The sequence below is a fragment of the Paenibacillus sp. FSL H8-0122 genome (assembly GCF_038005345.1).
Taxonomy (GTDB): Bacteria; Bacillota; Bacilli; order Paenibacillales; family Paenibacillaceae; genus Paenibacillus_AQ.
The window spans coordinates 2,997,804-3,055,474 of the sequence record NZ_JBBOTB010000001.1 but is presented as its reverse complement, the minus strand read 5'-3'; the positions used below and the strand labels follow the sequence as shown (position 1 = coordinate 3,055,474).

The window sequence follows — 57,671 nt, the reverse complement described above, 5'->3', positions numbered from 1 at the left end:
CCCTGCACTACCAGCCCCCGCTGATAGCCGAGCTTCACAATGAGCCGGGAGATCCGGTCGAATACCGTATTATGGAATATCCCGAATACAATAAACGGTGAGCAGGAATAGTCAATCAGCTTCTCCGCCGTATTGAGAATCGTCCGCATGCCAATGTCCTCACGGAGTCCGCGAAGCTCCCCCAGCGGCGGGCACCACTGCTCCGACTTCACGAACAGAACCCCGCTGGCTTCGGCGGCATGAACCGCGTCGCTGCGGCTCAGTCCGGCTACATCCACTCCGCTGGCCTGGATCATATCCTGTAGCGTAATGCCCCATTTGGGCGGTAAGCCCGCTGAACCATGCAGGGTAACCGGCAGACCTGCGGCCGACAGTAGAAAGGCCGTGGGGAAGGTAGCGATGAATGAATGCACTCTCCCGTCATACGGACCGGCGCAGTCGATTCCCTGGTGAACAGGCTCACGGAAAGCGTATTTACGGCAGACTGCCACAAAAGCCTCCAGCTCCTCCAGGCTCTCCAGCTTCATGCGCTCTGCAATCAGGAACGCGCCGATCTGGACCGGCGAAGCAGCCTGGGTGAGTATGGCTTCAGCCGCATATTCGGCTTCCCCGTAGCTTAAATCCTTCGCACCGCGTTTGCCGCGGGCAACTTCCTTGAGAATATTAATCATATGGTGTTCTCCTTAAGTTTGATCCTGCAGCATCTGGTAGACCTTGACGATGGAGGTTGCTACATCGACGATCCGTTTGCGTTCATTCATCGCCTGCTTGCGCAGCAGGTCATAGGCTTCCGATTCGCTGATATTCTTGGCCTTGGACAGAATGCCCTTGGCCATATCAATCCATTTGCGTTCTTCAATCCGGGAGAGCAGCTGCTCCCGTTCCTTCAACCATTGCTTGCGCTCGAAGCATTGCCTGGCACTGAAATGCAGCGTCCAGTGAATCTCCGGCGGCTTCATGGCAGGGGACAGAATGCCGTCCACCATAATATCGTCGCCGCAGGCAGAGACGGAGAGGTTAGCGGTATGCGGGGTACACCACCAGATTACCGGCGCGATCCTTTGCCGCACCAGCAGGGATCTCCAGTGGCTGATATCCGTCACCGGAAGATTGAGGATGAAGGCATCGGCGTCGCCGATGAACGGAGCGGCCTGCTCCGGTGATGCTGCGGTTCCTACTACATAGCCGCAAGAGCTTAGGATGTGGTCAGGGCCTCCAGAGGAGCGCGCTTCTGCGGGATTCTCTGTTCCGGCAGGTTCTATAACCAACAGGGAATGCATGGGGGACGACGCTCCTTTTGCCTAAGAATAGAGACATCTTGTATGATTGCTGGCAATCCAATTACAGGATAGAATATGTTATATTATATAACACGAATTCAGCATTCTTGTCGATAAATTAAATTAATTAAATTTTATATGTCATAATTATTGACGTATCGTAGACGGCTGTAGTATAGTCGTTTTAACAAATTCAACAATTCACGAATACAACGATGTATTCGGCTGAAGCGGCAATGGCGCCTGCTCTCACTAATATCGCTTACGGGAAATGTATCTTTTCCGGGCGGAGTGAAGCGGGCTATTTCTGTTGTGCACCTGGAGAGGAGAGAGATACAGATGACAGTGAAGCGTAAAAAACTGATAGTAGTCGGCAATGGGATGGCAGGGGTCAGAGCCATAGAGCATCTGCTCAAATTGGCGCCGGAGGCGTACGAGATTACAATTATTGGCGCAGAGCCTTATCCCAATTATAACCGCATCATGCTGTCTTCCGTGCTGGCAGGCGGGGCAAGCCTGGATGAAATCGTCATTAATGATCTCGAATGGTACCGCAGCTTCAATATTACCTTATATACGGGACACACAGTGACTTCTATTGATACTGCTGCACGTACAGTTTATACGGATAAAGGAGTTACCGCCGTGTATGACGAGCTGATTCTGGCGACCGGCTCCAATCCCTTCATGCTGCCGATCCCCGGAACAGAGAAGGAGGGCGTCATTGCCTTCCGTGACATCAAGGATACTCAAATCATGCAGGACGTCTCGCAAAAATACAGCAAGGCGCTCGTCATCGGCGGCGGTCTGCTCGGACTGGAGGCAGCCAGAGGGCTGCTGCATCTGGGGATGGATGTCTCGGTGGTTCACATTCACGAGTATATTATGGAGCGTCAGCTGGACGAGGCGGCATCCCGGATGCTGCGGGGAGAGCTGGAGGCTCAGGGCATGAAGTTCCTGCTGAAGAAGCAGTCGGAAGCTATTCTCGGCAAAAAGAGAGTCAAAGGCCTGCTGTTCGCAGACGGCGAGATGGCGGAGGCCGATCTGATCGTGATGGCGGTCGGGATCAAGCCGAATGTTATGCTTGCCCGCAGCAGCGGGATTGAGGTGAACCGGGGCATCGTGGTGAACGATTATATGGAGACCAGCCTGCCCGGTATTTACGCCGTCGGGGAATGTGCAGAGCATCGCGGCATTGCCTACGGCCTGGTAGCCCCGCTGTATGAGCAAGGCGCTGTGCTGGCGAAAAGACTGGCAGGTGCTCCCACAGAGGGCTACGCCGGTTCAGTCACCTCGACCAAGCTGAAGGTATCTGGTGTAGATGTCTTCTCAGCGGGACAATACAACGAGCAGCCCGGAACGAAGGCGCTCCGGTTCCAGGATGAGACGGAGGGGATCTACAAGAAGCTGGTCATCCAGGAGGATAAGCTGATCGGCGCTGTCCTGTTCGGAGATACGAATGACGGCGCGCAGCTCTTCTCGATGATCAAGAAGGGCGAGAATATTAAGGGGCGCGAGAAAGAGCTGCTGCTCGGCCTGGAGGCCGATGCGCTGGCTTCGCCCAAGGGCAACCGGCTGGAGGGGATGCCGGATGATGAGATCATCTGCGGCTGCAACGGAGTCACGAAGGGAACCATTGCCGAAGCGATTACCGCCGGCGGCTGCACCAGTGTCGGCCAGATCAAAGCCTGCACCAAAGCCTCCGCCTCCTGCGGCGGCTGTAAGCCATTGGTAGAGGGACTGCTCCAGCTCTATGCCGGAGAGGCGGCCGTTACGGTCAAGGAGGGAATCTGCGGCTGCACAACGCTCGGGCGGGATGAGATTGTCGCCGAAATCAAGCGGATGAAGCTGACCACGGTGAAGGAAGTCATGCATGTATTGTCCTGGAATAACGAGGAAGGCTGCCCGAAATGCCGCCCTTCGCTGAATTATTACCTGGGTATGCTCTGGCCGGAGGAATACGTGGATGAGAATGAATCCAGATATACAAATGAGCGCTACCATGCCAATATCCAGAAGGACGGGACTTATTCAGTGGTGCCGAGAATCTACGGCGGTGTCACTTCTCCTGCGGAGCTGATCAAGATAGCGGAGGTCGCGGTGAAATACGATGTGCCGCTGGTCAAGTTCACCGGCGGGCAGCGCCTCGATCTGCTGGGCGTGAAGAAGGAGGATCTGCCGAAGATGTGGGAGGAGCTGGATATGCCCTCCGGCCATGCCTACGGCAAGACGCTGCGCACTGTGAAGACCTGCGTAGGCTCCACCTTCTGCCGCTTTGGGACCCAGGATGCGCTGGGGATGGGAATTCGGCTGGAGAAGGCTTTTGAACGGCTGAATGCTCCGGGGAAGGTGAAGCTGGCTGTATCCGGGTGTCCGCGCAACTGTGCGGAAGCGACAATCAAGGACTTCGGAGTGGTGGCGATTGACGGCGGCTGGGAGCTGCATGTCGGCGGCAACGGCGGCGTTCATGTCCGGGCGACCAATCTGCTCTGCGTAGTGAAGACCGATGATGAGGTGCTGGAATGGGCAAGTGCGTTCCTGCAATACTACCGCGAGCAAGCCGGATGGAATGAGCGGACCGCACAGTGGATTGAGCGCGTGGGCCTGGACAGCATCAAGCAGGCGCTGGAATCCCCGGAGGAACGGGCGGCGCTGGTGGAGAGGATTCAGAAGACGCTTAGCCTGACTACCGATCCATGGAAGCAGATTGTGAATACCCCGGAGCTGCGCAAGAATTTTGAGGCGATCTCGTTACCCGAGACGGTCTAAGGAGGAACCGAAATGACAATGACTAAGCTGCTAATCGGCAACCTGAATGAGGTAGATATCAAAGGATCACGAAAATTACGGGTAGGCGATACCGAGATTGCCTTGTTCCGGCTAAGCAGCGGAGAGGTGCTGGCGGTGGAGAACCGTTGTCCGCACAAGGGCGGCCTGCTCTCGGAGGGCATGGTCTGCGGCTCCAAGGTGCACTGCCCGCTCCATGACTGGCGGATCGAGCTGCATACAGGCGAGGTGCAGGCCCCCGATACGGGACATGTGACCACCTATGAGGTGGAAGTCGATCACGCCACAGGCAGCTTGTACTTAACGATCTGATTCATTCATCCATGGACACGTATAAAGGGGGATTCATAATGGACTATGTCAAACCAGGCGAAGTGCTGGGCTCCATGATTGAAGCGGGAAAAACCAAAGCAGAACTGGGCATCATGCAGCTCATTGTCCGCGGCAGTCTCGGCGGTGCCATTCTGGCATGCGCTACCACACTGGCCTTCACCGCAGCGGCACAGACCAAGATCCCTATGGCGGGCGCGATTCTTTTTCCGGTAGGCTTCGTGATGATTATACTACTCGGGCTGGAGCTGGTTACCGGCAGCTTCGCCTTGATTCCGCTGGCCGTACTGGAGAAGAAGACCACGATCGGGCGCATGCTGGGGAACTATTTCTGGGTCATACTCGGACATTTGATCGGATGTGCCGTCTATGCTGCATTATACGGGCTGACGATTACGAGGATGGGTACCGATCTGTCGAACCCCATGGTGCAGACACTGATTACAGCAAGTGAAGGGAAGACGACGGCTTATCAGAGTCTGGGGGCAGAGGGTCTGGCACTGGCCTTCATCAAGGCGATGCTCTGCAACTGGATGGTTACGCTGGGTGCGGTGATGGCGATGACCTCGAAATCCACCTCTGGCAAAATCCTCGCCATGTGGCTCCCCATCCTGACCTTCTTCGGACAGGGCTTCGAGCACACGGTTGTCAATTTCTTCGTCATTCCCGCGGGGATGATGCTTGGAGCGAATGTGACTATGGCGGACTGGTGGATCTGGAACGGCATTCCGGTGCTGCTCGGCAACTTCGCGGGCGGGCTGTTGTTCACGGGCTTGCTATTCTACTTATCGCAAAAAGGCAGCAGGTCGCAAAAAGACAGCAAACCCGGAGCAACTGCGGCAGCAGAGCTTCCGGGACGCGGAGAGGCGGGGCTCCCGGGCACACCTGCCCTGGAGAAAAGCGTATGAAGCAGGGCAGCATATCTATTGTAGGCGCAGGTCCGGGTGATCCCGAGCTGATTACATTGAAGGCGCTGCGGCGCATTCAATGTGCCGATGTGATTCTGTACGACCGGCTGGTGAATGAGGAGCTGCTGGACTATGCCCGGGTCGATGCTGTACGCATCTACTGCGGCAAAGCGCCGGGTCTGCATTCGATGCCGCAGGAGACGACAGAGCGGCTGATGATCCGCCATGCCGCAGCCGGAAGCCACGTGGTCCGGCTAAAGGGCGGCGACCCGTTCGTGTTCGGCAGGGGCGGGGAGGAAGCGTTGTCCGCTGCCGCTGCCGGTATTCCTTATGAGGTGATTCCGGGAATCACCTCGGCGGTGGGCGCAGCCGCTTCTGCGGGCATTCCGCTGACCCATCGCGGTGTGGCGGCCTCCTTCGCCATCGTGACCGGCAGCCGCTGCCAGACCCAGGATTCGCCGCTGCGTTGGGATGCGCTGGCCCACGGTGTGGATACGCTTGTGATCTATATGGGCGTAAGCAAGCTGGGGGAGATCTGCAAGGAGCTGCTGGTACACGGCAAAGATCCGCAGACCCCGATTGCACTAATTGAGAACGGAACAACGGTGCGCGAACGGATCGTGACCGGCACGCTTGGCAATATCGACAAGGTCGCCGCCGCGTTGAAGATCAGCAATCCGGCCATGATCATTATCGGTGAGGTGGTCCAGGTCAGAGCGGAGCTGCTGAATCTGGAGGAAACTGTACGCTCGCAGATCGGGTGAAGCGGAATAGGGCAGGCGCCCACATCTCCGGGCCGCAGGCCGGGTTATGGCAGCGCCTGTTTCTGTGTTATATTCAGGGAGGAGAGTACATCGCTGCTGCGGCATGCTGCGCTGGAAGTCACTTTTTCACATTCTTAGTGACTGCTGTCACACGGGTCTGCGCAGATTAGGGACTATACTTGTCGCCTACAGTTACAGCATGCCGGGCAGATGGCCCTGAAAGGAGAAATTACAGATGCAGATTGAGCTTAATGCAATGACCCGCGAACGGCTGGAGCAGAGTCTGGCCGGGAAGCCCGGGCAATTCAAAATGTTCTACGATACGGAGGACTGCGGCTGTAATGGCGTGCTAGTGATCCGGGTAGTCAGCGAGCCTTCGCCGACAGATATTGTGTTTCAGACTGAGCCGTTCACCTTCCTGTGTGACCGCCAGCAGGAATTGCTGTTCGATGACGTGATGCGGCTCGAAGCAGAGGCCGGGTATCCGGCCTACAAGCTGACGAGTGATTCCACCTTGTTCGGGAGCAATATAAGGGTGCAGGATGCGCGGGGCTGAAGGAGATAAAGGTAGCATAAGCAAGGAGGCCATCTGCCCGCAGAGTGACGGGGGATGGCCTTTATATAAGGGAAAACCGAGCATATCGGGCATGGCGGAGACTCGTGAGCTGATTGTAATCGAAAAACCGATTACAATTGGACTGGGAACGCCGTGTAGGCCGAATGTAATCGAAAAACCGATTACAATTGGACTGGGAACGCCGTGTAGGCCGAATGTAATCGAAAAACCGATTACAATTTGACTAGGCGCGCTGCGTAGGCCAAATGTAATCGAAAAACCGATTACAATTGAAATGGGGACGCCGCAGCATCCAGTCCTGATGCGGCCCAAAGGTTGCAAATGAGGGTGCTATTTCGCAATAGTGCCCCTCATTTCGCTTTAGGTCCTCAGATTAATAAGCAGTCCACCCGCCGTCTGCGGTAATGACTGCCCCATTCACAAAGCCTGCTTCCTCTGAAGCCAGGAACAAGGCGAGCTGTGCGATTTCTGCGGGCTGGCCCATCCGTGGATTAAGCGCCATGCCCGGCTGTGTACGTTCCATGCCAAATGGATGGATATGGGTCATGGTTGAACCAATATTGGTCTCCACACCGCCCGGCGCAATCGCATTGCAGCGGATTCCCTTGGCAGCATACATGAATCCGGTGTTCTTGGTAAAACCGATAACCGCATGCTTCGAGGCTGTATAAGCCGCACCGGCACGGGCACCGAACAGACCGCCTACCGAGGCAACGTTAATGATAACACCCTGTTGTTTTTCCAGGAAAATAGGCAGTACCTTGCGCGTAGCACGCATTACCGAAGTTGTATTGACGGCGAGAATCCGCTCCCAGCTCTCATCCTCAATATCACCCGCCGGTTCAAAGTTATCCATGATCCCCGCATTATTCACCAGAATATCTACCGTGCCGTAGGTGCTGACTGTACTGTCGATCAGATTCTGGATATCAGACTCATCTGCAACATTTGCTTGTACCGCCAGGGCTTCCCCGCCGCGAGCTTTAATGTCACCGGACACCGTCTCCGCAGCCTCCAAATGAATATCCGCCACTACGACCTTGGCTCCTTCCTTCGCATACAGGACGGCAATCGCCTTCCCCATCCCGGATGCCGCCCCGGTCACTACAGCTACTTTGTTGTGAAGTCTCATATATGTACCTCCGTGTATAGTTGTTTTTCTCTGGTCTAGTATCTTTTGCTTCATAGTGTTTTATGCGCCCGGTTGACGCTATCCTTCGCGAAGGCTTAACATTGGGCTATACAACAGGGAAGAGGATGGAGCCTATGATTATGGCCGGACTAGATATAGGAACTACATCCATCTCCGGGCTGCTTTATGATCTGGAGAAACGTACGATTCTGTATAGTATTACGGAAGCACAAGCGGGCCTGCCTATAAGGCTGAATCAGGAATGGGAGCGGCTGCAGGACCCGGAATTGATTATGAAGCAGGTGGAACATATACTTGAACGTCTGCTGGCGCAGCAGCCGGAAGTAACGGGAATTGGCTTAACCGGGCAGATGCATGGCATTGTCTATTTGGATACAAGCGGGAGGGCAACAGGTCCGCTGTATACCTGGCAGGATGGACGGGCGGGACAGCTCACCGGAGGGATGGACAGTCCTACCTATGCGCAGCAGTTCAGTGATCTTACCGGGTACATTGTAGCTCCCGGCTATGGACTCGCCACCCATTACTATAATGTGTCCGGGCAGCTTGTCCCTGAGCGCGCAGTCAGCTTCTGCACAATTGCGGACTATATTGCGATGAGGCTGGTGAACAGTGAAGTGCCGCTGATTGATGCAACGCAGGCAGCGGGGATCGGGGGCTTCAGTCTGGGGACAGGGGATTTCGATAGAAACGCGATTGGTATGGCCGGCATCGACCCTTCGTTATTGCCGCAGGTCGTCCCCTCCGGGACGGCAATCGGCAGCGCGGCACAAGGCATTCCCGTATACACTTCGCTTGGGGATAATCAGGCCAGCTTCCTGGGCAGCGTGCCGCAGCCCGGAGAATCCCTACTGCTGAACATCGGCACAGGGAGCCAGCTCTCGGCCTGGTTGCCTGACTGCGCCAAAGCTCCTTCCGCGATGGAGGTACGCCCGTTCCCTGGCGGCGGGGTGCTGATGGTTGGAGCCGCCCTGAGCGGCGGCAAGTCGTATGCCCTGCTGGAGGGATTCTTCCGGCAGCTGATCACCGCATACACCGGAGAAGCGCCGACAGATCTCTATTCCCTGATGTCCAGGCTGCTCAGTGAAGAGGTGCCGGGAAGCGCCAGCACAAGACTTACGGTGAATACACAGTTTCTGGGGACAAGAACAGACCCGGAGAAGCGCGGCAGTGTGGAGGGAATCACGCTGGAGAATTTTACTCCCGGCAGGCTGGCCCATGCTTTTCTGCAAGGAATGGTAGATGAACTGCGCGGTTTCCTGGCAGAGCTGGAACAGCAGGGCGCGGGTACATTCAGCCGCCTTATAGGCTCAGGCAATGCGCTGCGGAGTAATCCGGTCCTGTGCGCCAAGGCCGAAGCAGCCTTCGGACTAACGCTTGAGCTTGGTGAACATGCTGAAGAAGCGGCGGTAGGGGCGGCGCTCTGTGCCGCTGTCGGCAGCGGGGAGATCGCAAGCTTCAGTGAAGCAGGTGCTTATCTTAGCAGAGCCCGGCTGAGCTAACGGGAAGGGGGCTGTCCCAAAAAGTGACCAATGGGCTTGTTAAACCAAGGATGAACAGGGAATATTGTGATATTCAACATTGACAAAATAAATTATTTATGCTATAATTTACATATTAATAGTTTGTGTATATAATAAGGTTCTCCTGGCCAGGGGAATCTTATTTTTGTATGGAGGAACCACCAATGAAGCAGAACAAGTCCAGCATGACTGCCTTAGTGGCCGCTTTTGGCCGAGCCTATCACAGTATGTATGACAATCCCAAGATATTTAATGATGATGTGGCGCACAAGCTGATATCTCCGCAGGAGTTCGCGGATATCTGCAAGAATATGGTGCAGGGGATTACTTTCTTCAATCCCGAGATCGCGGAGAGGTACCCGGATGATCCTGAAGCCATCTTGAGATGGATTGTCCAGGTCCAATTATCCCCCACACCGCTGGCACGAGCTGCCTACTGTGAGGCTATTGTGCTGCATGAGCTGAATCTCGTGCTGGAGCAGTATGTGATTCTTGGTGCGGGGCTGGACAGCTTTGCCTACCGTTATCCTAACCTCATGGAGCGGCTTGCGATTTTTGAAGTCGATGCTCCTGCTACCCAGGCATCCAAGCAGCAGAGGCTTAGGGATGCGCAGCTTGAGATTCCGGGGAATCTTCATCTCGTGCCCATGGACTTCACAGGCGAATTCTCGTATTCAGGCCTTTATAAGCAGGGGTTCGATTCTGACGCTAAGACGTTATTCAGCTTGCTGGGGGTATCCTACTACCTCACCAAGGAGGAGAATGCACGCCTGATTAAGGAGCTGCTAGCAGGGGTTCCTTCAGGAAGCTCTATCATTCTGGATTATGCGGACGAGTATCTAATGGAAGAGCAGGGCGTATCCGGCCGGGTGGCCAAAATGGTGCAAATGGCTGCCGCCAGCGGCGAGCCGATGCAATCCTGGTTCAGTTATGCGGAGATAGAGGAGCTTCTGGCTGAGGCCGGGTTGCTGGTCTACGAGCACCTGTCTCCGGCAGAGATCAACGAGAGGTTTTTCAGCGGCCGGAGTGATGCTTTAAGCGCTTTTGAGACGATTCATTATGTTCATGCGGTTAAGCGGTAGCTTCTTCTCCATAAATAAAAGCCTCCACCGCCGCTACCGCGATATTCCGGTCGGGATGGGAATTGTCGATCTGCACCACCTGTGCAGACGGGAGCGGCCAGGCTACGGTGCGGGGGCCTAGCGAAGCGCTGAAGCTCTCCCAGTGGGCGAACTTCCAGGCGTCGAGCGCGGAATGTCTGCCTTCAAGCCGTTCACGGAACATGGCTGCATCCGCAAGTCCTACCATAACTACCTTGACCTCAACTTCCTTCAGTGTGCGCCCGATGCGCGCCAGCTCGCGGCCGATCCACTCCGGATCGGCCGCTTCTTTGGTAAAGGGACCCACCACGTAGATGTCGCTGGACAGACCGATATTATCTAGCGCTGCATCCATAGTAATGCGGTAGCCGAGGTCGCGGCATAGTCTTTTATACTCATCGGAATCCCTGTCGTCAGGATCAAGCCCATGCATAGTCATAATAGCGGTTGCTGCCGGACGCAGCAGAATATCCATATCGAACACTGCCGCCGGACGCCGGGCTGCAACAGCCTTGGCTAATGTGGTTTTGCCCGCCCCTCCGGGTCCGAGGAAAAATACCAGCTTGTTCATCTGTCTCACTCCTTATCCTGCTTGCAAATTCCAGTATAGCAGGCGAATCGTTCAGCGGGAAGGAGCCAACCGGAGGGGGTGGCCTAGCCATTGCTAGTGTGTGACAGCAATTAGCAGGCAATGATATGATAGATTAACTGTACATTGAAGAAGGAAACGAAACAGATAGAGGGTAAAAGGAGGACAACGATATGATTACCATCCGTCCCATTGAGCGCAGGGATAATGCGGCCATTGAGGGGATTATCCGGGAGTGCCTGATTGAATTCGGCGGTAACCGCGAAGGTTTGGCTTGGGCAGATGACAGCCTGCAAGACTTATATACCTATTATAATAGCGCGGCGAACCGGGCTTACTGGATAGTGGAAGAGGACGGGCAGGTGCTGGGCGGCTGCGGGATTGCGGCATTTGACGAAGCGCAGCAGATCTGTGAATTGCAGAAAATGTACCTGTCCGCAGCCATCCGCGGCCAAGGCGTTGCAGCAGAACTGCTGGATACGGCGCTTGCCTTCGCAAAGCAGCATTACCGTAAGTGTTACCTGGAGACGCTGCTGTCGATGCAGGCCGCCGGCCGTTTCTATGTCAAGCACGGGTTCAGCCCGATGGATGGCCCGCTGGCCGGTTCCGAGCATTATGCCTGCGATGCATGGTATATCCGGGACTTACATAACTGATTACTGCGGAAATATGGGCACATGAAGAATTCACTTCTATAAACTTAATGGAAAATAAATCCGATAATAAAGGGATATGTATATCATTAATGGGTATATTTTGAATCCTGATATTGTACATTGGAATCCATTCTGGAGAAGGAAGCAGGGATCATAGTGTCTTCCACAAAGCTAGTATTTAACGAAGATGAAGTCCGGCGCCTGCAGTCGAAGATCGGCCAGGTGAGCCAGGACACTAATCGGCTATATCTTCAATTGAAGGGCCAGTCCAGCAGCTGGGGCGGTATTCCGATGGGCGATCATCTGGTCAAGGCCCAGGTCCTGATCAATGAATTAACCGTAGAAGCGGAGAAGTTAGAGGATATTATCCGGGTCGCCCTGAGAGGCGTCTCGGAATTGCAGGAAGAGAATAAACGACAGGCGGACAGGCTGATGGGGCAATTTAATCTTTTGTTCGCTGCCTTCGGAAGCTTGGGGCTGCAACCAAGTGCCGGACGGGTCTCCATCCCTGAATTTGTGCAGCGAAGTGCGACGAACCTCATCACTTCGATTGCTGCTCTATCGGGAAAAGATGAGCTTAGCAGGGACCCGGTGGTGCAGCAGCTCAGGAATGTCATTCAAACCTCCGGCCTGCTGACTGTAGAGAGTATCGCTGCACAAAGTAAGCTGAACGATATCTTCGCAGCGCGGAATGAGATCGCTAAGGCCCAGATGGCCTTCAAGGTGTATCAGGCGTTCGGCAATCAGGCGCAGATGGAGGCTGTTCATGCAAAGGCCGAAGAGGCCCGGCAGAAGCTGGCTTCTCTAGGCGTAGCCAAGATCTACTATGAACCGGGCAAGGATCTAAGCGCCCATTATAAGCAACCAGCGGTTACCGCCTGTGAGTATGATCCGTCAATTACGGCGGAGAAGGTTCCTTTACTACATAACGAAGAATATTTACTGCTTTTGCGGCTGGCCATGGAGAAGACCGCCGCCGGAGCCTATGCGCGGAGTCAGCTTGTGGCGAAGCGGCAGGAAATTCAGATCGCAGCGGCTCTTAAGCAGGTTCAAGAGCAGATGGAAGCGCAGCGGCGGTTGAACGGCCCACCGCTCACGCTGCCGGACGGCATGCCAATTACCGCAGATAACAAGGAAAATGAGACTACGTGGGACTTTTATCAGGCTAAAGTCTATGTGCCAAATGAATCTCTCACCCCGATGTACACCAGTTATCTGGGGTGGCTGGAGGATACCTACGGGCTGACGAAGTGGGAGAGTCGGGTTCGTCAGGCGGATACGGTGGTGCTGGCTTTTACCGAAGGCTTGGTGAAAGAGGTCGTCATGGGTGTAGCGGGCACGGCAACCTTTGCTTTCAAATTAGTTGTAGACCCGGTCAAAACCACCACAGAAATGAAGCAGCAAGCGCAATACCTCATTGACCATCCTGAAGTGCTGGTGGAAGCGGCGAAGATGGCGTATCATCAATTTGATGAGGGCACCCCGGAAGAGAAGGCGAGAATGCTGGGCTCGGTCGCTTCCATCCTCGTTCCTGGACTACAAGTCACGAAGGCTGGTAAAGTGGGAAAAGTGCTAGGCGAGGTAGAAGACGTCGTCAGCCAAGCGGCGAAGGATGCCCTGCAAGGGATCAAACAGAAGCTTCCGAATCTGGGTCCGGTGGTGCAGACGCCGGAGGGGTTTGTTTTCAAGATAGGGGAGATTCCAGATACTCCAGCCTTGCCAAAGACGCCGGTGCAGCAGCGGTATATGGATGGGTTGGAGGGTGGGGGGAGAAATGTTGAACTTAACGATCCTATAAAAATTAAAACTAATAAAGGGATGGAAGTCGAATTTATAAATTCTTCAGGAAATACCCTTAAGTATGTTGAACAGAATCCCAAAAATATTCCGAATGCCATCGAAAGTGCGAAAAATAGTTCTAATGCAGGAAAAGCAGTTGAAGGTAAGGTAGGAAACTTTGTTCAACAAAAGACTGAAGTTACCGGGTTTGGAGTAGAAGTAAAAAACTTGACTCTGGATAAGAGGGCGACTGATATAGATATCGCTACAAATACACATTTTATTGAAGTCAAAAAATCAGTGAGTGCTATTAAGACAGCTCAAATAGACAGATTAACAAATCCTAATAATATTGATTTTTTCAACCGTGAATTCAAAAATGTTATCTTGTATATTGATGAGCCCATGAAAAATTTAAATAAATTTGATATGGAAAAAATAGAATTTGCCAAGAGTCAAGGCGTAACTATTGTAAATTCATTAGAAGAACTAGGGAGAGTGCTTGAGTAATGGGGACATCAGCATATTTTTTAGACCAAGCAAATAACCATACAAAATTAACAAAGCTTATTGAAGATATTAAAAACATCTCTATAGAAAAAGAATATTATATGAGCCCTGTTTCATACGATCCTCAAAGTGAACATGAAGGAAAACATGCTTCTTTAGAAGTTGCATTAGTTAAACGATCAGATGAAGAGGAGACACCTCCAAATGATGTTTTAATAGATTTATATGAAGAGCCGCATAAATACCAATATCATTGCTTTTCTTGGTATGATGAGCAAATTACTCTTTTTAATGTTGCAGTTATTGATGAAGTATATAACAATGAACAAATAATTTTGGGCTTGTCGAGTGAAATTTTAAAGCATTATCCAGATCTCAAATTATGGATAGAAGAAGATTGGTTCTACACCTTGGGTGACATAGAAAAAATATCAAGAGGACCCTATGATAATGAATGGTGCTATAAGAATCCGATAGATTTGTAAAATAAATTACGGGAATATCTTGAATGCAGAAAAAATACTATGCTAAACAGAGGAAATGCACTACTGGGATGCTAGAGTATTACATTTAGCTTAGCAGCACAAAAGTTATCAATATGTTTCATTAAGGAGAATGGATATTTCCTCGATAGAACTACATTTGAATCTTAATTTTAATGAAAACCTTGAGTGGCTACGTGCCTTTCAAGGTTTTCTGTCGATTATTTTTGCGGTGCGGGAATAAATCGGAGCTCAACCCAGATGAAGGCTGTTCATGCACAGGCCGAAGAAGCCCGGCAGAAGCTGGCTTCTCTAGGCGTAGCCGAGATCTACTATGAAGCCGGCAAGGATCTGAGCGCCCATTATAAGCAACCAGCGGTTACCGCCTGTGAATATGATCCGTCAATTACGGCGGACAAGGTTCCATTACTACATAACCAAGAATATTTACTGCTGCTGCGGCTGGCGATGGAGAAGACCGCCGCCGGAGCGTATGCGCGGAGTCAGCTTGCGGCGAAGCGGCAGGAGATCGAGATGGCGTATCATCAGTTTGACGAGGGCACCCCGGAAGAGACTGGGCTCGGTCGCTTCCATCCTCGTTCCTGGATTCCAGGTCACCAAAGCAGGTAAAGTTGGGAAAGTGCTGGGCGAGGTAGAAGACGCCGTCAGCCAAGCGGCGAAGGATGCCCTGCAAGGGATTAAGCAAAAGCTTCCCAATCTGGGTCCGGTGGTACAGACGCCGGAAGGGTTTGTTTTCAAGATAGGGGAGATTCCTGATACTCCAGCCTTGCCGAAGACGCCGGTGCAGCAGCGGTATATGGATGGGGTGGAGGGTGGGGGTGGTAGAGTTGAGGGGACGGATAATTCTAATAGTATTGTTAAAATAGTTAAGGACGGAAATAAAACAAATTATAAGAATCCTGCTGGGAATGAGCTATCGTGGACTAATCAGCATCCTAGAAGTATTAATAATGATATTGATGCTAAGTTAAACAGTTCAGACCCGGGTAAGGCTACCGAGGCTAAAGTAGCTTCTTTTGTAAGAGAAAATAAGGAAGTCACAGGGTTTGGACAGCAAGTTAAAAAGGCAGATAATAGTTTAGCTGGTGATTTAGATGTTGTTACTAAAGATGAGATTATTGAAGTTAAAAAATCAATAAAGGCAATAACAGATGTAGAACAGTTTGATAAATATATAAACCCAAATAACGGTAGTTATTTCAATCCCGGTCAGAAGAAAGTTATTTTGTATATTGACAAACCATTGACAAACTTACATCCAAATGATTTGAAAAAATTACAGGAGATTAAATCTAAGGGCGTTACTATTGTTAATTCCCTGGATGAACTTAAGGAGGCGTTAAAATAAAATGGGTACTTCGGCAGTTATTTTGACACTAAAAGAAGAATATTCCCCTGAGAAATTGTTAGCAGATACAATAGTCTCAGTATTCCATGCTAATGCAACTCTGTATTTTCATAATAATAAAAATTATTCGGATAATGGGGAATTTTCGTATACTACACTGAACATTAATAACAATTCATTTGCAGAGAAAAGTGAACAATCATTTATTTTTTCTGTTCACGCTATTAACAGTCCAAGTGTTGATTTTTACTATCATGAAGATTTGGAACTGGATTCTAATTTATCATTATGTCAAGTTGGTCATATTGAAGATATTTATGGTGTTCAAAAATTAATTTTTAATTTTATTTATGAATACCTCAGATTGAATCCTGACAATTACTTTTGGGTTACAGATTATGATTGGGTTTATAGCTGGGGGGACATGAAAAAAATGAAATCTTTACCGTATGATCCGGATTGGTGTTATATAGATCCAAGGTTGATTGATTTACCTTGAAATATTCTGCCACCTAGTACTTTCCCAGATGGCTTGGGGTTTGGAGGGTAAATATAACAAGACGCTTTTAAGTTCCATAGTACAGGTCAATTATGGTCAGAATCTGCCATAGTTGATCTTTTTTTATTCTTGGCTAATCTCAATGATCAGTTTCATAGAATCACCTATCTTTTCCGTAGAAATAGCTCTTAAAGTGTTCGCTGCATTAAATCTATAATGAGTGTGTATTGCAGCGAGGGGAGGGCGGGATAGGGATCTCAACAGTTGTAATCGCTATCATTGTAAGGCTATGAATAAAACTGTGTGTCGTTCCACATCAGATTAAGGAGGAATAGAATGCGCAACAAGTATGTTACATGGTCGCTTGTAGTTACGCTGCTTATCTCAACGCTATTCATGGCGGCTGGACCGCTTACCCGTTCGTCGGCAGCGGGCGGACCGAATCTTGCACTTAACAAAATCATTACCGCCAGCGGGCAATCCCAGAATTATGCGCCGGATAACGTTAAGGACAGCAATCAGAATACGTATTGGGAGAGCGCAAATGATGCTTTTCCAGGGTGGATTCAGGTCGATCTGGGTGCGCTCACCAGTATTGACCAGCTTGTATTGAAGTTACCAGTCAACTGGGAGGCGCGGACGCAGACACTGGCGGTACAGGGCAGTACGAACGGCTCTACCTTCACGGATATCGTCGCTTCAGCCGCATATGTCTTCAATCCTGCGGTGGCGAACAACAGTGCCACGGTGAACTTCACCGCTGCCAGCACGCGTTATGTCCGTCTGTTGTTCAGTGCGAATACTGCTTGGCCTGCGGGCCAATTGTCCGAGCTTGAAATCTACGGTGCCAGCAGCCCAACTTCTGCACCTACAGCGGGGCCTACTGCATCGCCTGTGCCAGCGGGCACCTATGAAGCAGAGGCTGCCGCATTATCCGGCGGGGCGAAAATGAACACAGATCATGCGGGATACTCTGGCACGGGATTCGTAGACGGTTATCTAACCCAAGGTCCGGCCACCACCTTCACGGTAAATGTGCCTGCGGCGGGTACACGGAATGTTACGCTGAAGTATGCCAATGCAAGCGGAAGCGACAAGACGATCAGCATCTACGTGAACGGAGTTAAGCAGCGCCAGACCACCTTGCCGAACCTGGCGAACTGGGACACCTGGAGCACGAAGGCTGAAGCCCTCCCGTTGAATGCTGGCAGTAATAGCATTGCTTACAAATACGATGCAGGGGATACGGGCAATGTCAATTTGGATCTAATTACGGTAGCAGCTGCAATCATCTCCACGCCCGCACCTTCACCTACAGTAGCTCCAACAACTGCCCCTACACCAACGCCGGTAACTACCCCGGCCCCTACAGCTACGGTGGCACCAACTTCCGCACCAACACCAGCACCGACAGCAACACCGGTGACTACACCAACGGTGTCCCCTGGAGGGAACATCGCCATTGGTAAGGCGATCAGTGCATCCTCCAACACACAGAATTTCATTGCCGGTAATGCCAACGATAACAACACGGCTACTTACTGGGAAGGCAGCGGGAATCCCAGCACCCTTACGCTTGACCTTGGAGCCAATCATAATATCACTTCGATTGTGCTGAAGCTGAATCCGGCGGCCGAATGGGCAACCCGGACGCAGAATATTCAAGTCCTGGGACACAATCAGAATTCAACAACCTTCAGCAATCTGGTTGCCGCCCAGAACTATACCTTCAATCTGGCATCAGGCAACACGGTGACTATCCCCGTGACAGCAACCGTTAAGCGGCTTCAGCTTGCTATCGCCGCCAACTCCGGTGCGCCCGGAGGACAAATTGCCGAATTCCAGGTATACGGTACACCGGCAACGAACCCGGATCTGACGATCACCGGCATGAGCTGGACACCTGCTTCTCCGGTGGAGACCAGCGCAGTGACCCTGAATACTGTGGTGAAGAACAGCGGTACAGCCGCAGCCGCAGCGACGACTGTCAATTTCTATCTGAACAACGAGCTGGCGGGTTCGGCACCGGTAGCGGCTTTGGCAGCAGGAGCTTCGGCATCCGTCTCCTACAATGCAGGGACGCTAACAGCCGGAACTTATCCGCTTAGTGCTAAGGTAGATGAGGCGGGCCAGATTATTGAGCAGAACGAAAGCAACAACAGCTATACAAATCCTGCTTCCCTGGTCATTGTTTCTGTCTCCAGCTCCGACCTTATCGGGACCACCTCATGGTCACCGGATACACCGGCAGCAGGCAGCAGCGTAACCTTCTCTGTCAATCTTAAGAATCAGGGCAATCTTGCTTCCTCCGGGGGTGCACACGGAATCACTGTTGCACTGAAGAATCAGGCAGGCGCCACAGTGCAGACCTTCACAGGGTCATACAGCGGTGCAATTGCTGCCGGGGCTTCGGTGAATGTGTCTGTTCCAGGCACATGGAGCGCAGTGAACGGAAGTTACACCGTCACTACGACGATTGCCGCAGATGCCAATGAAGTTATAGCCAAGCAGGCCAACAATGTAAAAACCGTTAATCTCGTCGTATACGCTCTGCGCGGAGCAAGTGTACCCTACAGCCGGTATGACACGCAGGATGCGACCCGCGGCGGTTCAGCGGCGCTGAAATCGGCACCGAATTTCGATCAGATGCTAACCGCTTCGGAGGCTTCGGGCCAGAGCTATATTGCTTTGCCGTCCAACGGCTCTTATGCACAATGGACGGTGAGAGCGGGCCAAGGCGGCGCCGGGGTCACCATGAGATTCACGATGCCGGATTCGGCAGACGGCATGGGCCTTACCGGAGCGCTGGATGTGTACGTGAATGGCGCCAAAGCCAAAACCATTCCGTTAACCTCCTATTACTCCTGGCAGTACTTCTCCGGCGACCAGCCTGGTGATGCACCGAGTGCCGGACGCCCGTTGTTCCGCTTCGATGAAGTACACTGGAAGATGGATACACCACTTCAGCCTGGGGACACGATCCGTATTCAGAAGAACAACGGGGACAGTCTTGAATACGGCGTAGATTTCCTGGAAATTGAGCCAGTACCGGCGGCCATTGCCCGTCCGGCCAACTCAGTGTCGGTCACCGATTACGGCGCAGTGGCAGGAGACGGACAGGACGACCTGGCCGCCTTCAACAGTGCGGTTACAGCCGCCGTCACCAGCGGAAAATCTCTCTATATTCCGGCTGGAACTTTTAATCTGAGCAGTATGTGGGTGATTGGCTCGGTCAGCAATATGATCAACAACTTCACGGTTACGGGTGCAGGCTATTGGCATACCAACCTGCAATTTACCAATCCCAATACAGCCGGGGGAGGGATCTCCTTCCGTATCCTGGGCAAGCTGGATTTCAGCAACGTCTATATGAACTCGAATCTGCGGTCCCGCTACAACCAGAACGCGATCTACAAAGGCATGATGGATAACTTCGGCAATAATTCAGTCATCCATGATGTCTGGATCGAGCATTTTGAATGCGGAATGTGGGTGGGTGATTATGCCCGGACCCCGGCGATTTTTGCGAATAATCTGCTTGTCGAGAACAGCCGTATCCGTAACAATCTGGCGGACGGCATTAACTACTCCCAAGGAACCAGCAACTCTACCGTCCGCAATACCAATGTGCGCAATAACGGGGACGATGGTCTGGCCGTGTGGCCGAGCAACACCTTTGGTGCACCGGATGGTGTGAATAACACGTTCTCATACAATACGATTGAGAATAACTGGCGTGCTGGCGCTATCGGCATCTTCGGGGGCAGTGGTCACAAGGCGGATCACAACTACATCATCGACACGGTGGGCGGCTCCGGTATCCGGCTGAATACGACCTTTCCGGGAGCGCATTTCAACAGCAACACAGGGATGATTTTCTCGGATACGACGATTATTAACAGCGGCACCAGCCGTGACCTGTATGACGGGGAACGCGGCGCAATTGATCTCGAAGCTTCGAGTGATCCGATCAAGAATGTAACCTTCACCAACATCGACATCATCAATACCCAGCGCGATGCTATCCAGTTCGGCTACGGTGGCGGCTTCTCGGGTATCGTATTCAACAACATCAACATCAACGGCACAGGTCTCGATGGAGTGACAACTTCCAGGTTCTCCGGCGCCCATAAGGGAGCGGCAATCTACACGTATACCGGCAACGGTTCGGCGACCTTCAATAACCTGACTACCAGCAATATTGCATATCCAAGTCTGTATTATATTCAGAGCGGGTTTGGGCTGTTGATTCAGTAGCTAGAGATAGACAGGGGAGGGGCCTAAATGGCTCCTCTTTTTTTTGGTTTTAGCCAGTTGAGTGCGTGAAACGTGCGAAAATCAGGACCACCCGTCCAACGGAAGGTCCTGATTTTTGTTTCTTAGAAGATCCCTGTTGAGTTGGTGGTCTTCCTTTGAGTGGTCTGTTCTTCCCAACAAGATTAAGGACATGAAGATATGTATTTATTAAAATGAGTGCTTACTAAAACAATCTAACTCCGAGGCTCTATTAATGGCCGCATCGACTGAATATGAGTAGTCACTGTTTATATTTTTTTGATTATTATTTCCCCATTCCAAATAAATAAAAAATTCTAATGTACCATTATTCCCTGTAACTTGACTATTGGTAATAGCAATTATCTCATAGTCTTCGATAAAGTGATTACATAAATCGGTTAATATATCACGGATGGTATCGATACTGTCGAATTCCCCGCTTCTGCGTATATCAGAAGATGCTACTTCAAACAGAGGTTTAATTAAAGCAATTACAGTTCCGCAATCCCCTATGATTTCTCTACATAATGGCAGGGCATATTTTAATGAAAGGTATGACAAGTCTAAGGTGATTACTTCTGGAGAAGGGAATAACGAAAGCAGAACTTTGTCAGCAAGATTGGTTTTTTCCATATTCACTATTTTTTTATCGAATAGTAGTTTCCCTGCTATTTGACCGCACCCTACATCAACAGCATAAACAAGCTTTGCTCCATTTTGTATCAGGCAATCAGTAAACCCGCCAGTAGAAGCTCCGCAATCCATTACCACTTTTCCATTTACATCAATTCCAAAATCACGTAATGCGCCTGCTAATTTTAAGCCTCCTTTATTTACATACTTTCTTTGATAATACCTTTTAATTCTTACTGTTCCATCTACAGGAACTTTGTCGTTAACACTTATTATTAATTCATCGTTAACCAAAACTCGACCTAATATTATCCATTTTTTTGCCTCTTCCAAGCTATCAAACCAATTTTCTGAAATTAATTTATCAATGACAATACAACTTTTTTTATTTTTCTTCATTTAGAAAACTCCAATTTTAGATAGAATAAGTGCCTTGGTAAAAATGATTGCGCATAATTATCATTTAAATGTTCAAAAGCATAAAATTATTTATTCATTTGTAAATATTAAATTAATAATTTATGATTTTCTTTTAATATTGTAATTAATACCATAGGAAAAAACATGAGTCAATAGATAAAAATGTAACAATAAAAATCCGATATTTGTTTAAAATTTGTATTTAATTTTAAATAATTTCAATATTATTACAAATTAGTCGCTTTACAGATGGAAAATGCTGTGATAAGATGCAAATTAATTAGAAGGGAAGTGGTTTTATGTAATTGTAAAATGTAAACTTAAATGTTCATTTGTTTATTTGTTGGGGCGCAATTGAAGAAAACAATTTATTAAGTGAAAACACTAATTCCAAAAAACAAGGTGTGATGAAGCTGCAATTACTACGATATTGTCTGGACCCGATAAAAATCATGATAAAGTTTTGTAAAGCTCATGCCATACTCAAAATAATTTTGTTAATGGTGTCAGCGATTTTGGCTCCGTTAAGCTTGTTGCTAACAGAAGATCTAATCGACAGTGTATCTGAATTATACAAAGGCAATGCGGGTTACACCCACGTGGGTCTGAACCTGGTGCTACTACTTATCACTATTTTGACAATCTCCCTTTGTACGTCGATGGAGGGTTACCTCAATATAAATTTTGATAGATTATTATTGAAAAACTGGACACCGGTCGTATTGAACAAGTATAAGCAGCTCAAATACAGTTGTTTTGAAGATCAAGAAACGCAGGATATTATTTTTCAAATGAGTGACCATCCTAGTGAAAGTATCAAAAACAGTTTTCTTAATATCACGCAGATAGGCAGTTCTCTGCTTTCACTGGTACTACTAAATCTGGTATTTGCAAAGGTTTCTGTCTGGTTGTCAGTACTTTGTTTTTTATTCACGGTTCCCATGCTTTTTCTAAACTATAGAGCTATGACTATCCTCGACAGCCTTTTCTACAAACAATCTGCCGAAGATCGGAAGTTGGGATATTTGTTAGGGTTGTTGACTACTAAATCTTCCCTTTCTGAACTCAAATTATTTTGTGCGGTAGAATATATCGTTAATCAATGGGGAGGGATCAGAAGTAAAGTTTATAAAGAGAGGGTGGGCGCCAATGTAAAATCTCAAAAACTTATCTTTATCAATACTTTATGTGTTATGGCTTGGACGGTGCTAATTATTATTACGTTAGTAAATTATATGTACAACGGACTCATTACTTTAGGGCTTTTTGTAGCTTTAATGGGCTCTCTCAATTCGATTATCAGTATATCTGAGCAGGTCTCCTGGGAATATTCCGAATACTCCCGAAATGTATTGAAGACAAAGTACTATAAGCGTTTTATGTCTTTGCCTGAAAGTGAAGAGAGCGCTGATTTCAAAAAAGAGAGGTGTTTCAATAATCCTGAAATTTGTTTTAATGATGTCTACTTTTCATATCCCCAATCTCAAAAACCGATTCTGCAAGGTGTGTCTCTGACGATAAGACATAATGAGAGAATTGCAATTGTCGGTAAAAATGGTGCTGGAAAGTCTACGCTAATTAAGCTGTTGTGCGGGCTTTATCAACCTGATAGGGGGGAGATCACCATTAATGGTATAGCGCTTTCAAACTTGAGTCAGCATGAGATTTCTGCTCTTTTCAGCGTCGTCTTCCAGGATTTTATGAAATACAGTTTAACTGTACGGGAGAATATAGCCTTAGGGAATATTACAAAAATCCATAACGATGCAGCTATAGATAAGGCCTTGGGACAGGCTGAAACAATGGGATTCCTTAAGCTTTCTGGGAAAGGACTGAACACGCCTTTAGGGAAGCTGGAGGATGACGGCATAGACCTATCTGGAGGCGAGTGGCAGCGGATTACTCTAGCCAGAGCACTTTTCGCGGATTCTTCATTTATCATACTAGATGAGCCAACAGCGTCTTTGGATCCGGTTGCAGAAAGTGAACTTTATCAATCTCTTTCTTTAGTTATAAAAGAAAAAGGTTCGATCATGATCTCACATCGCTTGGCAAGTGCCAAATTGGCAGACAAAATCTTTGTTATAGATGATGGGCGGATCTGCGAAGAAGGCAACCATGATGAGTTAATCGCCAAACAGGGAATTTATGCTGAAATGTTCAGAGCTCAGGCGAAATGGTATGACATGGATAGAACCTCTTTGAGAGTGGGCTACTAATATGTTAAAGCAGCTGGCTAAAATATTTAGAATAGCAATGGACTCTTCGCCCGGATCGCTTTTGATTATTATAATTAGTTCGGCAGCCGGTTTCTTATATCCCGCTGTCTCAACCAGGATTTTGTCATCGATCTTTCATGAGTTTAGCAACACGGCTTTGTTAAATCTGCATAAAATTTATTTTTTCATGGTGCTATTTATAGCGATTTATATCCTGAAAACCATCCTTCAGAGTATCGCTGGGTTATTTGTGTCTATTGGGATTTACGAGAAACTGGGATATCAGCTTAATATTTATATAGGCGAAAAGTGTACGAAGCTTCCTTTTATCAGCATGGAAACACCTGAGATATTAAATAAGTTAAATAGAGCAAAAGATTGTGTAACGAGAGCGGTAATTCCGCAATTAATTATGATTACAATCAGCGTATTCTCCAGTTTCATCTCGGTGCTTCTTGTAATCACTCTGTTAGCATCCTATAGCTTATGGTTTATTCCAATCTCCTTGCTTAGCGTGCTTCCTTATTTAATAGCCAGAATTATCCGGGGTAAAGAATTTTACTATTTGAAATGGTTTCAGGCCCCCAAGCAGAGATCCCTGGATTATTTCTGGAGTCTGTTCAATAATAAGCAGGCTGTAAAAGAAATGCGGGTTAACGGCAGCGGTGATTACTTGGCTGAGAAGTGGACTTATTATCGTGATGCTGTGTTGAGTCAAGAGTGGAATTTCAGAAGGAAAGATAGTCTGACTTTACTGGTGTGCGATTTTCTCAGGGCACTTGGATACTTGACCAGCATATTTTTTGCCTACAGACTTGTTATCCATCATGAGATAACAATCGGACTGTTCGGTGCGTGTATTGCTGCTTTTGCAATAGTGCAAGACCAGACAAGATCTTTCCTGGTGGAATTAGGCCGTTTTAAAGAACACTTGTTGTTCTCGAAAGACTATCTTGATTTCTTGGAATTGGAGGAAGAGGTTGAGGGCATAGCACAAATAAAAGGAGATTTTAATCAAATTATTATGGACAATGTTTCTTTTCTATACCCGAATAGTACAGATTATGCTCTGAAAAATGTGAGCCTACAAATACACAAAGGAGAAAAGCTGGCAATAGTCGGAAAAAACGGGAGCGGGAAAACCACCCTGGCAAAATTAATCATGGGGATGTATTCATCCAGCAGCGGCAGCATTTATTACAATGGAACGGATCTGAAGGCTATCAATAAAACAAGTTATTATTCCCTCATTTCTTCTATATGGCAGGATTTTGTTACCTACAAACTTACCATCAGAGAGAATATTGCGATTAGTAAGACTCAAAAAATGGATAGCGATGAGGCTATTTTAAATGTTGTGAAAATGATGGGGATGGAGAAGCTTGTCAGAGAAAACGGATTGGATACCCCTATCGGAAGTGAATTTGGCGGGATTGAGTTATCGGGTGGAGACAACCAGCGGCTTGGATTGGCCAGAACGATGTTCCGGGATAGTTCAATGGTTGTTCTGGACGAACCAACTTCTGCTATGGACCCGACATTCGAATCGGAAGTGCTGGAGAAATTCCTGGAAATTTCAGAGAAGAAAACATCCTTGGTTATTTCTCATAGACTGGGGCTATGCAGAGTGGTGGACAGGATTATCGTCATGAATAATGGTGAAATTGTGGGAATCGGGACTCATAAAGAACTGCTTGAGAACAATGCTGAATACATAAAACTCTATACAGCTCAAGAACAGTGGTATCACTAGTCCACCCGATAGTTTTAAAAACTGATTTTAAATTAAATGAAGCGGGAGTGGAAATATGGTATTAAGTGAGCATATTCTCAGTGTATTGCGGGCTAAAAACGTACCTAGTCATGTTCAAATTGAATTAACCAAAAGATGCAACTGGAGATGCAAGTTTTGTTATGCCGAGTGTGATGAAGACGATGGATTAGATACTGCAACATTGTTCACTTTGTTGGACGATTTAAAAAGAATAGGCACGATTGAAATTAATTTTACTGGTGGAGAACCTTTATTAAAGAGAAGATGTATAGAAATATTTGAAAGGGCTAAATCAATAGGGTTTGGCCTGTCCCTTAATACCAATGGTTCACTAATAAATGAAAAAAACTATAGACAACTCTCTGAGCTGTTTTCGAGAATTGAGATAAGTTTGCACTCTGGAATCGAAAGCGAACATGATCAAATCGTACAGAGAACTGGAGCATGGAAAAAGACAGTTCATGCAATTAAATTGTTGACAGAAGCAAACGTGAAAGTGTTGATGAAATGTGTACTCACTCAAGAAACCCTTAACTCATTGAATTCATTAAACTTGTTATCCAAATCGCTTGGAGTCGAACTAGTAGTTGATTATAACATTACTTCAACATACAGCGGGAATACAAAACCTTTGCAATATAAATTAACAAATGAACAGATTTCCAAGTTAATAGAAACGGACAAATCAGTGGTTTATAAAGTATCTGATGATTATATAGAAGAAAATTATAAAAAAAGAAAACTTTCTGATGGCATCTGCCGGGCTGGAAGAACATCAGCTTTTATTGATGCTGAAGGAAATGTATTTCCATGTATTATTTTTAAAGATACAAGTGTGCCGGAAAACAGCGGTGGTTACACCGAGAACATTAGAACAAAACCGTTTGAAAACATTTGGAGGGACAATTCCTTATTTCATGAGATCCGTACTTTATCTGCGGCTGATTTTGATAAATGTTTAAGTTGTGAAATAGATAATTATTGCATTAAATGTATAGCGAAAAATTATAAGGCCTCCGGAGATCTTTCTAAACCGCAAAAAGATTTTTGTATCCAGGCTCACAGTACTTATGGCTGTTTAGTAGAAAGAAAATATTGAATATTAAATTTATATTATGGAAAGGAGGTGAACTCAATGAAGAAAATATATTTCAAACCAGAAATTGTATCTTATGGTGCGCTTGAAACAGTTGTGCTTTCTGGTAACTCAGCAAGCAGCTGTCACACTGCATGCCCTTATTAATTGAAGCTATAATATCTGTTTTTTAAAATCGTCAAATATCCTTCGGGTGGCACTTTCCTTTTTGACATTAGAAATGCCACCTGAGATATTTGTAATGTAGAAAGGAACCCCGATGCTGCAATTAATTTATGCTCTGTTTTTATTGAGAGAGAAGAAAATGAATGAAGTCATTGAGTACTCCCTAAAGCATAAACGTTTAAATCCGAACCTAAAAAAATTTATAAACGTTACAAAAAAAATGCTTAGCGTAAGCAATAATTCTTTGATTAATAGACATTTAGAACTTGGTTGTTTGAAAAGATCTCAGATCTTATATTATTTAGCGTGCCGATATGGTGTTTGTGTAACACTGAAGGTTGGATTCTGGCACTATTATGACATTCATAACCGAAAAGTACTTTCTGGACATGCTTGGGTAGAGCTAGACGGAGAGCCCTACTTCGAATCTCAGAGTATAAAGAAATATAAGGTTTCGTTTGAAGCGAAAAATTAGCTTTTGAAAAGGAGAAACGATCATGATGTATAAACTTAACGCAAGAGATTTTGGATGGAACCAGATTGATGAAGATTTTGTTGTGTTTACAATGACGGACGAAAAGTATCATGTATTTAACGAAACAGCCAAAGACTTATTTGAATTTATTCATGTACACGAAGGTTGTTCTATAGACGATATCAACAATTATTTTGAACAAAATTATGAAATTGAAAATCAAGAACAGCTAAGCCAAGATATAAAAATCCTATTAGAGCAAATGCAGCAAATTGGAATGCTTTACGAAATTTCATGAAAAAGACGGTTAGTTTAGGCAAGTATAAACTTATTGTAACCAGTAAAGATCCAAAATTATTTGATTCTTTGAATAGCTATCCGGACTATCAATACAGTGAGGATAGGAGAATAGATATAAAAGTATATTTTCAAAGTTTTGAGGGAGATCATCCTTATATAAATAAATCAAATTATGTTCTTTCTAAAAACAGTGTGGATTTGGATCCTTCTATTATTAAAGGTCATTATGTTTCGCAGAAACTTCCTGCCTCCGATCTTATTTTATTGGAAAACAACATCATGATTTCAAGAGATTTTTTTCATAACAAATTATTTATTCTATATCGGAAAGATCAGGAGCATTATTTGATTACGGAATCTTTTGTAGAAACTTTTATCGCACAAGTGTTATATAGGAATGGAGAAATTCCTTTTCATGGAGCAGTACTGGTAAAAAACAACTCCTCCATCGGCTTTATAGGTAAATCTAATTCCGGTAAATCATCGACTATAGTCCAATTGTTTGAGGCTTGTGATGGGTTATTATGTAATGATTTTTTTTATCTGAATTTGAAAGAAAAAAAAGTATATTCCTTAGATAAAACAATTGGAGTACGAAAAAGTAATTTAAGATCAATAAATCGTTTTATAGCAAATATTCAAAGTGAAGACTGCTTTTTGGGCAACAAGGTTCAAGATTATTATGATATTTCTAAATTTTCAAAGCTGAAATTCTATACGACTCAGACTTTATCCAAAATTATTTATCTGGAGATTAAAGACGATATCGTTGTTCCTTCCATTAATAAGATAAGTAATTCTCAAGCTTTAAGATATTTTCTGGAGAATTCAATTCATCCCTCGAAATTACTACCTGAACAGCTGAATTTAATTCATTTATTTCAAATTTTATCGAAAGATGTGTGTTTTTTTAAATTGTGCCTACCCAGATTCGAGGCGCTTGATTTGGGAGATATTGATAGTATTTTTGATGAAAGATTTATTGAAGAAATATTTAGAAACTAATCAGAAGGATGACTGTCTGAAGGAGAGAGACATTTGCATTTAGTGGAAGAATGGCTTCAAACGCACCTGCGTTCCGAAAATAGACTTTTGTCAATAATCAGTCGTGTAAATTATCAAGAACTATCAGTATTTTGGGAAGTAATTAACGAAATTCCATATGCTGTTATAAAGGGAGAGCCGCTCTCATTATTGGCCTACAATAAATTTGGTTTCCGTGGACTAGGTGATGTGGATATTCTTATTGATCGGAAAAACATTCCAAAAATGAAGGAGATTTTAAAAACGTGCGGCTTTGAAGCAATAAGCCGAGATGAAAAAAAAACCAATTTTTCAAGAGTATTTTGTCTAGCGTCTTCTCACCAATTGGTTCCCTACGTCAAAGAATTGCAATCTAAAAAAGGCTGTCATGTCGAGTTGGACATTAACTTTGATTTATTTTGGGGGGAATATTCGGGGGAGAGGATCGATGTTAATCACTTCCTGGAAGATGCATCCGAAATGGAGATTTATGGGCATAAATTACAGACACTACCTCCAATAAAAGCACTTCTACAAGTATGTTTGCATCATTATAAAGAAATGAATTCTATCTACCATTTGGTTAACCATAACACCATAAACCTTCCAATGTTTCAGGATGTCTATTATTTAATCAAGAACAATCTGGATACAATCACAGTCTCAACAATTTATCACCTTAGTAAGGAATATAAAATAACACCTTATATTTTTTATGTAATCTATTACACCCAGTTGATTTTTAAAGATCCTTGTTTAAATCAATTTTTAGAAGCGCTCAAGACAGAAGAAGGAGAGAAGCTACTTGATTATTATGGACTAACGGAACAAGAACGGAAAAAATGGCAAACGGATTTTTTTACAAGACTTCAAACAGATAAAAAACTTAATTTGATAAAAAACAATTTAACAGAAGCGGATATCCACAAATTACGAATTAATAATAAAGTATTTAGAGGGTACTGACTAGCTTCCTATATTCAACGGGTGGTGTTTATCTTATGGAACAAGTAAAAAAACATAATTATATGACTTCTTTTCTTGACATGGTGCATACGTATTCCTTTTATTTGATGGACAAATATTACGACAGAAAATTAAAAATAGACACAGATAAGTATATTCTACTGAATAATAAATCCGGATACTCCAATTATCAACCAACGCCCTACTCGGCATTAAAGAAACTGTTTAAATATCAGCCGTTTACTCCAAATGATCATTTTGTGGATTTTGGCAGTGGGAAAGGAAGAACGGTTATTTGTTCCTCCTACTATGGATGCATGAATGCATTTGGAGTCGAAATAAACGAAGAAATGCATTCTATTGCGCTGGAAAACATTTCGAGATTTACACGAATCGAAAAGAGGGATAGGATTTCATTTCATTTATGCCCCGCCGAGGCTATGAATATATCTCCAAATATGAATAAGTTCTTTTTTAATAATCCGTTTGATCTGAAATATTTTATGAAGACTACGGATAATATATTATCTTCGGTAAGAGAATTCAACAGAACAGTTTTTTTGTATTTATATTCTCCGAATGAATATTACACCCGTTATCTAAATCGTAATAAGAACTTTAATCATACTAAAAGAATATCTACAGGTCTGTTTCATATGAACTACCCCTACATTGATATCTACACAACAAACATTTAATACATTCGATGAGAATAAAGGTGAAATCATGAAAATTCATCATTTAGGTTTTATTGTGAAGGATATGAAGAAAGACCGAATAATTTTCGAAGCTCTTGGTTTTGTGGAAATTGGCGAAGTTGTCTATGATTTCATACAAGATAACAATATTATGTTTCTAGAAAGTCAAGATGGCAGTTTGCTTATTGAATTAATCGAAGCAGTAAGTGAAAGGTCGAGCGTTCGAAATTTCAAATCGGGTTATCATCATATCTGTTTCGAAAGTGGAACAAAAATGGATATGAATCAATGGTTTAAAGCTTTAAAGATAGGAAAAATCTTCACAAGACAGATTACAGCGCCTGCGCTACAAAATAGAAAAGTTGTTTTCGCATGCTTAAATAATGGGAGTTTAATTGAGTTTATTTTATAGTGGAGGATACGAAATGGATATTACCTTTGAGACAATACACTCTGCGCTACTAGAAGCACTTGATGTTGCTGATTTGCCATCTTTAGCTGACAGGAATCGTGATTTGACAGAGGTTGGCTTAGATTCAATTGGTTTTATCAGATTTATTGTAACTTTGGAAGCAGAATTGGGTGTTGAAATTCCAGAGGAATATATAATACTTGCCCGTATGAATACTCTTAACAAGGTGATGCAAGTTCTTTCCACCGTCAAATGAAGGGAGTTCACTTCTTTGTATATTCAAGGTAAGGATCTGAACATTTCGGTTATTTCTAACATAACGATAGAACACTTTTTTGGAATGCATATTAACAGCTTATTTGATACTCCATCTGAAATTAATTATATACCTAGTAATGTATGCTTTGAAAACCGTCATATTGAAGTAATGCAAAAGTCGGATCTAATATTGGTTTGGCTGAATATCAGGAAATTAAGCCCGGGAATACTCTCAAACATAGGTTTCAAAGATGAATTGCAGATAGTTTATAAAGATGTACTAGAATACATCAAAGTCATATATTTAAAGCTGCGTAATGAAGTTAATTCAAAAATAATATGGATGGGTTTTGAAGACTATTTTGATTATTTGCATGAGGTTGTTGGAAATATTCTTCATAATTATAATTTCATTGACCGCTTGAATCAAGAGATCAAAGATCTATTGAGTGAAACTTCTGATATAGTTATTGACTTGAAAAGGTTAATATCTTATATCGGAACCAGAGATGCATATGACACCAAAGGATTGTACCGCTGGAATTCCCCATACACATCCGATCTTATCTATTTAGCTGCAAAAGAGATTTTTAAACAGTTCCGTATTTTAAAGAGAAATGAAAAAAAATGTATCGTATTGGACTGTGATAATGTTCTGTGGGGTGGGATATTAAGTGAAGATGGTATTGAAAATATAAGTTTAGCCTCTAATGGCCCGGGACAGTTTTTTCAAGATTTCCAACGATTCCTGTTAACTTTACATACCTTAGGGATCATTTTGACTGTTTCAAGTAAAAATGATTTATCAGATGTTTTAAAGGTATTCAATAGTCATAGTGAAATGATCTTAAGAGAAGAGCACATCGCAAGTTTTCAAGTGAATTGGAACAATAAAGCAGAGCAAATTCAATTAATAGCCGAAGTTATAAATATAAGTTTGGATAGCATCGTATTTATTGATGATTCTATTTTTGAAGTGGAATCGGTAAATAGCATTTTACCAGATGTTAAAGCAGTACTCTTTAAAAAAGAAAATATTTACAGCAGTTTATCTTTGTTCAACTTGTCTCTTGATTTCGATGCAAATCTTATTGCAATAAGGAATAATACGTATCAATCAAATGTGCATAGGACGGTTTTGAAAGAGAAGACAGCTTCATATGAGGAATATTTAAACGCTCTTGATACAAAAATTAATATACATATAGCAGATGATTTAGAGTATTATCGAATTTCAGAATTAAGCCAAAGAGCGAATAAGTGTACGGTAGGTAAAAGGTATACTGTATCTGAAATAAAAGAGAAAATCAGTACAAAAGGTTATAAATTATATGCAGTTGATGTGTCGGATAAATTCAGCGATTTAGGTCTTGTCGGAGCATTTGGTGTCATACAACTATCTGGAATATACTATTTAGATTTTTTTTGTTTATCTTGCCGGGTATTAGGAAGGAATATTGAAAATCAACTTATTTCTTACGTAAAAACGAATTTTAAAGATATCAAAGTAGAGAGCTGTATAAGAACTCAAAAAAATGATGGTTTTATTGACTTGTTACTTTTGCATTTAAATTAGAGGAGGAAAGTAAATGAACTCTAAAATCTTACCAATGAAGTATCCAATTATAACTTCTTGGCAATGGCAAGCAAATTTATTTTCAATTCTATCCAATTATCCTGAAACACAACCATGGATCTATAGCAATTATATTCAGTTGCATATGATCAGAGACGAATCGCACGACAAAACCTTTGTTGACTTTTATCAATATCCTATATTAGAGGTTTGCCCATGGATTTATAATCAACATCTAAAACGAGAAACCATTTTGTTTTTTAAAAAAGATATTTGTGAGTTTTTTATCGAGTGTATCGATCTTAATAATTATATTTATGGCGTGTTTGAACAATCCTATTTCGGCCGCTCAGAATTTTTTCCTCACGATACTTTTATATATGGTTACAATATGGAAAAGAAAGTATTTTACATAGCTGATTTTTCTATTAAAGAGAAATACTCTTATACAGAGGTATCATTTTCACAAATTGAAAAAGCATATTTAGCCATTGAGGAAAAAGATGATTGGCTTTTAGATAAAGGGGGACTGCAGCTTCTTAGTTTTAATGCTAAAGGCATATTTGATTTTAAACCCTCGTTGGTAATAGAATTCTTGGATGAGTTCTTACAGTCTAAAAATAGCTTTGAAAAAAGTTGTTTTTATATAAACAATCCTAATAAAAGTGTATTTGGATTAGAGGTTTACAGGAAAATAAAGGAGGATTTAATAAATAAGAATACGGATTTTAGACATATCCATGTTATTTATGACCATAAGGTTTTAATGCTTCATCGTATAGAATATATGCAAACTCACGGCTTTCTTAACCAAGCAGAAGTTATATATAAACTTTATAAACAATTGGAGCAGAAAACTCTTTCAGCAAGAAACCTTTTACTTAAGGCAATTATAACTCAGAATGATAAACAGATAGATCAGATCATTAGATTGTTGGGGGAAATAGAATGTATGGAAATAGAGGCGATGAATTTAATGCTGAATAACATAAAGCAGTGTAAAATATATTAATTTAGACGAGTGAGAAAGAAATTATTCTTACTGAGGAGATTACAGTGTATTACGGCTCAAGATAAAGCTCTGCTGGTCAGGGAGCATGAAGACCACAACCTTTGATTTGATCCTTTGATTATGGACTTTTTTACATGGAATATAATTATTGATCTTCGATAAATTACGACAGCGTAATATCTGCCCTCCATGTTATTCTATTACTAATACATAATAGCTATACAAAGGGGAAACATTGATGAAAAGGTTGCTTTATATCATTTTGGCAGTAGGTTTAATGATGAGTGTAACGCTCACGGGAGGGGCAGGTACTTCATCTGCTGCACAAGCTAATAAGGTATTGCGTATCGGTCTGGGAAGTCTTCCTGATCAGCTTGATCCGGCAGCAGCTGCGGATGACAGCACAGTGACGGTTGTCAAAGGGTTATTTGAAGGACTGGTCCGGTTGAATGCGGCTGGTCAAGCCGTTCCGGCAATAGCAAAATCATGGACCCTCTCGAAGGATGGCAGAACGTATACCTTTGCGCTTCGCGGGGATGCGAAATGGAGCAACGGGCAGCAGGTGCTGGCCTCGGACTTCGAGTATGCCTGGAAGCGGGCGCTGGCTCCGGAAGCCAAGAATGTCTACGCTTTTAATATGTACATGATTAATAATGCGCAGAACTACAACGAGGGACTTCTGAAGGATACCTCCAAGATCGGCGTAAAGGCGTTGAATAACACCACACTACAGGTCACATTAAAGGAGAAAACCTCCTATTTCATCCAACTGCTCGCAGAGAGCATCTATTTTCCAGTGTACGCTAAGACTGCGAAGGCCAACAACCAATGGGCAACAGACCTTAAGTCTATGGTAACCAATGGTCCCTTCAAGCTCAAGACTTGGAAGAGTAATGAGATTTCTATAGTTAAAAACCCTGCTTATTATGCGGCCCAAGAAATTAAGCTGCCGGAGGTACGTCTGCTGCTGCCTGAGAATCCGACAGTCGCTTATATGGACAAGAAGGTTGACTGGGTTGGAGGCGGAGGGGTGGAATCAGTGGATTATACATCTTTAGATAGCGCATCTAACCGCGACCTGCATGAAGGGCCGTATGCTTCCACCTATTTTTATCAATTCAATCTGACTAAGCCGCCGTTTGACAATCTGAAGATCCGTCAGGCATTGGCGATGGCGATTGACCGTGAAGCCTTGCGTTACGGCAATCCGGCGTTTGGATTTGTGCCGCCAAGTATTCATGGGACCCAGTTGAATTTCCGCACAGAGATGTCGGACAAGATGTACTTTCATGAGGATGTGGCGGCGGCCAAGCAATTACTGAAGGAAGGCATGAGAGAAGCGGGACTCACCAAGTTCCCCAGCTTCACTATTATCGTGAATGAATATATCAATCATGACGTTATCGCAAGTAAAGTGATTAAGGATTGGAAAAAGAACTTAGGCATTGAAGCAAGTGTAGAAATCCAAAGCTTCGAGGAACTGTTGGATAATCGTATACATCAAAACTATGCTATAGCAAGAGCGGGATGGAGCGCTGATTTCAATGATCCGGCCTCGATGCTGGAGCTGTTCAGTTCACAGAATGTCTCCAATGATACAGGGTGGAGCAATACAGCGTATGACCGTTATATGCAGCAAGCCCGGCAGGCGGCCGACCCCGGCACGCGTATGCAGATCTATGCCAAGGCCGAACAGCTGCTCATGGATCAAATGGCAGTTATTCCGCTGTTTTACACTGTGACTGATTATTTGAGTCATCCTAATATCAAGAATGTATATGTTGACTATGACGGGTCCATAGCTTTCACAAGAGGCTCGTGGCGGTGAAAAGCGTTTAGAAAACAAGGATCAGGAGGCCATGAGCGAATTGCTGCTTGTGGCTTCTTTCTTTTGGCCCGGAAGCTTCTTCACCAATCGTTCAAAATCAAGCCGTGTCCGTACAGACAACAGCGCATATCTATGTTAATATACATCATGAATGAATTATAAAATATTCATTCATGAGCTGCTCAAGTATCAAGTGAAGTCACTATTTTGTATTCTATTCTGGAGGGACAATCATGAAGAAGGTCATCGCAATTATCGGCAATCAGCAAAAGAACAATACGTACAGAGCGGTCCGTGAGTTTGAAGCACAGCTACGAACCTTCGGGGAGATTGAGTTTGAATACATTTTCCTCAAGGACTATAGGTTGGAGTTCTGCCGGGGCTGCAAAACCTGTTTCAGTAAGGGCGAAGAATATTGTCCGCTCAAAGATGACCGGGATGTGCTGATCGGGAAGATGGAGCTTTCCGACGGCGTTATTATGGCCACTCCGAATTATGCCTTCCATGTATCGGCTTCCATGAAGAATCTGCTGGACCGGCTGGCGTATGTGTTCCATCGGCCGCAGTTCTTCGGCAAGACCTATACGTCGATCGTCAATCAGGGGATTCACGGCGGGAATGCGATTGTCAAATATCTTAGCCGTATGGGAGAGAATCTGGGTTTCCAGGTTACCAAAGGGTGTGTGCTTAGTACGATGGAGCCAGTGACCACAGCAGCCGCGCAGAAAAATGCAGTGAGAATCCGCAAGTCTGCGGCCCGCTTCTACAAAGGACTGATGCGTCCGGCACCGCCGACTCCCACATTGTTCCGCTTGCTGATGTTCCGGCTGTCCCGGACCAGTATTCAGCATATGCTGGATGAGCGGTCGAAGGATTACCGGCATTACCGGGCTAACGGCTGGTTTGAAGCGGCGTATTATTATCCGGTCTCACTCAGTCCTGTCAAGAGCTTGGCCGGACATCTGTTCGACAGAATCGGTAAAAGAATGGCTAAACGCGCTTAATGATGAATGAACACAAATATATTCATTCACGACGAGGAGGGTTAAGAGTGGGGTTGAGAGGAGGGTTAAGAAGGAGGGTCAACATGAAAAAGAAGTGGAAACGCAACCTGCTGCTGCTGTGCCTAACCGCGATTCTCGTGGGACTAATCGGTTCAGGCGCGGCCTTGCTCTATACAGAGAAAGAGCGCCGTGAAGCGCGGAATGTAGAGATTGATCAAGTGAACTTCAACAAGCTGCATGCAGGTGAGTATACAGGTGAATATGCTGGCGGAAGGTATAAATGGAGGGCGAATAAGGTGCTGGTTACCGTCACGGCGCACAAAGTTACAGCGATCCAGCTCCTGGAGCATGCTGAGAATCAGTCTGTGGCGTCTGCAGATGAATTGTTCGACAGAGTGATCCAGGCTCAATCGCTTCAGGTAGACAGCATCAGCGGTGCGACGCTTACAAGCAAAGCCTATCTCAAGGCCATAGAGAATGCCCTTCACAAGGGCGTTGAAATGTAACAAATATTTTGCAATACTAGCTATACCAATGAGATCCTTATACGAAAAAGAACCCAAAGGAGCAATGCATATGCATACCGACTCATTATCCGCCATCGCGGCGGGATACCGCCATTCCGTTCTGCTCTTGCCGGACGGAACCGTGCGGGCTTGCGGCGAAAATACATACGGGCAATGCGAGGTAAGCGGCTGGCGTGATATGGCCGCGGTTGCAGCAGGCAATGCTCATACAGGGAATTCGCATACAGTAGGCCTAAGGCCGGACGGAACGGTCATCGCGGCCGGCTGGAATAAGCATGATCAATGCAACGTGGGCGATTGGCACGATATCGTTGCGGTTGCGGCCGGCTGGCGGCGTACGGTCGGGCTGAAGGCAGACGGAACGGTGGTTGCGGCGGGAAGAAACAACGAAGGTCAATGTGAAGTCAGTGGCTGGGCGGATATCGTTGCGGTTACAGCAGGAGACTGGCACACGGTTGGACTTAAGGCCGATGGTACGGCTATTACAGCGGGGAACAACCGCTATGGGCAGCGGAATGTGAATGGCTGGCAGGAGCTGACGATGATATCAGCGGGTTATCTTCATACGACCGGACTTAGAGCAGACGGCACAGTAGTAGCTACAGGTCTGAATAAGCGCGGACAAAGTGAAGTAGGCGGCTGGCGCAAGATTAAAGCCATCGCGGCTGGCAGCCATCATACGGTAGGCCTTCAATTGGACGGCACAGTGACGGCTGCAGGCTGGAATGATTACGGACAATGCGAGGTGAGCGGCTGGACGGATATTGTTGCCATTGCGGCAGGCTGCACCCATACGCTCGGTCTTAAGAAGGATGGCACAGTGGTTGCGGCGGGGAGTAATGCGTACGGGCAATGTGATACAGCGCTGCTGAATGGACTGTCATCTTAATCTTAATACAATCTTAATGCCACAGCCGAATCCGTAATACTATGCTGATTATGCACATGCTATACTAACGCTACAGTGTACAATGGCTGGTCTATAGATGGGCTTAGAGGGAAGGAAACCTTCAGATGATAGGGGAAAATACAGCGAAGAAGCGGCGGGGCAGGCTGAGGATATTCTTCGGATATGTGCCGGGGGCAGGAAAGACCCGGGCGATGCTGGAGGCTGCCCATGCGGAGCAGAAGAACGGCCAGCAGGTGCTGGCGGGCTACATTGAAGCCCATGACAGAGCAGATAATGCGGAGCTTATTAATGGACTGGAGCTGATGCCGCCGCTGGACATTCCTGTAAACGGGACCATCGTGCCGGAATTTGATCTGGACCAGGCGATCCGCAGGAGGCCGGACCTGATTCTGCTGGATGAACTGGCCCACATCAATGCTCCGGGCGTACGTCACAAGCGGCGGGTTCAGGATGTGGAGGAGCTGCTGCGCGCGGGAATAGATGTCTACACTACGGTTAGTATAGAACAGCTGGAAAGTATGACCGATGTTGTAGCATCCATGACCGGAATGGCTGAGCCAGCGCGTATTCCCGACAGTGTGTTCGAACGTGCGGACCAGGTCGAGTTCATTGATATCAGTCCGGACATTTGGCTGGAGCGTCTGCATGAGGGGCGAATCTATTCCACGGAGCAGCTCCGGCAGGAGGCCGGTGATCTGTACACTCCCCAGAAGCTGAGCGCTTTGCGGGAATTGGCTCTACGGTACAGGGCGGATCAAATCAAACGTTATGAGGGCAGGTTAGGGGAACGGGCAGTGGAAGCCGGCTTGTACAGCAGAGAGCATATCCTGGTCTGTCTGTCGTCGGCAATATCCAATAAGAAGGTCATCCGCACTGCGGCAAGAATGGCCGAAGCCCTACAGGGGGAATTCACTGCTCTCTACGTGGAGACCTCAAGAACGAAAGAGTTAACGGTGAGGAACAAGTCGGAGCTGCGGGAGAATCTGCGTCTGGCCGAACAGCTTGGTGCGCAGGTTGCCACGGTATACGGGGAGGATGTGCCGGGGCAGATCGCCGAATATGCCCGAACCAGCCGGGTCTCCAAAATCATCCTGGGCCGGTCGCAGAATCGCAGCCATTGGCCAATCGCTTCGAACTTCGTAGATAAACTGACGGCTGCTGCCCCGAATATCGACGTCTATATTATCCCGGATCAAGAGTCTGCCTTGCAATCCAAAATCCCGCAGTATGCCAGACCTCCGTTACTCTCGCTGGCTGATACAGGCAAAACCCTGGGGATTCTGCTGGTCTGCACGATCATCGGGCTGTGGTTCAAGGTGCTCGGCTTCAGTGAAGCGAACATTATCACCGTCTATATTCTGGGTGTTCTATTGGATGCGATGGTTACAAAAGGACGGCTGTACAGCGCGGTGACGTCGATTTTGAGCGTGCTGGTCTTTAACTATTTTTTCACCGAGCCTTATTTCTCGCTTCAGGCCTATGATTCCGGGTATCCGGTGACCTTCCTCGTGATGCTGGCCGCCTCGTTCATCACCAGTACGTTAACGCTGCGGGTGAAGGAGCAGGCCAGAGAATCAGCGCAAAAAGCCTACCGCACCGAGGTGCTCCTGGAGACCAGCCGGAAGCTGCAGCAGGCCAAAGATACGCCCGCCATCCTGAGCGAGACCGCGCTGCAAATGCTCAAGCTGCTGGACCGGAGCATCATCATCTATGAGGTGGAGGGCGATGGACTCTCGGAGCCGCTGCTGTACGGCAAGGATGGGAGTACAATTGTCGCTCAAAGAGATACGCTGGAAGCGGAGCGCGAGGTAGCGGAATGGGTGCTGCGGAACAATAAACGGGCCGGAGCGTCTACCGATACCTTTTCGGCAGCCCAATGTCTGTATCATGCGGTGCGGAGCGGCGATACGGTGTTTGCGGTGGCGGGAATTGTGATGCAGCAGGAAGAACCGCTGGAGGTGTTCGAGTCAAGTCTCATGATCGCTATGCTTGGCGAATGCGCCCTCGCTCTGGAGAAAGACAAGCTGAACGAGCTGCAAAAGGAAAGCTCCCTGCAAATCCGGCAGGAGCAGCTGCGCGCCAATCTGCTGCGCGGCATCTCGCATGATCTGCGCACGCCGCTTACCAGTATTTCCGGCAATGCGGGCATCCTGATCGGCAACTCGGCGGTGCTGAGCGAGGAGCAGAAGCAGGAGCTGTACAGCGATATCTATGACGATTCGATCTGGCTGATCAATCTGGTGGAGAATCTGCTTTCGATTACCCGAATCGATAATGGTGCGCTTCATTTGAATTTTCAGGCGGAGCTGCTGGAGGAAGTCATCGCGGAAGCGCTGCTGCATGTGAACCGCAACAAGGAGGATCATGTGATCCGGGTGGTGCTGGAAGATGAGCTGCTCATGGCAAGGATGGATTCCCGGCTGATCATTCAGGTGATCATCAACCTGGTGGATAATGCGATTAAGTATAGCGGGTCGGGTTCACATATTACCCTATCCGCCAGACAGGAGATGGGGCTTGTTGTGGTCGAGGTTGCGGACGACGGATCGGGAATAGCCGCAGAAGCGAAGGCCAAGGTATTCGAGATGTTCTATACGGCGGATAACGTGCGGGGAGACGGCAGGCGCGGGCTGGGTCTGGGTCTTGCGCTCTGCAAATCAATTATTCATGCCCATGGCGGGCATATTGAAGTACAAGATCATGCACCGCAGGGAACGGTCTTCCGCTTCACCCTGCTGGCAGAGGAGGTGAATGTCCATGAATAAACCCATGATTCTGGTTGTCGAAGACGACAAGCCGATCCGCAAGCTGATTACCACAACTCTGGAGACTCAGGGCTATAAATACCATACCGCAGAGACGGGGGAGGCTTCCATCCTGGAGGCGGTATCCAGTCAACCGGATCTTATGATCCTGGACCTCGGTCTGCCCGATATGGACGGGGTGGATATTATCCGGAAGGTCCGGGCGTGGTCGAACCTTCCGATCATCGTGGTCAGTGCCCGCAGTGAGGACCGCGACAAGATTGAAGCGCTGGATGCCGGAGCCGATGACTATCTGACCAAGCCCTTCAGCGTGGAGGAGCTGCTCGCCCGGCTGCGGGTCAGTCTGCGGCGAATCCGGGGGGACGGTGAGAAGCTGATGAAGGATTCGCCCTTTTTTGCGAACGGCAATCTGCGGATTGACTATGCGGCAGGCTGTGTCTGGCTGGAGGGTGACGAGATCCACCTGACGCCGATTGAGTATAAGCTGCTGTGTCTGCTGGCGAAGAATGTGGGCAAGGTCCTGACCCATAATTATATCCTGCATGAAATCTGGGGCAGTCCTTCGTACGACATTCCGGCGCTCCGTGTATTCATGGCTACGCTCCGCAAGAAGATTGAGCGCAGCCCTTCCCAGCCCAAGGTGATCCAGACCCATATCGGTGTGGGCTACCGGATGCTGCAGGCGGGGGACGACAGCCGAGTGATTTGAACCGGCTTGCGGAAGCCGTATAGCGTGTTTCATAGTGTTCCTAACCATGCCTGTGCGGGCATGGTTTTTTTGACGTTCCTGCGGATGGTGCAAGCGCGGCTGGAGCGGCGTTCCGGCGGTATTTTAACGTAATCTTAATCTGTAGAACCAAACCCTAATCCTGAACTAATGGCGGGAGTGGTACGCTGAATTCTGAAGTTAACCTACTGGAGAGAAGGCTTGGAGATGGATGTGTGGCTGAGAAATATTGGATGGGTGACGGTGCTGACGGGGCTGCTGGTGCTGATCAAGCGGCATTATGACCGGATCTGTCTGCTGCAAGACTGCATCTATGAGAATAGCGGGGTGTACGCTGCCGCATACCAGTTTGCCTGCGGGGCTTCGGCCCGTGAGGTCAGTGAGCTGCTTGTGACCAGCTTCGAGTTCGATCGTCAGGAGACGGAAGTGATCCTTGCCTGGGCGCTCCCGCACCGGATGGAGGCGGACGGAGGCTATGGTGCTTTTATCGGGGCGGTCAACAGGGTGCTGGGTGAAGAGATTTACCGCCTCTCCTGAAGTCTTAATGCAATCTTAATGCGCCTGAGGAAACCCTTACCCTGAACTAATGGGAGAAATGATACGCTAGACCGGAAGTTACAAGAGAGAGATTACCTTAAGGTGAGGAGTGGCAAAGACGATGATGGATGTGTATATGACGGCAATGCTGGCAGCGATATTCACGGTATTCTATGCGTTTGTACAATGGTGCAGCCGTGTGACCGATGAGCAAGGGGGGACGGAGTAATGGCAGTTGTCCTCGCAGCTACTGTGCTGCTGTTTCTGTATTTGGGCTATGCTTTGATTCATCCTGAAAAATTCTAAGGTGGGGCTGTTCAAGCTGAGTGAGAATCTAAGTTATGGATCATCCGTGCCTGCGGAGAACATTTGGACTTCCGGCCGCTGTTGTCTCCAGATTTCTTGGTTTGTACCGCTAATTGCGGATGAAATCCGGAGACAAAGGCGGTCGCTACCGCTCCTACAGTTCCAAATTTCCCCTCCGGCACTCTATCCATAAAGATCAATTCCAAATTCAGCTTGTACAGGAAGGGGTAGGGCAGAAGAAAGACAAAGACTGAAAATGATAGTTATATTAAAAGGAGGGCCATCCGTGGGGATTGTGCAGATTGTAGTCGTCATCTTAATACTCGTACTGCTGGTGAAGCCGGTGGGCACTTATCTATATCATGTATTCTCAAATGAACCGAACCGGACAGACCGGGTGTTTGGTGCCGCGGAGAAAGGAATTTATCGTCTGATCGGGCTGAAGCAGCGGGGCGGGATGTCCTGGAAGAAATATGCGCTCAGCTTCATTGTAACGAACATTGTATTGGTGGTATTCAGTTATCTCTTTCTGCGGCTGCAAAAGGGGCTTCCGCTCAACCCGAACGGGATCGGCAATATGGAAGAGACGCTCACCTTCAATACGGTAATCAGCTTCATGACCAATACGAACCTCCAGCATTACAGCGGGGAGAGCGGCGTGTCCTACTTCTCACAGATGGCGGTCATGACGATGCTGATGTTCACCTCGGCCGCCAGCGGCTTCTCGGTCGCGGTTGCTTTTGTCAGAGGGATTACGGGACGCACCTCGGTGGGGAACTTCTTCGAGGACTTCGTCAAAGCGCATATCCGGATCTTCATTCCACTGGCACTGCTTGTAACACTGGCGCTTGTAGCGCTTCATGTGCCGCAGACTCTGAAACCTACGCTGGAAGTCACCACGCTTGAAGGGCAGACCCAGCAGATTGCTATCGGTCCGGTGGCCTCCCTGGAGTCCATTAAGCATATCGGGACGAACGGCGGGGGCTTCTTCGGAGCTAACTCTGCCCATCCTTTTGAGAATCCGGGTCCGCTGAGCAATGTGCTGGAGATCCTCTCCATGTGGCTGCTGCCCGCGTCTCTGCCGTATATGTACGGGAAGTTCGCCGGGAACAAGCGGCAGGGCTGGATGATTTTTGGCGCGATGATGACGCTGTTCGTGGTATTGCTGGGAGTGAATTACGCTGCGGAAAGGGCGGGCAACCCGGCGATTAACGCCATGGGGATAGATGCTTCACAGGGCAGTATGGAGGGAAAAGAGGTTCGGTTCGGCATCGCACAGTCGGCGCTGTTCACCACCGTTACAACGGCGGCCACCACCGGCAGTGTGAACAATATGCATGATACGCTGACGCCGCTCGGCAGTATTACCCCGCTGACCCTCATGATGCTGAATAATGTATTCGGCGGCAAAGGGGTCGGGCTGATCAATATGCTTATGTATGCGATCCTCGGCGTGTTCCTCTGCGGGCTGATGGTGGGCCGGACGCCGGAGTTCCTGGGCCGCAAGATTGAAGCGCGGGAGATGAAGCTGATCGCCATCGCGATTCTGATTCATCCGCTGATTATTCTGGTGCCGACGGCGGCTGCTTTTCTGACGGAGCTCGGTAAAGGAAGTATCAGTAACCCCGGCTTCCACGGGATGACCCAGGTGCTGTATGAATACGTATCGTCTGCGGCCAATAACGGCTCGGGCTTCGAAGGGCTGGCGGATAATACCTCCTTCTGGAATATCACCACCGGTGTGGTCATGCTGCTGGGCCGGTATGTCTCAATGATCGCCATGCTGGCGGTTGCCGGTTCCCTGCTGCGCAAGAAGCCGGTGCCTGAGACCATTGGAACCTTCCGCACGGATAACGGGCTGTTCACTGGTATTCTGATCGGTACGGTGCTGATTATCGGCGCTCTGACCTTCCTGCCGGTGATTGTCCTCGGTCCGGTTGCAGAATATTTGACTTTACGGTAGGGAGAGGGAGAGAAGAGAATGAGTACTGTACACAGAAAGAAGCTGCTGACGGGTCCCATCCTGCTAAGTGCTGCCAAGGATAGTCTGGTGAAGCTGAACCCGGTGACGCTAATGAAGAATCCGGTCATGTTCGTCGTGGAGGTCGGGACGGTTATCGTCTTGCTCATGGTGCTGGCGCCCGCGTATTTCCATGCGGAGCATGCGGTAGGCTTCAATATCACCGTGTTCTTCATCCTGCTGTTTACCGTGCTGTTCGCTAACTTCGCGGAAGCGCTGGCGGAGGGCCGGGGCAAGGCACAAGCCGATTCGCTCAAAAAAACCAAGCAGGACATCACCGCCAATAAGCTGGCGGGATCAGGGGTCAAGCAGGTACCTGCCTCTGAGCTGCGCAAAGGCGATATCGTAGTCGTCAGCCAAGGCGAACTGATTCCCGGCGACGGGGAAGTAACCGAAGGGCTGGCTTCTGTAGACGAATCGGCCATCACCGGAGAGTCGGCCCCGGTCATTAAGGAAGCCGGAGGCGACTTCGGCTCCGTGACCGGCGGTACCCGCGTAGTCAGCGACCAGATCAAGGTGCGGATCACCAGTGATCCGGGGGAATCGTTCCTGGACCGGATGATCTCGCTGGTCGAAGGGGCGAAGCGCCAGAAGACACCGAATGAGATTGCCCTGAACACGCTGCTGATCAGCCTCACGATTATTTTCCTGATTGTCGTCGTTACCCTGCGTCCCATCGCGGATTATATCGGGGTGAAGCTGGAGATTCCGGTCATGATCGCGCTGCTCGTCTGCCTGATTCCGACCACCATCGGCGGGCTGCTGTCGGCCATCGGGATTGCGGGCATGGACCGGGTGACGCAGTTCAACGTCCTGGCGATGTCCGGGAAGGCAGTGGAAGCTGCCGGGGACATCAACACGATGATTCTGGATAAGACGGGGACGATTACCTTCGGCAACCGGATGGCCAGTGAGTTCGTAGCGGTGGGCGAAGCATCAGTAGCCGAGCTTGCCGCCTGGGCGGCGGTCAGCTCGCTGAAGGATGAGACGCCCGAAGGACGCTCTGTCCTGGAGCTGGCGAAGAAGCTGGAGCTTCAGTATGAGAGCAGCCTCGCGGACGGCGGGGAGTTCATTGAGTTCAAGGCGGAGAGCCGGATGAGCGGGATGGATCTGCGGGACGGGCGCTCAGTGCGCAAGGGAGCGGTGGATTCCGTGAAGAAGTGGGTGCTGTCCCGGGGCGGCACCGTGCCGTCTGATCTGGACAGCAACTCGGATGCTATTGCCCGGCTGGGCGGCACTCCGCTCGCGGTTGCTGTAGATAACCGGATCTACGGGCTAATCTATCTGAAGGATACGGTTAAGCCAGGGATGAAGGAGCGCTTCGACGAGCTGCGCAGCATGGGAATCAAGACGATTATGTGTACCGGGGATAACCCGCTGACCGCAGCCACGATTGCCCGTGAAGCCGGGGTTGATGATTTCATTGCCGAGAGTACCCCGGAGGATAAGATTGCGGTGATCCGCCGGGAGCAGAACGAGGGCAAGCTGGTCGCCATGACCGGGGATGGAACGAACGATGCTCCCGCGCTGGCCCAGGCCGATGTGGGGCTGGCGATGAACAGCGGGACAACCGCTGCCAAGGAAGCGGCCAATATGGTGGATCTGGATTCTGATCCGTCCAAGATCATCGAGGTTGTAGCCATCGGGAAGCAGCTTCTTATGACGCGCGGGGCGCTGACCACGTTCAGCATCGCTAACGATATTGCCAAGTATTTCGCCATCATTCCGGCGATGTTCACGCTCGCTATTCCTGAGATGGAAGCCCTGAACATCATGGGGCTGGGGTCCCCAAGCTCGGCGATAATCTCGGCGCTGATCTTCAATGCCATCATCATCCCGCTGCTGATTCCGCTCGCGATGCGCGGGGTCTCCTATAAGCCGATGAGTTCTACCAGGCTGCTGACGCGCAACATTGTCATCTATGGTCTGGGCGGGGTCGCTGTTCCATTCGCCGGCATCAAGCTGATTGATATGCTAGTCAGTATATGGATCTAGGGGTCCGGCTGACGATTGACTATATAAGGAGGGCGTAATCATCATGGCACAATCTACTCATGAGACAACCGGAGAGCAGGTCTCCGCTTCACCAGCAGCTTTTGTCTTCACTACAGTGAGGTTAAGCATAGTATTCATTATTCTCTGCGGAATGATCTATCCGCTGGCTTCCACCGCGCTGGCCCAGGTGCTGCTGCCTGCCCAGGCGAACGGCAGCCTGCTGAAGGATGCTTCCGGGAAGGTCGTCGGTTCTGCGCTGATCGGGCAGAGCTTCACGAATCAGGCAATGTTCCAGAGCCGTGTATCCAGTATCGGGTACAAGGCCGAAGCTTCGGGCTCGAATAACTACGGGCCGTCAAATCCCGATATGCTGCAACGCACCAAGGATTCCATTGCCCAGTGGAAGCTGGACAATCCCGGCGTCCCTGTAAGTCAGCTCCCTGTGGATCTGATTACGAATTCCGGATCGGGTCTTGATCCGCATATTTCTCCGGCTGCGGCGCTCGTGCAGGTTCCCCGGATCAGCAAGCTGACCGGCATTCCGGCAGATACCCTTGAAGCTCTGGTGAAGGAGCATACCGAAGGGCGTGATCTGGGGCTTTTCGGAGAGAAACGGGTGAATGTGCTGAAGCTGAATCTGGCGCTGATGGAGATAGCGAAATAAGCTGACTCCGCACAGACTGCTTCCTCCAGATGTGAGTTGTGAGAATAGAAGGAAGGTGAGTCCGTGGCGCCCTATAAACGCAAGTCTCCTGAGGAGATTCTATATTCTATCTACCAGCTCCAGCGGGGGCGGCTGAAGATCATCATCGGCTCGGTCAGCGGCTCCGGCAAAACCTATCATATGCTGGAGGAAGGCAAGCTGCTGAAGCATCAGGGGATCGATGTAGTGATTAGTGCGGTCTCCACTATGGGCCGGGCGGAGACGGTTCAGCAGCTTGGCGATCTGGAGCGCGTGCCCAGTATTCACTGGCTGAAGGACGGCAAGGAGGAGAAGGATCTGCCGCTTGAAGCGCTGGTGGAGCGCAATCCTGAGGTGCTGCTGGTCGATGGTCTGGCCCACCGCAACCGCGAAGAGGCCCGGTTCCCGACAAGGCTTGCGGACATCCGTTATCTGATGGATCAGGGCATCAGCGTAATTACGACTATTAATGTCTATGAGCTGGCCGGTGTGGGCGAGCAGATCTATGAAATGACCGGCATCCGTGCGGAGTGCACTGTGCCGCTCAATACACTAGAGCTCGCCGATGAGGTACGGCTGATCGATGTGTCCCCGGAGACCATTCTCAAGCGGCTGGAGGAGGGAGTGCTTGGAGAGGGCGCGCATCCGGCATTATCCCTCAGGGGCAACCTTGGCGTACTCCGTGAGGTGTCGCTGAGGCTGATGGCGGAAGGGGTCAATGATTCCCTGGAAAAGCACCGCGAGGCCGAGGGACTGATCGGCCCTTCGGGCGCGACAGAGCGGATTCTGGTATCCGCACAGTATCACTGGAATGGTTCCCTCTATATTAGAAGGGGACAGCAGATTGCCAAACGGCTGAACGGAGACCTGCTTATCGTTACCTTCCTCCTGCGCGGCCATCCGTTGACCAAAGATCAGCAGGTATTCAAGCGCTCCATCCGCAAGCTGACCGAGCGGATTCAGGCCCGGTTCGAGGAGGTGGAGCTGATACGTCTGCGGATGCTGCCCGCCATGCTTGTGCGCTACGCCATTCAGAACAATGTCACCCGAATTGTGATGGGGCATTCGCAGAAAAGCCGCTGGCAGGAGAAGTGGCAGGGCTCCATAGCCAGCCGTGTCCTGCGGAGGACGCGGAATATCGATGTGTTCCTGATGGCTGACCGTGCCGAGCAGGAGGGAGAACGGGTTCTGCCGGTCCGTCCCGCAGCGAAGATGGCGGCAGAACCGTTCCACCGGCTGACCGGCCGGGAGCTGGAGCAGCGGATCGAGGATATCCGCCGGGGCACCTTCAAGGTGTATATCGGCGCAGCCCCGGGCGTAGGCAAAACCTACAAGATGCTCCAGGAAGGCAATCTGCTGCTGGGCAAGGGCATCGATGTGGTCATCGGGCTGCTGGAGACCCATGGGCGAGAGGAAACCCGCAAGCAGGTGGGCAAGTTAACGATGATTCCTAGAGCGCGGATTGCCTACCAGTCCACCGAGCTTACGGAGATGGATACAGCGGCGATAATCGCCCGCCATCCCGAGGTGGTGCTGGTGGATGAGCTGGCCCACACGAATGTTCCCGGAAGCGTGACCCGCAAGCGTTATGAGGATGTTATGAAGCTGCTGGAGAACGGGATATCGGTCATTACCACGGTTAATGTGCAGCATCTGGAGAGCTTGAACGATGCGGTGGAGCAGTTAACCGGTGTGCGTGTGCGCGAGACGGTGCCGGATGCCATCCTGCGGATGACCAGTGAGGTGGAGCTGATCGACGTTACTCCGCAGATGCTGCAGCAGCGGATGCGGGAAGGGAAGATCTACGCGCAAGAGAAGGTCAATCAGGCGCTGGAGTCATTCTTCAAGATCGGCAATCTGATCGCGCTGCGCGAGCTGGCCCTGCGCGAGATTGCCGATGATGTGGATGAGCGGCTGGAGGCCTGGGAGCGGGAGCCTGCCCTGCGCGGGCCATGGAGCAGACGGGAGGTTATCTTCGTCTGTGTAGACACAGGGCCGCAGGCTGAACGGCTGGTCCGCCGCGGCTTCCGCATTGCACACCGCCTGAAGGCGGAGTGGCATGTTCACTACGTGCACTGTACCCGCATGAAGACGGCGGAGGAGCAGAAGCGGTTGGATACGCTGAAGGCTCTGACCGAGCGGCTAGGCGGGGTAATGGACATTACGGAGGCGGGAAGCCGCAAGCATCTCTATAAGCATCTGCTCCAGCGGATGAATGACATGCACACTACGCAGGTAATCATCGGCCAGTCCCGCAGACCCTTCCTGCGCAGCTTGTTCTCGGTGAGCTTCGTTCAATATCTGCTGCGGCATGCCCGGCATATGGATATGCTGATCGTGGCCGTTCATACGCAGATGATGGAATGAACCTGTCTGCATGCAGTCCTGCGGCCCTGTGCGGCTAATGTACAATTTACACGGGTTTGTTCAGTAATTGACATCCCCGGCACCATTGGCAATTGCGCGAATGAGGTCCCGCCGCTAACATAATGAACAGATGTTTATTTAAATACAACTGTTTGAAGCGGAGAGGGGATTCGAGATGCGAATATTAGTGATGGGTGCAGGGGTAATAGGCAGTTATTTGGCACATGTGCTGGTACGGGGCGGGAATGAGGTCACGATGCTGGCCAGAACGAAGCGGGCGGGCCAATTGCAGCAGGACGGACTGGTCCTCCGGCATTATTTTCAGCGCAAAACGACTGTAGATCAGGTGAAGGTGATATCCGAGCTGCGGAGGGATGATGTCTATGATCTGATCTTCGTAGTGATGAAATACAATGACTTCCCGGCGGTGCTGCCGGCGCTGGCAGACAACGAAAGTAAAAATATTGTGCTTGTCGGCAATAACGGGGATACCCGCGGGATGCAGCAGTTCTTCAAGGAGAATAGCCGGATTCCGCAGAATATAGCGTTTGGCTTCCAGATAAACGGCGGGACGCGTGAGGAAGACGGGCGTGTTATCGTTGTAAGCGGTGGCGGCAAGATGGTACTGGGCAGTCTGGAGGGTGAGGTTCCGTTCAAGACGAAGCTTGCAGAAGCCTTCCATAAGACGAAGTATAAGCTGGATTATTCGCTGGATATTAACGCCTGGCTCCTGAGTCACATTGTTTCCATTATCCCGGTTATGTCGGTCATTTATCTCTATGATTTTGATTTGGCAAAAGCAAGCAAAGACTCCGCCCGCTGGAAACAGGCGGTTGCCGTAATGGATGAAGGGTTCCGCGTGCTCTCCGCGCTGGGCTTCCCCGTCAACCCCGCCTCCCTGGTTAACGGGGCGAAGAAGCACCCGGCACTGCTTGCCCAAGGGTTGAGATGGGTGCAAAAGCTGCCCTTCATGAAGCTGATCGATGGCTCATTCAGCGAGATTGCAGCGCTCTATCAAGCCTTTGAACCTCTGATGCAGCAGGCCCGTCTGTCCACACCGGCCTGGGATGATTTCAAGCAGCAGACGATGAGGAAATATGCTCTGGAGCAGGGTTAGGATGAACGGATGCACGGAGTACAGATGAACATATGAACATGTGAACTGATAAACTCCTCCAAAAGAACAGCTCAGGAAGCTCCGCTAAAGCGGAGTTTGCTGGGCTGTTTTTGCTCCTGCGAGTAGGTGAAGGCACAATGTATGCGGAAAACCGATACAATGTGCTCGTGAGATGGCAGATGGCCAGATGTAATCGAAAAACCGATTACATTGCGCTGGTTAGAGGGCGGATGGGCAAATGTAATCGAAAAACCGATTACAATGTGCTCGTGAGATGGCAGATGGCCAGATGTAATCGAAAAACCGATTACATTGCGCTGGTTAGGGGGCGGATGGGCAAATGTAATCGAAAAACCGATTACAATCTGTTCGCGAAAGGACAGATGGCTGGATGTAATCTGAAAACCGAATACAATGCGCTCGTTAGAGGGCAGGTGGCCAGATGTAATCGGAAAAACAAACACAATGGGCTGGCATCAGGGTGCGTGTACCGGATGCCGCTAAAAGTGGACAGATGGGTAAGGCTGTTTTGCCCAGGAGCCAATTCACTTTCAGCATAAAAAATCATTAACACCATATACATAATGTTCCATTTTACTTATAAAGCCTTGTAATTTAACGTGTTAAAGAGATATGCTTATAACAATGTGGATACAAATACAACCGAAGGAGTGGACTAACTATGACTATTATCGATACTATTCAAACGCGAAGAACGATTAAGGCCTTCCGGCCAGACCCAATTAAAAAGGAGGAGCTCAATACTTGGCTGGAAGCTGCCAGCTATGCTCCGAACCACCGGATGAATGAGCCGTGGGAACTGCTGTTCATTGGGCCGCAGACCCGGGCAGCGCTGAACCATAAGACTGATTTTGGCGGTGCTCCTGTGTTGATTGGAGTCATATCCAAGTCTGCCGCTTCGACAATGGAGCGCGAAGAGAACATCATGGCCGTATCCTGCTATATCCAGAATTTCATGCTGGCAGCCCATGAGGCAGGAGCAGGTGTGTTCTGGTCATCACTCGGTGGTACGGCCAAGGGCCGTGAGGTGCTAGGCGTTCCTGAGGAGCAGGATGTCATTGGAGTGCTTGCCGTAGGCTATCCCTCGGAAGTACCTGCTGCCAAGCAGAGAACGCCAATAACGGATAAAATCACATATTTACCCTAAACAGGCGAACGGATGCAACGACTGATGAGATGAAGGTGAACGGAATGTGGAAGCTCAGGGGCTTCATGAAGCCATACGCGCTCTGGAGCGTGCTTGCCCCGCTGTTAATGGTAGTTGAAGTAGTGATGGACCTGCTGCAGCCTGCACTTATGGCCAGCATTGTAGATAAAGGCCTGATGAAGAATGATTTATCGCATATCCTCTCCACAGGCGGCATTATGATCGGAATCGCTGTCATCGGGATGACCGGCGGTGTGGGCTGTGCGATATGTGCAAGTATTGCCTCACAGAATTTCGGGAATGATCTGCGGATTAAGCTTTTTGAGCATATCCAGACCTTCTCCAACCGCAATTTGGACCGGCTGAAGACCGGCTCGCTGATCACCCGGCTGACTAACGATGTGGTGCAGCTCCAGACCTTCGTGCAGATGATTCTGCGGAGCTTCGTGCGGTCGCCGCTGCTGCTGATCGGCAGTCTGATCATGGCGGTGCGGATCAGCCCGTCCTTGGCGTTGATCCTGCTCGCTGCGGTTCCGCTGCTGTTCATCCTGCTGTTTGTGCTGATCCGGCTTTCTTTTCCGCTATTTGCCCGGATGCAGGAAAAGCTGGATGGGGTAAGCAACGTGCTGCAGGAGAATCTCACCGGTATTCGCGTAATCAAGGCCTTCGTCCGTGGAGACCATGAGCAGAAGCGCTTCGATACCGCCAATACCGGCTATACGGATACCGGAATCCGGGCGATTCGCCTGATGGCGCTGAATATGCCGCTTATGATGCTGATTCTGAATGCAAGCATTATTGCCGTGCTCTGGTTCGGGGGCATACAGAACTGGAACGGGGTGCTACCCGTTGGTGAACTAATTGCCTTCATTAACTATGTTACTCAATTGCTCATGTCGATGATGATGCTGAGCACGATGCTTGCCTTCGTATCACGGGCCAAGGTATCGGGGGACCGTGTGAATGAAGTTTTCGCCGCCACAAGTGAAATTACCGAAGCGCCTGCGGCGGACCAAGCAGCCATTACACTCGGACGGATTGAATTCAGCAAGGTCTCCTTCGCCTATAACCGCGCGGATGAGAATCTTGTGCTGGAGGATATCAGCTTTGCAGCCAGCCCCGGGGAGACGATCGCTATTCTGGGGGCAACTGGAGCAGGAAAGTCTACCCTGGTTAGTCTGATTCCAAGATTTTATGAGGTCTTGTCCGGTGCCGTTCTGATCGACGGAACAGACATCCGTGAGATTAGCCTAGAGCATCTGCGGAGCCGGATCGGCTTCGTAATGCAGCAGTCCCTGCTGTTCAGCGGCAGTATCCGGGATAATATCCGTTACGGACGGCCGGAAGCCACAGATGAAGAAGTGGAGCAGGCGGCTGTAGCCGCAGAAGCGCATGGATTCATTACAGCTATGCCGCAAGGCTACGACACGCAGCTCGGACAACGCGGGGTGAACCTGTCAGGCGGACAAAAGCAGCGTCTGTCCATTGCACGCGCGCTGTTAATTAAGCCGGCCATTCTGATCCTGGATGACAGCACCAGCGCTCTGGATGCGGTTACCGAAGCAAGCATCCGCCTGCTGCTGAAGACGGAGCTTCAGGACTCTACTGTCGTTATGATTGCCCAGCGGGTGTCTTCCATTATAGATGCCGACCGGATCTTGATTCTGGAGAACGGCCGGATCGCCGCACAGGGTACGCATACCGAGCTGATGGCAGGCAGCGAGATCTACCGGGACATCCGTCACTCCCAGCTGAAGGAAGAGGAGGAGCCCTATGTCCAGTCAACGTAAAAGGGAGCAGGCTCCCGGCGGACCTGGAGCGTTAGGCGGCGGGCCTCCCGGCCGTGTTGGCGTAACCCCCAAGGTACGTCCGAAGAATAGCAAGGCAACCATCCTCCGCATCTGGTCCTATCTGAACCGTCAGCGGACAGGGCTGATTATGGTCTATGTATTCACGATGCTGAATGCTGTTCTCGCCCTGATCGGTCCCTACCTGCTAGGAAAAGCTATTGATACCGCGATCCTCCCGCAGGATTATAGTCTGCTGGTCCGGTTCTGTCTCCTTCTGGGCGGCATTTATCTGCTGGGCAGCGCCGTCTCTTGGGTTCAGGCTTATGTGATGACCTCCGTCTCGCAGCGCACGGTGTATGAGTTACGGCGGGACCTGTTCGCCAAATACCAGGAGCTGCCGGTCAGCTTCTTCGATACCCATGCTAACGGTGAGCTAATGAGCCGTGCAACTAATGACATCGACAACGTCTCGAACTCGCTGAATCAGAGTGTAACCCAGCTGCTGAACAGTCTGATTACACTTAGCGGCTCTCTGGTCATTATGCTGATGCTGAATGTGCCGTTGACTGGAGTTGCTCTGGTAACCATTCCGCTGGTCGTACTGGCGAGCCGCCGGATTACCGGCTTAAGCCGGATCTACTTCAAGGATCAGCAGCAGCATCTGGGTGAGCTGAACGGCTTCATTGAAGAAGCGGTCAGCGGCCAAAAGGTGATCAAGCAATACCGCAGAGAACAGGCGGAGGTCGCCAGATTCCGAGGAATAAGCGGCGAGCTTAACAAAGCTAGCATTAAGGCGCAGATCGTATCAGGCCTGGTAGGACCAGTAATGAACCTGATTAACAATCTGAACTTTGCGCTGATTGCCGGCATTGGCGGCTGGATGGCTTATCATGGGCTGGTTACCGTGGGGGTCATCGTCAGTATGCTGAACTATGCCAAGCAGTTCGGCCGGCCCATCTCCGACCTTGCGAACCAGTATAACCTGATCCAATCGGCAATTGCCGGTGCCGAGCGCGTATTTGAAGTGATGGATATGCCTTCTGAGTACAGCGGGGAGCAGCCTCAGGAACTGGAGCGGATACGCGGGGAAGTTGTTTTCCGGGATGTAGTGTTCGGCTATCAGCCGGGCGAGCCTATTCTGAACGGGGTAAGCTTCACCGCACAGCCGGGTGAGACTATCGCCCTGGTCGGGCCGACCGGAGCGGGGAAGACGACTATTGTCAACCTGCTGACGCGCTTCTATGAAGTGAGCGGCGGTGAGCTGCTGATCGACGGCAGGGATATCCGGGAGCTGGGTAAAAACGGTCTGCGCCGCCAGCTCGGCATGGTGCTGCAGGACGCCCATGTCTTCTCGGGAACCATCCGCGAGAATATCCGGTTCGGCCGCCTGGAGGCCACAGACCGTGAGGTGGAGGAAGCCGCTAATCTCGCCAACGTCAGCGGCTTCATTGCGCGGATGCCGCAGGGGTACGATACGCTGCTGGGCACGGACGGGACCACCTTGAGCCACGGTCAGCGTCAGCTGTTGACCATTGCCCGCGCCATTCTGGCCGATCCGGCCATCCTCATTCTGGATGAGGCTACAAGCAGTGTAGATACCCGGACAGAGATGCATATCCAGCAGGCCATGCGGACACTGATGAAGGGCCGGACCAGCTTCGTGATCGCCCACCGGCTCAGCACCATTCAGGATGCTGACCGGATTCTGGTCATCCAGGGCGGGCAGATCGCCGAGCAGGGCAGCCACAGCCAGCTCCTTGCGCTGCAAGGGATATATTCCGAGCTGTATAACAGCCAGTTCAAGCAGGCTTTTGAAGCCGGGTAAGCAAGGCACGCCGATTAAGGTACGATGATTATATAGCAGACAGCGATCCTCCGTTCAATAGAGAATCGCTGTTTTGCGTTTTGGCTTCAGCCGCTATTAGTCTGAGGGAATTCCTGCACAGAATGCAACAATGTTCATGATCCAGCACCGTGCTGATGGAAATCCTGCACTAATTACAACAATGTGTGTTCCTCAGCCGTGAATCGCAGCGAATTCCTACAATAAGTACAACAATGTTCATTATCTGAGCTCAAAACGGACAGAGTTCCTGCAAAAATTGCAACATTTGTGTTCAGTGGAGCTACTTTCTCTTTCGGATTTTTGATAAGTGGCAAACTTTCTCTTTGAGTATGTTTGAGGTTCAATCTAAGTAGCACTTTTAGCTCAAACAGCGGAGCGGGCGGAACGATTGTGGAAAAGCGGAGCGTTCGCCTTTGTGTCCGGATTTTCACCGCTAAGGGGAATGGAAAAAATCTGGACACAACAGCGATTGGAACAACGTTCCGTTTGTGCAGCGTTCACCCGAGCGCTAACATTTCGCATACTCCATCACTCATTTTTCAATCAATTTCCCCCCAGGACACATAAAGGACATAACACTCGACTATGCTGAGAGGTATAAACGGGTTGAAAGCAGGGAGTACATTGAACAAAAAGCTATTGCTTGTCGAAGACGAGCTGCGTATCCGTGAGCTGGTGTCGGATTATTTCATACAGGACGGCTGGGAGGTACGCGAAGCCGATAATGGGCAGGACGCGCTCCTGTGGTTCGATTCGCTGGAGCCGGATCTGCTGATTCTGGATATTATGATGCCCAAAATGGACGGATTTCAGGTATGCCGGGAGATCCGCAAGAAATCGGCGACCCCGATTATTCTGCTGACCGCCAAATCCGCCGATGACGACAAAATACACGGCTTCGAGCTGGGCGCCGATGATTATGTAACCAAGCCGTTCAGTCCCAAGGTGCTGGTGGCCCGGGCTGCCGCGCTGATGAAACGGGTGGAAGGCGCACATCAGCCAGAATCCGGTGTAGTGAGATTCGGCTCGGCCATCTTCAACACCATGGCGCACCGTCTAGAGGTGGAAGGTGCCGATGTCGAGCTTACCCCGAAGGAGTATGATCTCCTGTGGCTGCTGATCCGCAACAAGGGCCATGTGGTCTCGCGGGATACCATCCTCAGCCGGGTGTGGGGAATTGAATTCGAGGGGGACTCCCGGGTCGTGGACAGCCACATCAAGAAACTGCGCAGCAAGCTGGGGTATGAATCCCGCCACATCCGCACGGTCATTGGAACCGGCTACAGATTCGAGGACGAGGAATGAAAAGATGGGGCATTACCTTCAAGCTGTTCGTGATGACCGTAATCTTCTTCGTCTGTTTTTACGGGATGGTAATCCTCAGCCAGTTCCTGCTGTTCGACCGCTTCTACCAGACGCAGAAGGAGTCCCGTGTGGAGAAGCATCTCAAGAGCTTCGGGACAAGCTACACCAAAGAAGCCTGGGGCAGAACCCGGACTTCCCGCGAGCTGGTCCGGTTTATGCTGCGCAACAAGACACAGATGGTCATTCTGAAGCTGGACGGCCGGATGAAGTCGGAAGATCCGTTCCGCATGAAGCTGATTGACGATAAAGGCCAGACCCAGGTGATCCCTATGTCCCTGTTCATGAATCAGTTCGGGGATATGCTCCGGTCAGCCCATTTGAAAGAGAATGATCGGGTTACCATCCAGGGAGAGCTTGTCACTGGCGAGAATGACCTCGGCAATCAGTTTTTCCCGCTCATGATTACCAAACAGGGGTTCCAGCCGGTAGGCGAGGAGGCGGAGCTGGGCAACACAAGCATTACCGGGACGATTACGGAGCTGGTCCTGCCGGATCTGAAAATATGGAACCCGCGCCAGGGCATCCTGTTCGAGGCCGTAGAGGACTGGTTCCCGTTAAATACGGGGCAGCTGGAGAGCCTGGAGCATCTGAATATGGTCAAGGAAGAGTGGACGGCTCCCTGGAGCGGTATCCGCAATTCCGTGATGATTCTGCCCGTGAAGCAGGCCAGCGGGGAGATTGAGCTGTTGTTCTCAGTGACCTCGCTGCAGGATGTTAAGGATTCCAATGAAGCGCTGCGCTGGTTCTTTTTATACCTGGGGCTTGGCGGGTTCGTGCTGATTCTGCTCCTCTCGCTGTTCTATTCCAAGATGGTGACCCGGCCCTTGATCAAGCTCAATAATACGGCCAAAAGGATGGTAGCGCTCGATTTCACCGGCCATGCCTCCATCCGCCAGAGGGATGAGCTGGGCAATCTGTCCAGAAGCATGTTCACCTTGTCCCAAAGTCTGGATACTGCACTGGGCGAGCTTCGGGAGACCAATCAGCAGCTGGTGGAGGAGATGGAGCAGAAGAAGAAGCTGGAGCAGATGCAGCAGGACTTTTTTGCCAGTGCCTCCCACGAACTCAAGACGCCTCTTAGCATCATTAAGGGCTTCGCCGAGGGT

The 57,671-nt window shown here is 48.9% G+C and carries 50 protein-coding genes (2 of these 50 cut by a window edge); 45 read left to right on the top strand and 5 right to left on the bottom strand.

The features are described 5' to 3' along the window. Nucleotides 1–671: the 5' portion of an anthranilate phosphoribosyltransferase gene (locus tag NSS64_RS13325; protein WP_341140427.1), read on the bottom strand. 379 nt of this gene lie to the left of the window's left edge; only the first 671 of its 1,050 coding nucleotides appear in the window; it begins with the start codon at nucleotides 669–671; its stop codon lies off the left edge, out of view. A 12-nt stretch (nucleotides 672–683) separates the two neighbouring features. Continuing rightward, nucleotides 684–1,280, bottom strand: a complete 597-nt coding sequence (locus tag NSS64_RS13320; RefSeq protein ID WP_209990328.1) for an ANTAR domain-containing response regulator — start codon at nucleotides 1,278–1,280, stop codon at nucleotides 684–686. A 339-nt stretch (nucleotides 1,281–1,619) separates the two neighbouring features. Here NSS64_RS13320 and nirB point away from each other — a divergent pair, with 339 nt between their 5' ends. The 6 genes from nirB (at nucleotide 1,620) to NSS64_RS13290 (ending at nucleotide 6,869) form a co-directional block, all read left to right on the top strand. Beyond that, nucleotides 1,620–4,049 carry a nitrite reductase large subunit NirB gene (gene nirB / locus NSS64_RS13315; RefSeq protein WP_341140426.1) on the top strand — a complete coding sequence of 810 codons (2,430 nt, stop codon included), beginning with the start codon at nucleotides 1,620–1,622 and terminating at the stop codon, nucleotides 4,047–4,049. Nucleotides 4,050–4,067: 18 nt separating this feature from the next. Next, nucleotides 4,068–4,379 carry a nitrite reductase small subunit NirD gene (gene nirD, locus NSS64_RS13310; protein WP_076086655.1) on the top strand — a complete coding sequence of 104 codons (312 nt, stop codon included), beginning with the start codon at nucleotides 4,068–4,070 and terminating at the stop codon, nucleotides 4,377–4,379. Nucleotides 4,380–4,417: 38 nt separating this feature from the next. Then, a complete protein-coding gene (locus tag NSS64_RS13305) occupies nucleotides 4,418–5,305 on the top strand; it encodes a formate/nitrite transporter family protein (protein ID WP_341140425.1) in 888 nt (295 codons plus the stop codon). Beyond that, nucleotides 5,302–6,069, top strand: coding sequence for a uroporphyrinogen-III C-methyltransferase (gene cobA, locus NSS64_RS13300; RefSeq protein ID WP_341140424.1), 768 nt, complete (start codon nucleotides 5,302–5,304; stop codon nucleotides 6,067–6,069). The genes NSS64_RS13305 and cobA overlap by 4 nt, the downstream gene beginning before the upstream one ends. Nucleotides 6,070–6,304: 235 nt before the next feature. Then, nucleotides 6,305–6,625, top strand: a complete 321-nt coding sequence (locus tag NSS64_RS13295) for an iron-sulfur cluster biosynthesis family protein (protein ID WP_340940926.1) — start codon at nucleotides 6,305–6,307, stop codon at nucleotides 6,623–6,625. Continuing rightward, nucleotides 6,612–6,869 carry a hypothetical protein gene (locus NSS64_RS13290; protein ID WP_341140423.1) on the top strand — a complete coding sequence of 86 codons (258 nt, stop codon included), beginning with the start codon at nucleotides 6,612–6,614 and terminating at the stop codon, nucleotides 6,867–6,869. Before NSS64_RS13295 ends, NSS64_RS13290 begins: the two co-directional genes overlap by 14 nt. Nucleotides 6,870–7,019: 150 nt before the next feature. Here NSS64_RS13290 and NSS64_RS13285 read toward each other — a convergent pair whose 3' ends face one another. Further along, nucleotides 7,020–7,778 (bottom strand): SDR family oxidoreductase, encoded by a 759-nt coding sequence (locus NSS64_RS13285; RefSeq protein ID WP_341140422.1) that lies wholly within the window; start codon nucleotides 7,776–7,778, stop codon nucleotides 7,020–7,022. 140 nt (nucleotides 7,779–7,918) lie between these two features. Between NSS64_RS13285 and NSS64_RS13280 the strand changes: the two genes are divergently transcribed. Together NSS64_RS13280 and NSS64_RS13275 are read left to right on the top strand one after the other, a co-directional pair. Next, on the top strand, nucleotides 7,919–9,301 hold the full coding sequence (locus NSS64_RS13280) for a sedoheptulokinase (protein ID WP_341140421.1): 1,383 nt from the start codon (nucleotides 7,919–7,921) through the stop codon (nucleotides 9,299–9,301). A 185-nt stretch (nucleotides 9,302–9,486) separates the two neighbouring features. After that, the gene (locus tag NSS64_RS13275; RefSeq protein WP_341140420.1) at nucleotides 9,487–10,404 is read left to right on the top strand and encodes a class I SAM-dependent methyltransferase; all 918 of its coding nucleotides are present in this window, start codon (nucleotides 9,487–9,489) and stop codon (nucleotides 10,402–10,404) included. Here the strand turns inward: NSS64_RS13275 and NSS64_RS13270 are convergent. Continuing rightward, on the bottom strand, nucleotides 10,394–10,993 hold the full coding sequence (locus tag NSS64_RS13270; protein ID WP_341140419.1) for a hypothetical protein: 600 nt from the start codon (nucleotides 10,991–10,993) through the stop codon (nucleotides 10,394–10,396). The two genes, NSS64_RS13275 and NSS64_RS13270, sit on opposite strands and share 11 nt — an antisense overlap. A gap of 191 nt (nucleotides 10,994–11,184) precedes the next feature. Here NSS64_RS13270 and NSS64_RS13265 point away from each other — a divergent pair, with 191 nt between their 5' ends. The 7 genes from NSS64_RS13265 to NSS64_RS13235 all read left to right on the top strand — a co-directional run bounded on the left by NSS64_RS13265 (nucleotide 11,185) and on the right by NSS64_RS13235 (nucleotide 20,563). Next, nucleotides 11,185–11,667, top strand: coding sequence for a GNAT family N-acetyltransferase (locus NSS64_RS13265; protein ID WP_340992831.1), 483 nt, complete (start codon nucleotides 11,185–11,187; stop codon nucleotides 11,665–11,667). A gap of 291 nt (nucleotides 11,668–11,958) precedes the next feature. Continuing rightward, a complete protein-coding gene (locus tag NSS64_RS13260; RefSeq protein ID WP_341140418.1) occupies nucleotides 11,959–13,956 on the top strand; it encodes a hypothetical protein in 1,998 nt (665 codons plus the stop codon). Beyond that, nucleotides 13,956–14,441 carry a hypothetical protein gene (locus NSS64_RS13255; protein ID WP_341140417.1) on the top strand — a complete coding sequence of 162 codons (486 nt, stop codon included), beginning with the start codon at nucleotides 13,956–13,958 and terminating at the stop codon, nucleotides 14,439–14,441. The genes NSS64_RS13260 and NSS64_RS13255 overlap by 1 nt, the downstream gene beginning before the upstream one ends. Before the next feature lie 258 nt (nucleotides 14,442–14,699). After that, the gene (locus tag NSS64_RS13250; RefSeq protein WP_341140416.1) at nucleotides 14,700–15,068 is read left to right on the top strand and encodes a hypothetical protein; all 369 of its coding nucleotides are present in this window, start codon (nucleotides 14,700–14,702) and stop codon (nucleotides 15,066–15,068) included. A 10-nt stretch (nucleotides 15,069–15,078) separates the two neighbouring features. Then, nucleotides 15,079–15,807 (top strand): hypothetical protein, encoded by a 729-nt coding sequence (locus NSS64_RS13245; RefSeq protein ID WP_341140415.1) that lies wholly within the window; start codon nucleotides 15,079–15,081, stop codon nucleotides 15,805–15,807. Between the two features lies 1 nt (nucleotide 15,808). Beyond that, on the top strand, nucleotides 15,809–16,306 hold the full coding sequence (locus NSS64_RS13240; protein WP_341140414.1) for a hypothetical protein: 498 nt from the start codon (nucleotides 15,809–15,811) through the stop codon (nucleotides 16,304–16,306). 336 nt (nucleotides 16,307–16,642) lie between these two features. Continuing rightward, nucleotides 16,643–20,563, top strand: coding sequence for a galactose-binding domain-containing protein (locus tag NSS64_RS13235; RefSeq protein ID WP_341140413.1), 3,921 nt, complete (start codon nucleotides 16,643–16,645; stop codon nucleotides 20,561–20,563). A 207-nt stretch (nucleotides 20,564–20,770) separates the two neighbouring features. On the opposite strand, the gene NSS64_RS13230 is transcribed toward NSS64_RS13235, so the two are convergent. Beyond that, on the bottom strand, nucleotides 20,771–21,616 hold the full coding sequence (locus NSS64_RS13230; RefSeq protein ID WP_341140412.1) for an SAM-dependent methyltransferase: 846 nt from the start codon (nucleotides 21,614–21,616) through the stop codon (nucleotides 20,771–20,773). Nucleotides 21,617–22,044: 428 nt separating this feature from the next. Here NSS64_RS13230 and NSS64_RS13225 point away from each other — a divergent pair, with 428 nt between their 5' ends. The 30 genes from NSS64_RS13225 to NSS64_RS13090 form a co-directional block, all read left to right on the top strand. Beyond that, on the top strand, nucleotides 22,045–23,856 hold the full coding sequence (locus NSS64_RS13225; protein ID WP_341140411.1) for an ABC transporter ATP-binding protein: 1,812 nt from the start codon (nucleotides 22,045–22,047) through the stop codon (nucleotides 23,854–23,856). A 1-nt stretch (nucleotide 23,857) separates the two neighbouring features. Further along, nucleotides 23,858–25,609 carry an ABC transporter ATP-binding protein gene (locus tag NSS64_RS13220; protein WP_340940904.1) on the top strand — a complete coding sequence of 584 codons (1,752 nt, stop codon included), beginning with the start codon at nucleotides 23,858–23,860 and terminating at the stop codon, nucleotides 25,607–25,609. Nucleotides 25,610–25,664: 55 nt separating this feature from the next. After that, on the top strand, nucleotides 25,665–26,729 hold the full coding sequence (locus NSS64_RS13215; protein ID WP_341140410.1) for a radical SAM/SPASM domain-containing protein: 1,065 nt from the start codon (nucleotides 25,665–25,667) through the stop codon (nucleotides 26,727–26,729). 256 nt (nucleotides 26,730–26,985) lie between these two features. Beyond that, the gene (locus NSS64_RS32760; RefSeq protein WP_445667794.1) at nucleotides 26,986–27,366 is read left to right on the top strand and encodes a lasso peptide biosynthesis B2 protein; all 381 of its coding nucleotides are present in this window, start codon (nucleotides 26,986–26,988) and stop codon (nucleotides 27,364–27,366) included. Nucleotides 27,367–27,388: 22 nt separating this feature from the next. After that, entirely contained in the window at nucleotides 27,389–27,664 is a 276-nt protein-coding gene (locus tag NSS64_RS13210) for a PqqD family protein (RefSeq protein ID WP_341140409.1), read from the top strand. Then, entirely contained in the window at nucleotides 27,661–28,671 is a 1,011-nt protein-coding gene (locus NSS64_RS13205; protein ID WP_341140408.1) for a hypothetical protein, read from the top strand. The genes NSS64_RS13210 and NSS64_RS13205 overlap by 4 nt, the downstream gene beginning before the upstream one ends. 42 nt (nucleotides 28,672–28,713) lie before the next feature. After that, a complete protein-coding gene (locus tag NSS64_RS13200; protein ID WP_341142809.1) occupies nucleotides 28,714–29,655 on the top strand; it encodes a nucleotidyltransferase family protein in 942 nt (313 codons plus the stop codon). Between the two features lie 35 nt (nucleotides 29,656–29,690). After that, nucleotides 29,691–30,353, top strand: coding sequence for a hypothetical protein (locus tag NSS64_RS13195; RefSeq protein ID WP_341140407.1), 663 nt, complete (start codon nucleotides 29,691–29,693; stop codon nucleotides 30,351–30,353). A 28-nt stretch (nucleotides 30,354–30,381) separates the two neighbouring features. Next, nucleotides 30,382–30,765, top strand: a complete 384-nt coding sequence (locus NSS64_RS13190) for a VOC family protein (protein ID WP_209870528.1) — start codon at nucleotides 30,382–30,384, stop codon at nucleotides 30,763–30,765. 13 nt (nucleotides 30,766–30,778) lie between these two features. Next, on the top strand, nucleotides 30,779–31,021 hold the full coding sequence (locus tag NSS64_RS13185; RefSeq protein WP_339224925.1) for an acyl carrier protein: 243 nt from the start codon (nucleotides 30,779–30,781) through the stop codon (nucleotides 31,019–31,021). Nucleotides 31,022–31,036: 15 nt separating this feature from the next. Beyond that, a complete protein-coding gene (locus tag NSS64_RS13180) occupies nucleotides 31,037–32,599 on the top strand; it encodes an HAD-IIIC family phosphatase (protein ID WP_341140406.1) in 1,563 nt (520 codons plus the stop codon). Between the two features lie 13 nt (nucleotides 32,600–32,612). Then, nucleotides 32,613–33,611 carry a hypothetical protein gene (locus NSS64_RS13175; RefSeq protein WP_341140405.1) on the top strand — a complete coding sequence of 333 codons (999 nt, stop codon included), beginning with the start codon at nucleotides 32,613–32,615 and terminating at the stop codon, nucleotides 33,609–33,611. 238 nt (nucleotides 33,612–33,849) lie between these two features. After that, nucleotides 33,850–35,439, top strand: coding sequence for a peptide ABC transporter substrate-binding protein (locus tag NSS64_RS13170; RefSeq protein ID WP_341140404.1), 1,590 nt, complete (start codon nucleotides 33,850–33,852; stop codon nucleotides 35,437–35,439). Between the two features lie 233 nt (nucleotides 35,440–35,672). Next, on the top strand, nucleotides 35,673–36,443 hold the full coding sequence (locus NSS64_RS13165) for a flavodoxin family protein (RefSeq protein WP_341140403.1): 771 nt from the start codon (nucleotides 35,673–35,675) through the stop codon (nucleotides 36,441–36,443). A gap of 83 nt (nucleotides 36,444–36,526) precedes the next feature. Next, nucleotides 36,527–36,949 carry an FMN-binding protein gene (locus tag NSS64_RS13160; protein ID WP_341140402.1) on the top strand — a complete coding sequence of 141 codons (423 nt, stop codon included), beginning with the start codon at nucleotides 36,527–36,529 and terminating at the stop codon, nucleotides 36,947–36,949. Between the two features lie 70 nt (nucleotides 36,950–37,019). Further along, nucleotides 37,020–37,859, top strand: coding sequence for an RCC1 domain-containing protein (locus NSS64_RS13155; RefSeq protein ID WP_341140401.1), 840 nt, complete (start codon nucleotides 37,020–37,022; stop codon nucleotides 37,857–37,859). 125 nt (nucleotides 37,860–37,984) lie between these two features. Next, nucleotides 37,985–40,645 (top strand): sensor histidine kinase KdpD, encoded by a 2,661-nt coding sequence (locus tag NSS64_RS13150; protein WP_341140400.1) that lies wholly within the window; start codon nucleotides 37,985–37,987, stop codon nucleotides 40,643–40,645. After that, the gene (locus NSS64_RS13145; protein WP_341140399.1) at nucleotides 40,638–41,354 is read left to right on the top strand and encodes a response regulator transcription factor; all 717 of its coding nucleotides are present in this window, start codon (nucleotides 40,638–40,640) and stop codon (nucleotides 41,352–41,354) included. The genes NSS64_RS13150 and NSS64_RS13145 overlap by 8 nt, the downstream gene beginning before the upstream one ends. A 225-nt stretch (nucleotides 41,355–41,579) precedes the next feature. Further along, nucleotides 41,580–41,909 carry a hypothetical protein gene (locus NSS64_RS13140; protein WP_339256613.1) on the top strand — a complete coding sequence of 110 codons (330 nt, stop codon included), beginning with the start codon at nucleotides 41,580–41,582 and terminating at the stop codon, nucleotides 41,907–41,909. A 228-nt stretch (nucleotides 41,910–42,137) separates the two neighbouring features. Continuing rightward, complete coding sequence (locus tag NSS64_RS32755) at nucleotides 42,138–42,215, top strand: potassium-transporting ATPase subunit F (RefSeq protein WP_076075801.1); 78 nt, start codon at nucleotides 42,138–42,140, stop codon at nucleotides 42,213–42,215. A 286-nt stretch (nucleotides 42,216–42,501) separates the two neighbouring features. After that, the gene (gene kdpA / locus NSS64_RS13135; RefSeq protein ID WP_339256615.1) at nucleotides 42,502–44,178 is read left to right on the top strand and encodes a potassium-transporting ATPase subunit KdpA; all 1,677 of its coding nucleotides are present in this window, start codon (nucleotides 42,502–42,504) and stop codon (nucleotides 44,176–44,178) included. Nucleotides 44,179–44,196: 18 nt separating this feature from the next. Then, nucleotides 44,197–46,230, top strand: a complete 2,034-nt coding sequence (gene kdpB / locus NSS64_RS13130; RefSeq protein ID WP_341140398.1) for a potassium-transporting ATPase subunit KdpB — start codon at nucleotides 44,197–44,199, stop codon at nucleotides 46,228–46,230. Nucleotides 46,231–46,273: 43 nt separating this feature from the next. Next, on the top strand, nucleotides 46,274–46,894 hold the full coding sequence (gene kdpC / locus NSS64_RS13125; protein ID WP_341140397.1) for a potassium-transporting ATPase subunit KdpC: 621 nt from the start codon (nucleotides 46,274–46,276) through the stop codon (nucleotides 46,892–46,894). Nucleotides 46,895–46,957: 63 nt separating this feature from the next. Further along, on the top strand, nucleotides 46,958–49,279 hold the full coding sequence (locus tag NSS64_RS13120) for a universal stress protein (RefSeq protein ID WP_341140396.1): 2,322 nt from the start codon (nucleotides 46,958–46,960) through the stop codon (nucleotides 49,277–49,279). A gap of 175 nt (nucleotides 49,280–49,454) precedes the next feature. Next, nucleotides 49,455–50,396, top strand: coding sequence for a ketopantoate reductase family protein (locus NSS64_RS13115; RefSeq protein WP_341140395.1), 942 nt, complete (start codon nucleotides 49,455–49,457; stop codon nucleotides 50,394–50,396). Between the two features lie 682 nt (nucleotides 50,397–51,078). Further along, nucleotides 51,079–51,564: a nitroreductase family protein gene (locus NSS64_RS13110; RefSeq protein WP_341140394.1), complete on the top strand. Its 486-nt coding sequence runs from the start codon at nucleotides 51,079–51,081 to the stop codon at nucleotides 51,562–51,564. Between the two features lie 44 nt (nucleotides 51,565–51,608). Continuing rightward, nucleotides 51,609–53,354: an ABC transporter ATP-binding protein gene (locus NSS64_RS13105; protein ID WP_341140393.1), complete on the top strand. Its 1,746-nt coding sequence runs from the start codon at nucleotides 51,609–51,611 to the stop codon at nucleotides 53,352–53,354. Next, nucleotides 53,338–55,179: an ABC transporter ATP-binding protein gene (locus tag NSS64_RS13100; protein WP_340992855.1), complete on the top strand. Its 1,842-nt coding sequence runs from the start codon at nucleotides 53,338–53,340 to the stop codon at nucleotides 55,177–55,179. The genes NSS64_RS13105 and NSS64_RS13100 overlap by 17 nt, the downstream gene beginning before the upstream one ends. Nucleotides 55,180–55,824: 645 nt before the next feature. Next, nucleotides 55,825–56,505 carry a response regulator transcription factor gene (locus NSS64_RS13095; RefSeq protein WP_076075658.1) on the top strand — a complete coding sequence of 227 codons (681 nt, stop codon included), beginning with the start codon at nucleotides 55,825–55,827 and terminating at the stop codon, nucleotides 56,503–56,505. Further along, a protein-coding gene (locus NSS64_RS13090) for a sensor histidine kinase (RefSeq protein ID WP_341140392.1) crosses the window boundary here: on the top strand, nucleotides 56,502–57,671 show its 5' portion. It continues 585 nt past the right edge of the window; 1,170 of the gene's 1,755 nt are visible here — the first part of the coding sequence; the start codon lies at nucleotides 56,502–56,504; the stop codon falls past the right edge of the window. The genes NSS64_RS13095 and NSS64_RS13090 overlap by 4 nt, the downstream gene beginning before the upstream one ends.

Bases quoted from the DNA above. Each gene is read 5' to 3' on its own strand.
- nirD (WP_076086655.1), top strand. From the start codon at position 4,068: ATGACTAAGCTGCTAATCGGCAACCTGAATGAGGTAGATATCAAAGGA.
- NSS64_RS13280 (WP_341140421.1), top strand. From the start codon at position 7,919: ATGGCCGGACTAGATATAGGAACTACATCCATCTCCGGGCTGCTTTAT.
- NSS64_RS32755 (WP_076075801.1), top strand. From the start codon at position 42,138: ATGGCAGTTGTCCTCGCAGCTACTGTGCTGCTGTTTCTGTATTTGGGC.
- NSS64_RS13295 (WP_340940926.1), top strand. From the start codon at position 6,305: ATGCAGATTGAGCTTAATGCAATGACCCGCGAACGGCTGGAGCAGAGT.
- NSS64_RS13215 (WP_341140410.1), top strand. From the start codon at position 25,665: ATGGTATTAAGTGAGCATATTCTCAGTGTATTGCGGGCTAAAAACGTA.
- NSS64_RS13170 (WP_341140404.1), top strand. From the start codon at position 33,850: ATGAAAAGGTTGCTTTATATCATTTTGGCAGTAGGTTTAATGATGAGT.
- NSS64_RS13305 (WP_341140425.1), top strand. From the start codon at position 4,418: ATGGACTATGTCAAACCAGGCGAAGTGCTGGGCTCCATGATTGAAGCG.
- NSS64_RS13145 (WP_341140399.1), top strand. From the start codon at position 40,638: ATGAATAAACCCATGATTCTGGTTGTCGAAGACGACAAGCCGATCCGC.
- NSS64_RS13270 (WP_341140419.1), bottom strand. From the start codon at position 10,993: ATGAACAAGCTGGTATTTTTCCTCGGACCCGGAGGGGCGGGCAAAACC.
- NSS64_RS13100 (WP_340992855.1), top strand. From the start codon at position 53,338: ATGTCCAGTCAACGTAAAAGGGAGCAGGCTCCCGGCGGACCTGGAGCG.
- NSS64_RS13165 (WP_341140403.1), top strand. From the start codon at position 35,673: ATGAAGAAGGTCATCGCAATTATCGGCAATCAGCAAAAGAACAATACG.
- NSS64_RS13160 (WP_341140402.1), top strand. From the start codon at position 36,527: ATGAAAAAGAAGTGGAAACGCAACCTGCTGCTGCTGTGCCTAACCGCG.
- NSS64_RS13110 (WP_341140394.1), top strand. From the start codon at position 51,079: ATGACTATTATCGATACTATTCAAACGCGAAGAACGATTAAGGCCTTC.
- NSS64_RS13185 (WP_339224925.1), top strand. From the start codon at position 30,779: ATGGATATTACCTTTGAGACAATACACTCTGCGCTACTAGAAGCACTT.
- NSS64_RS13240 (WP_341140414.1), top strand. From the start codon at position 15,809: ATGGGTACTTCGGCAGTTATTTTGACACTAAAAGAAGAATATTCCCCT.
- NSS64_RS13105 (WP_341140393.1), top strand. From the start codon at position 51,609: ATGTGGAAGCTCAGGGGCTTCATGAAGCCATACGCGCTCTGGAGCGTG.
- NSS64_RS13155 (WP_341140401.1), top strand. From the start codon at position 37,020: ATGCATACCGACTCATTATCCGCCATCGCGGCGGGATACCGCCATTCC.
- NSS64_RS13220 (WP_340940904.1), top strand. From the start codon at position 23,858: ATGTTAAAGCAGCTGGCTAAAATATTTAGAATAGCAATGGACTCTTCG.
- NSS64_RS13210 (WP_341140409.1), top strand. From the start codon at position 27,389: ATGATGTATAAACTTAACGCAAGAGATTTTGGATGGAACCAGATTGAT.
- NSS64_RS13265 (WP_340992831.1), top strand. From the start codon at position 11,185: ATGATTACCATCCGTCCCATTGAGCGCAGGGATAATGCGGCCATTGAG.
- NSS64_RS13250 (WP_341140416.1), top strand. From the start codon at position 14,700: ATGAAGGCTGTTCATGCACAGGCCGAAGAAGCCCGGCAGAAGCTGGCT.
- NSS64_RS13235 (WP_341140413.1), top strand. From the start codon at position 16,643: ATGCGCAACAAGTATGTTACATGGTCGCTTGTAGTTACGCTGCTTATC.
- NSS64_RS13230 (WP_341140412.1), bottom strand. From the start codon at position 21,616: ATGAAGAAAAATAAAAAAAGTTGTATTGTCATTGATAAATTAATTTCA.
- NSS64_RS13195 (WP_341140407.1), top strand. From the start codon at position 29,691: ATGGAACAAGTAAAAAAACATAATTATATGACTTCTTTTCTTGACATG.
- NSS64_RS13260 (WP_341140418.1), top strand. From the start codon at position 11,959: ATGGGCGATCATCTGGTCAAGGCCCAGGTCCTGATCAATGAATTAACC.
- NSS64_RS32760 (WP_445667794.1), top strand. From the start codon at position 26,986: ATGCTGCAATTAATTTATGCTCTGTTTTTATTGAGAGAGAAGAAAATG.
- cobA (WP_341140424.1), top strand. From the start codon at position 5,302: ATGAAGCAGGGCAGCATATCTATTGTAGGCGCAGGTCCGGGTGATCCC.
- NSS64_RS13190 (WP_209870528.1), top strand. From the start codon at position 30,382: ATGAAAATTCATCATTTAGGTTTTATTGTGAAGGATATGAAGAAAGAC.
- NSS64_RS13115 (WP_341140395.1), top strand. From the start codon at position 49,455: ATGCGAATATTAGTGATGGGTGCAGGGGTAATAGGCAGTTATTTGGCA.
- NSS64_RS13320 (WP_209990328.1), bottom strand. From the start codon at position 1,280: ATGCATTCCCTGTTGGTTATAGAACCTGCCGGAACAGAGAATCCCGCA.
- nirB (WP_341140426.1), top strand. From the start codon at position 1,620: ATGACAGTGAAGCGTAAAAAACTGATAGTAGTCGGCAATGGGATGGCA.
- NSS64_RS13150 (WP_341140400.1), top strand. From the start codon at position 37,985: ATGATAGGGGAAAATACAGCGAAGAAGCGGCGGGGCAGGCTGAGGATA.
- kdpC (WP_341140397.1), top strand. From the start codon at position 46,274: ATGGCACAATCTACTCATGAGACAACCGGAGAGCAGGTCTCCGCTTCA.
- NSS64_RS13225 (WP_341140411.1), top strand. From the start codon at position 22,045: ATGAAGCTGCAATTACTACGATATTGTCTGGACCCGATAAAAATCATG.
- kdpB (WP_341140398.1), top strand. From the start codon at position 44,197: ATGAGTACTGTACACAGAAAGAAGCTGCTGACGGGTCCCATCCTGCTA.
- NSS64_RS13175 (WP_341140405.1), top strand. From the start codon at position 32,613: ATGAACTCTAAAATCTTACCAATGAAGTATCCAATTATAACTTCTTGG.
- NSS64_RS13290 (WP_341140423.1), top strand. From the start codon at position 6,612: ATGCGCGGGGCTGAAGGAGATAAAGGTAGCATAAGCAAGGAGGCCATC.
- NSS64_RS13285 (WP_341140422.1), bottom strand. From the start codon at position 7,778: ATGAGACTTCACAACAAAGTAGCTGTAGTGACCGGGGCGGCATCCGGG.
- NSS64_RS13140 (WP_339256613.1), top strand. From the start codon at position 41,580: ATGGATGTGTGGCTGAGAAATATTGGATGGGTGACGGTGCTGACGGGG.
- NSS64_RS13255 (WP_341140417.1), top strand. From the start codon at position 13,956: ATGGGGACATCAGCATATTTTTTAGACCAAGCAAATAACCATACAAAA.
- NSS64_RS13205 (WP_341140408.1), top strand. From the start codon at position 27,661: ATGAAAAAGACGGTTAGTTTAGGCAAGTATAAACTTATTGTAACCAGT.
- NSS64_RS13275 (WP_341140420.1), top strand. From the start codon at position 9,487: ATGAAGCAGAACAAGTCCAGCATGACTGCCTTAGTGGCCGCTTTTGGC.